Source organism: Empedobacter sp. UBA7611, assembly GCF_002484365.1.
In the GTDB taxonomy this organism is placed as follows: Bacteria; Bacteroidota; Bacteroidia; order Flavobacteriales; family Weeksellaceae; genus Empedobacter; species Empedobacter falsenii_B.
In genome coordinates, this window is record NZ_DLJR01000051.1 from 29,045 (window position 1) to 76,655 (window position 47,611).

General features: G+C 32.8%; 39 protein-coding genes, 1 tRNA gene and 3 pseudogenes. 17 read left to right on the forward strand and 26 right to left on the reverse strand.

The genetic code is table 11. The annotated features are described in order from the left end of the window. The 3 genes and pseudogenes from B3R94_RS08970 to rpsA form a co-directional block, all read right to left on the reverse strand. Window positions 1–686, reverse strand: a 686-nt coding sequence (locus B3R94_RS08970; RefSeq protein WP_291100209.1) for an EamA family transporter, incomplete at its 3' end; no start/stop codon positions are given. Between the two features lie 12 nt (window positions 687–698). Further along, window positions 699–1,163, reverse strand: a pseudogene (locus B3R94_RS08975) (Lrp/AsnC family transcriptional regulator); the annotation flags it as partial. 96 nt (window positions 1,164–1,259) lie between these two features. Then, on the reverse strand, window positions 1,260–3,095 hold the full coding sequence (gene rpsA, locus B3R94_RS08980; protein WP_291100212.1) for a 30S ribosomal protein S1: 1,836 nt from the start codon (window positions 3,093–3,095) through the stop codon (window positions 1,260–1,262). A 241-nt stretch (window positions 3,096–3,336) separates the two neighbouring features. Between rpsA and B3R94_RS08985 the strand changes: the two genes are divergently transcribed. Then, entirely contained in the window at window positions 3,337–4,968 is a 1,632-nt protein-coding gene (locus B3R94_RS08985) for an ABC1 kinase family protein (protein ID WP_291100215.1), read from the forward strand. Between the two features lie 82 nt (window positions 4,969–5,050). On the opposite strand, the gene B3R94_RS08990 is transcribed toward B3R94_RS08985, so the two are convergent. Together B3R94_RS08990 and smpB are read right to left on the reverse strand one after the other, a co-directional pair. After that, the gene (locus B3R94_RS08990) at window positions 5,051–6,547 is read right to left on the reverse strand and encodes an OmpA family protein (RefSeq protein ID WP_291100218.1); all 1,497 of its coding nucleotides are present in this window, start codon (window positions 6,545–6,547) and stop codon (window positions 5,051–5,053) included. Window positions 6,548–6,613: 66 nt separating this feature from the next. Beyond that, window positions 6,614–7,049, reverse strand: a pseudogene (gene smpB, locus B3R94_RS08995) (SsrA-binding protein SmpB). 66 nt (window positions 7,050–7,115) lie between these two features. Here smpB and B3R94_RS09000 point away from each other — a divergent pair. The 4 genes from B3R94_RS09000 (at window position 7,116) to B3R94_RS09015 (ending at window position 12,659) form a co-directional block, all read left to right on the forward strand. Beyond that, window positions 7,116–8,738 (forward strand): ABC-F family ATP-binding cassette domain-containing protein, encoded by a 1,623-nt coding sequence (locus B3R94_RS09000; RefSeq protein ID WP_038332655.1) that lies wholly within the window; start codon window positions 7,116–7,118, stop codon window positions 8,736–8,738. A gap of 96 nt (window positions 8,739–8,834) precedes the next feature. Further along, window positions 8,835–9,593 (forward strand): sensor histidine kinase, encoded by a 759-nt coding sequence (locus B3R94_RS09005; protein ID WP_291100220.1) that lies wholly within the window; start codon window positions 8,835–8,837, stop codon window positions 9,591–9,593. Between the two features lie 46 nt (window positions 9,594–9,639). After that, window positions 9,640–10,284 carry a LytR/AlgR family response regulator transcription factor gene (locus B3R94_RS09010; protein ID WP_291100223.1) on the forward strand — a complete coding sequence of 215 codons (645 nt, stop codon included), beginning with the start codon at window positions 9,640–9,642 and terminating at the stop codon, window positions 10,282–10,284. A gap of 98 nt (window positions 10,285–10,382) precedes the next feature. After that, window positions 10,383–12,659 carry a cation:proton antiporter gene (locus tag B3R94_RS09015; RefSeq protein ID WP_291100226.1) on the forward strand — a complete coding sequence of 759 codons (2,277 nt, stop codon included), beginning with the start codon at window positions 10,383–10,385 and terminating at the stop codon, window positions 12,657–12,659. Window positions 12,660–12,740: 81 nt separating this feature from the next. Here B3R94_RS09015 and gyrB read toward each other — a convergent pair whose 3' ends face one another. The 3 genes from gyrB to B3R94_RS09030 all read right to left on the reverse strand — a co-directional run bounded on the left by gyrB (window position 12,741) and on the right by B3R94_RS09030 (window position 16,254). Then, the gene (gyrB, locus tag B3R94_RS09020; protein WP_038332647.1) at window positions 12,741–14,684 is read right to left on the reverse strand and encodes a DNA topoisomerase (ATP-hydrolyzing) subunit B; all 1,944 of its coding nucleotides are present in this window, start codon (window positions 14,682–14,684) and stop codon (window positions 12,741–12,743) included. Window positions 14,685–15,174: 490 nt separating this feature from the next. Next, window positions 15,175–15,801, reverse strand: a complete 627-nt coding sequence (gene rsmG, locus B3R94_RS09025) for a 16S rRNA (guanine(527)-N(7))-methyltransferase RsmG (protein WP_280062133.1) — start codon at window positions 15,799–15,801, stop codon at window positions 15,175–15,177. 6 nt (window positions 15,802–15,807) lie between these two features. Beyond that, window positions 15,808–16,254, reverse strand: a complete 447-nt coding sequence (locus tag B3R94_RS09030; protein WP_038332644.1) for a GAF domain-containing protein — start codon at window positions 16,252–16,254, stop codon at window positions 15,808–15,810. Window positions 16,255–16,349: 95 nt separating this feature from the next. Here B3R94_RS09030 and xrtF point away from each other — a divergent pair, with 95 nt between their 5' ends. Further along, a complete protein-coding gene (xrtF, locus tag B3R94_RS09035) occupies window positions 16,350–16,892 on the forward strand; it encodes an exosortase family protein XrtF (RefSeq protein WP_180905205.1) in 543 nt (180 codons plus the stop codon). Then, window positions 16,882–17,328 (forward strand): exosortase F system-associated membrane protein, encoded by a 447-nt coding sequence (locus B3R94_RS09040; protein WP_115001859.1) that lies wholly within the window; start codon window positions 16,882–16,884, stop codon window positions 17,326–17,328. Before xrtF ends, B3R94_RS09040 begins: the two co-directional genes overlap by 11 nt. A 36-nt stretch (window positions 17,329–17,364) precedes the next feature. On the opposite strand, the gene B3R94_RS09045 is transcribed toward B3R94_RS09040, so the two are convergent. Genes B3R94_RS09045 through B3R94_RS09055 form a run of 3 tightly spaced genes read right to left on the reverse strand, consistent with a single transcriptional unit; the run spans window position 17,365 to window position 18,737 of the window. Continuing rightward, window positions 17,365–17,682, reverse strand: coding sequence for a hypothetical protein (locus B3R94_RS09045; RefSeq protein WP_038332637.1), 318 nt, complete (start codon window positions 17,680–17,682; stop codon window positions 17,365–17,367). Window positions 17,683–17,694: 12 nt separating this feature from the next. After that, a complete protein-coding gene (rlmB, locus tag B3R94_RS09050; RefSeq protein ID WP_038332636.1) occupies window positions 17,695–18,444 on the reverse strand; it encodes a 23S rRNA (guanosine(2251)-2'-O)-methyltransferase RlmB in 750 nt (249 codons plus the stop codon). A 29-nt stretch (window positions 18,445–18,473) separates the two neighbouring features. Then, on the reverse strand, window positions 18,474–18,737 hold the full coding sequence (locus B3R94_RS09055) for a hypothetical protein (RefSeq protein WP_291100231.1): 264 nt from the start codon (window positions 18,735–18,737) through the stop codon (window positions 18,474–18,476). A gap of 43 nt (window positions 18,738–18,780) precedes the next feature. Between B3R94_RS09055 and B3R94_RS09060 the strand changes: the two genes are divergently transcribed. The 3 genes from B3R94_RS09060 (at window position 18,781) to B3R94_RS09070 (ending at window position 22,754) form a co-directional block, all read left to right on the forward strand. Continuing rightward, a complete protein-coding gene (locus B3R94_RS09060) occupies window positions 18,781–19,575 on the forward strand; it encodes a thymidylate synthase (protein ID WP_291100234.1) in 795 nt (264 codons plus the stop codon). An 88-nt stretch (window positions 19,576–19,663) separates the two neighbouring features. Next, window positions 19,664–22,198, forward strand: a complete 2,535-nt coding sequence (locus B3R94_RS09065) for a M1 family metallopeptidase (protein WP_291100237.1) — start codon at window positions 19,664–19,666, stop codon at window positions 22,196–22,198. Window positions 22,199–22,265: 67 nt separating this feature from the next. Then, complete coding sequence (locus tag B3R94_RS09070; protein ID WP_291100240.1) at window positions 22,266–22,754, forward strand: dihydrofolate reductase; 489 nt, start codon at window positions 22,266–22,268, stop codon at window positions 22,752–22,754. A 59-nt stretch (window positions 22,755–22,813) separates the two neighbouring features. On the opposite strand, the gene B3R94_RS09075 is transcribed toward B3R94_RS09070, so the two are convergent. The 6 genes from B3R94_RS09075 to B3R94_RS09100 all read right to left on the reverse strand — a co-directional run bounded on the left by B3R94_RS09075 (window position 22,814) and on the right by B3R94_RS09100 (window position 28,509). Then, a complete protein-coding gene (locus B3R94_RS09075; RefSeq protein WP_180905208.1) occupies window positions 22,814–24,148 on the reverse strand; it encodes an MFS transporter in 1,335 nt (444 codons plus the stop codon). Window positions 24,149–24,166: 18 nt separating this feature from the next. After that, window positions 24,167–24,799 (reverse strand): bifunctional nuclease family protein, encoded by a 633-nt coding sequence (locus tag B3R94_RS09080; RefSeq protein WP_038332620.1) that lies wholly within the window; start codon window positions 24,797–24,799, stop codon window positions 24,167–24,169. Between the two features lie 108 nt (window positions 24,800–24,907). Beyond that, window positions 24,908–25,864 (reverse strand): electron transfer flavoprotein subunit alpha/FixB family protein, encoded by a 957-nt coding sequence (locus B3R94_RS09085; protein ID WP_115001872.1) that lies wholly within the window; start codon window positions 25,862–25,864, stop codon window positions 24,908–24,910. 26 nt (window positions 25,865–25,890) lie between these two features. Further along, a complete protein-coding gene (locus tag B3R94_RS09090; RefSeq protein WP_115001874.1) occupies window positions 25,891–26,637 on the reverse strand; it encodes an electron transfer flavoprotein subunit beta/FixA family protein in 747 nt (248 codons plus the stop codon). A 68-nt stretch (window positions 26,638–26,705) separates the two neighbouring features. Then, a complete protein-coding gene (gene tatC / locus B3R94_RS09095) occupies window positions 26,706–27,539 on the reverse strand; it encodes a twin-arginine translocase subunit TatC (protein ID WP_115001876.1) in 834 nt (277 codons plus the stop codon). A 4-nt stretch (window positions 27,540–27,543) separates the two neighbouring features. Next, window positions 27,544–28,509, reverse strand: coding sequence for a KpsF/GutQ family sugar-phosphate isomerase (locus tag B3R94_RS09100; RefSeq protein ID WP_125349795.1), 966 nt, complete (start codon window positions 28,507–28,509; stop codon window positions 27,544–27,546). Window positions 28,510–28,673: 164 nt separating this feature from the next. Between B3R94_RS09100 and recQ the strand changes: the two genes are divergently transcribed. The 5 genes from recQ (at window position 28,674) to B3R94_RS09125 (ending at window position 34,520) form a co-directional block, all read left to right on the forward strand. Continuing rightward, the gene (recQ, locus tag B3R94_RS09105; RefSeq protein WP_291100243.1) at window positions 28,674–30,875 is read left to right on the forward strand and encodes a DNA helicase RecQ; all 2,202 of its coding nucleotides are present in this window, start codon (window positions 28,674–28,676) and stop codon (window positions 30,873–30,875) included. 66 nt (window positions 30,876–30,941) lie between these two features. After that, window positions 30,942–32,477 carry a 2,3-bisphosphoglycerate-independent phosphoglycerate mutase gene (gene gpmI / locus B3R94_RS09110; RefSeq protein WP_180905212.1) on the forward strand — a complete coding sequence of 512 codons (1,536 nt, stop codon included), beginning with the start codon at window positions 30,942–30,944 and terminating at the stop codon, window positions 32,475–32,477. 27 nt (window positions 32,478–32,504) lie between these two features. Then, window positions 32,505–32,927: a BT0820 family HAD-type phosphatase gene (locus tag B3R94_RS09115; protein WP_115001885.1), complete on the forward strand. Its 423-nt coding sequence runs from the start codon at window positions 32,505–32,507 to the stop codon at window positions 32,925–32,927. Beyond that, window positions 32,924–33,733 (forward strand): type I methionyl aminopeptidase, encoded by an 810-nt coding sequence (map, locus tag B3R94_RS09120; protein ID WP_291100246.1) that lies wholly within the window; start codon window positions 32,924–32,926, stop codon window positions 33,731–33,733. Before B3R94_RS09115 ends, map begins: the two co-directional genes overlap by 4 nt. Before the next feature lie 34 nt (window positions 33,734–33,767). Beyond that, on the forward strand, window positions 33,768–34,520 hold the full coding sequence (locus B3R94_RS09125; RefSeq protein ID WP_115001888.1) for a class I SAM-dependent methyltransferase: 753 nt from the start codon (window positions 33,768–33,770) through the stop codon (window positions 34,518–34,520). Between the two features lie 37 nt (window positions 34,521–34,557). Here the strand turns inward: B3R94_RS09125 and B3R94_RS09130 are convergent, their stop codons facing one another. The 5 genes and pseudogenes from B3R94_RS09130 to B3R94_RS09150 all read right to left on the reverse strand — a co-directional run bounded on the left by B3R94_RS09130 (window position 34,558) and on the right by B3R94_RS09150 (window position 41,652). Continuing rightward, window positions 34,558–35,595 (reverse strand): hypothetical protein, encoded by a 1,038-nt coding sequence (locus tag B3R94_RS09130; RefSeq protein WP_125349799.1) that lies wholly within the window; start codon window positions 35,593–35,595, stop codon window positions 34,558–34,560. 7 nt (window positions 35,596–35,602) lie between these two features. Further along, on the reverse strand, window positions 35,603–36,637 hold the full coding sequence (locus B3R94_RS09135) for a hypothetical protein (protein WP_115001891.1): 1,035 nt from the start codon (window positions 36,635–36,637) through the stop codon (window positions 35,603–35,605). 140 nt (window positions 36,638–36,777) lie between these two features. Continuing rightward, window positions 36,778–39,615, reverse strand: coding sequence for a DNA polymerase I (gene polA / locus B3R94_RS09140; RefSeq protein WP_038332597.1), 2,838 nt, complete (start codon window positions 39,613–39,615; stop codon window positions 36,778–36,780). Window positions 39,616–39,725: 110 nt separating this feature from the next. Continuing rightward, on the reverse strand, window positions 39,726–40,058 hold the full coding sequence (locus B3R94_RS09145; RefSeq protein WP_180905218.1) for a 2Fe-2S iron-sulfur cluster-binding protein: 333 nt from the start codon (window positions 40,056–40,058) through the stop codon (window positions 39,726–39,728). 236 nt (window positions 40,059–40,294) lie between these two features. Further along, window positions 40,295–41,652: pseudogene (locus B3R94_RS09150) on the reverse strand (IS3 family transposase). 80 nt (window positions 41,653–41,732) lie between these two features. On the opposite strand from B3R94_RS09150, the gene B3R94_RS09155 reads away from it, so the two are divergent. Continuing rightward, window positions 41,733–43,178 carry a DUF5723 family protein gene (locus B3R94_RS09155; RefSeq protein WP_219034880.1) on the forward strand — a complete coding sequence of 482 codons (1,446 nt, stop codon included), beginning with the start codon at window positions 41,733–41,735 and terminating at the stop codon, window positions 43,176–43,178. Between the two features lie 61 nt (window positions 43,179–43,239). On the opposite strand, the gene B3R94_RS09160 is transcribed toward B3R94_RS09155, so the two are convergent. The 3 genes from B3R94_RS09160 to B3R94_RS09170 all read right to left on the reverse strand — a co-directional run bounded on the left by B3R94_RS09160 (window position 43,240) and on the right by B3R94_RS09170 (window position 45,899). Further along, window positions 43,240–44,292: an NAD(P)/FAD-dependent oxidoreductase gene (locus B3R94_RS09160; protein ID WP_115001902.1), complete on the reverse strand. Its 1,053-nt coding sequence runs from the start codon at window positions 44,290–44,292 to the stop codon at window positions 43,240–43,242. A 148-nt stretch (window positions 44,293–44,440) separates the two neighbouring features. Beyond that, window positions 44,441–44,514: transfer RNA gene (locus tag B3R94_RS09165), tRNA-Met, on the reverse strand. Window positions 44,515–44,717: 203 nt separating this feature from the next. Then, complete coding sequence (locus B3R94_RS09170) at window positions 44,718–45,899, reverse strand: pyridoxal phosphate-dependent aminotransferase (protein WP_115001903.1); 1,182 nt, start codon at window positions 45,897–45,899, stop codon at window positions 44,718–44,720. A 112-nt stretch (window positions 45,900–46,011) separates the two neighbouring features. Here B3R94_RS09170 and tpx point away from each other — a divergent pair, with 112 nt between their 5' ends. Next, a complete protein-coding gene (tpx, locus tag B3R94_RS09175; protein WP_114997736.1) occupies window positions 46,012–46,512 on the forward strand; it encodes a thiol peroxidase in 501 nt (166 codons plus the stop codon). Window positions 46,513–46,579: 67 nt separating this feature from the next. Here tpx and B3R94_RS09180 read toward each other — a convergent pair whose 3' ends face one another. Next, window positions 46,580–47,470 carry a 3-hydroxyacyl-CoA dehydrogenase family protein gene (locus B3R94_RS09180; protein ID WP_114997739.1) on the reverse strand — a complete coding sequence of 297 codons (891 nt, stop codon included), beginning with the start codon at window positions 47,468–47,470 and terminating at the stop codon, window positions 46,580–46,582. Window positions 47,471–47,611 lie beyond the last annotated feature (141 nt).

Below are 47,611 nucleotides of genomic sequence, written 5' to 3' on the forward strand. Positions count from 1 at the left end.
AAATTAGCATATTCTCCATTGAAAATTGCAACTGTATTAAACAAAACTCCAGCAGTAATCATTTGCCAAGCCGTTTTGACCATGATATTCAAATCCTCTTTTGGCTTTGTAACTTCTTTTTTCTGCTTTTCTGTTGCGTATTTTGAATACAAAGAACCCAACGTCCAAGCAATCGAACAAAAGATAAGAACAATCAACCCAATCATATTTAAGAATTGTTGATCAGCATCTGCGTGCACAGTGGTTGTTTGCTCATAAAACAACATCAAAACGCCAACAAAGCCTAACAGAACACCTAAAATCGTAGGAATACTTGAAAAATTTTGTTTCCATTTCGGTTTATCTAACACAATAAACCAAATTGCTGCCGATGCTGCCATAATTGCAACAATTCCACTTGGCAAAAATTGTTCGGACCAAATAATCCCAGCCATATCAATAAACAACAACATAAACCCTGTAAACATACATTGTTTCACAATTTGTTTATCCCATAGCTTGTAACCTTTCAGCTTACAATATCCCATCAACATTGTGCTCGCCGCAATAAAGCGAAACGAACCCAAAATAAACGGACTAAAACCATGCAAAGCCTTATCTATAAAAAAATAAGTTGATCCCCAAACTACATAAACCACGAAATACGCTGCAATAATCAGCCACTTACTTGGTTGATTCACTTTCATTCAATCTCTATTTTAAATCGTTGGTATAACGATATTTTGTTCTTCTTTTATTGTTTGTAAAACTATAGTTGTACGAGTAGAAGTGATTCCGTCAATTTTACTCAAATGTTTGCGCATCAATTCCACCAAACCTTCGTTATCAGAAGTTCTTACTTTGATTAGATAACCATCTTCTCCAGCAATATCATGAACCTCTAAAACTTCTGGAATTTCGGCAAGTTGTCTTCCTACTGTTTCATCACCGATAATATCTACGGTTTTGATAAACATATACGAAAGTAATTTTTGTCCAACTGCCACTGGATTTATTTTTGCGTGATAAGCCAAAATAACTTGTTTATTTTCAAGCTTTTTCACACGTTCTAATATTCCAGAAGGTGCCATTCCCAATTCTCTTGCGATGTCTGCATTGTTGATACGTGCATTATCTTGCATTAATCGCATGATTTTCAAATCGGTAGCATCTAAATTAAATTCATTTTAATTCTATAAAACAACATCATTATTCAAAAGAAAAGGCTACTCAAAAAATGAGTAGCCTTTCTATTATTTTAAAAAATTTTGGTTAGAGAATTAGTTTCCTCCTTCTTCCATTTTCTTTTTCAATTCTGCTAATGAATCGATATCTCCTAAAGTAGAAGTTTCGATTGTGTTAGATGAATTGTTGTTATTATTGTTAGATGATCTCTCAGCTTTAACTTCTTCCTCACGGAAAGTAGCTGTGTGAGAAACTACTACACGACGGAATTCTTTGTTGAACTCGATAACTTTGAAAGATGTTTCTTCACCTTTTTTGATACGAGATCCGTCTTCTTTCTCTAATGTACGAGCTGGAGCGAAAGCTTCAACGTCAGCATCTTCGAATTGTACTGTAGCACCTTTGTCAAATACGTCAACTGCTTTACCTGTGTGAACTGTACCTACTGCATATTTAGCTTCGTATTTATCCCAAGGATTTTCAGTTAATTGTTTGTGTCCTAAAGATAAACGACGAGCTTCAACGTCTAATTCTAAAACAACTACATCTAATATGTCATCTACGTTAGTAAACTCAGATGGGTGTTTGATTTTCTTAGTCCAAGATAAATCAGAGATGTAAATTAATCCATCAACACCTTCTTCTAATTCTACGAATACACCGAAGTTAGTGAAGTTACGAACTTTACCTTTGTGAGTAGAACCTACAGGGTATTTAGTTGTAATATCTGTCCAAGGATCTGGAGTTAATTGTTTGATACCTAAAGACATTTTTCTTTCTTCTCTATCTAAAGTTAAAACTACTGCTTCAACCTCATCACCTACTTTTACGAAATCTTGAGCAGAACGTAAGTGAGTAGACCATGACATTTCAGAAACGTGGATTAAACCTTCTACACCTGGAGCAACCTCAACGAATGCACCGTAGTCAGCTAAAACAACTACTTTTCCTTTAACTTTATCACCAACTTTGATATCAGCATCTAAAGCATCCCATGGATGAGCTTCTAATTGTTTAATACCTAATTGGATACGAGATTTATCTTCGTCGAAATCTAAGATTACAACGTTGATTTTTTGTCCATCTTCTAAGATTTCAGATGGGTGGTTGATACGAGACCAAGATAAGTCAGTAATGTGGATTAAACCGTCAACACCTCCTAAGTCTACGNNGTCTACGAATACACCGTAAGATGTGATGTTTTTAACTTCACCTTCTAATACTTGTCCTTTCTCTAATTGAGCAACGATTTCTTTTTTCTGAACTTCGATATCAGCCTCGATTAACGCTTTGTGAGAAACTACTACGTTTTTGAATTCTGGGTTGATTTTAACAACTTTGAACTCCATAGTTTTTCCTACGAATTGTTCGTAATCACGGATTGGTTTAACATCGATTTGAGAACCTGGTAAGAAAGCTTCAATTCCGAATACGTCAACGATCATACCACCTTTAGTACGAGCTTTGATGTAACCGTTAACGATTTCTTGAGAATCGTGTGCTTTATTAACAGCATCCCATGCATTTAATGTACGAGCTTTTTTGTGAGATAAAATTAATTGACCATTTTTATCTTCACGTTGATCAACCATTACTTCAACAATATCCCCAACTTTCAAGTCTGAGTTGTAACGGAATTCGTTTAATGAAATAACACCTTCTGATTTGAAGTTGATATCTACGATAGCTTCTTTATCTGTAATACGTACAACTTGTCCTTTGAATACTTCATTCTCATGTAAGTCTTCTAAAGTTGTATCGTACATTTGCTCTAATTCAGCTTTTTCTTTACGATCTTCTTCGTTTAATCCTGATTCGAAAGATTCCCAATCAAATGATTCTGGCGCTACGTTTGCATTAGCAGACGCATCTAATACTGGAGTGTTTAATACAACTTCTTGTACCTCCTCTTGTTTTGTTTCTTTAGACATAATTCTAAAAATTTGTATCTCAATCTATTTTATTTCGGAATCTTCAAATGCAAATAAATGACCGAGAGATGTTTAACTTAATAATTAATCGCTTGATTCCTAAACCATTTTAGCGAGTGCAAAGATAAACAATTATATTTTAATATTTGGAATAATTTTAGATTCAACTCAAAGAAATTTAAGATTTTATAAAGAAATTACACACTTGTTTATTCGTAACTTGTAATCGAATCTCAACTTTATGGATAGTCTAAAGAAAATAAAACGATTTTCTAAAATCGTAAAAGTCGTTTCTAAATATGGTTTTGAAGAAATTCTTTCTCGCGGAAATGATTTGTTTCATTCTGATCACAATACCGAATTTTTCAACCAATCATTCAATCAACGTTTCCGAATGGCTTTGGAAGAACTTGGTCCGACCTATATAAAATTTGGACAATTATTGAGTAATCGTAAAGATTTGGTTCCTGAATCTTTGGTTGAAGAACTAAAAAAATTACAAGATAATGTTCCGCCAGAAGAAATTGACATCAAACAAAAAATTAGAGATGAATTTGGAATAGAACCAGACGAACATTTTCTTTTTATAGAAGAACAACCTTTTGCTGCTGCAAGTATTTCGCAAGTTTATCGTGCCACTTTGTTGAATGGAGAAAAAGTTGTTTTCAAAGTAAAACGATCTAATATTCAGAAAATAATTGAATCAGATTTAGCCCTGATTCGAGACATTGTTCATTTTTTGGAAAAAAAATATGAGAAACTTCAAAAATTATTCATTTCTGAAATCGAAAAATCATTTGAAAATTCAATTCTGAAAGAACTTTCATTAACCAATGAATTTCAGAACATCGAACGTTTCAGAAAAAATTTCGAGAATAGTAAAGATGTTTATGTTCCGAAAACATATGAAGATTATTCGAACAACAATTTTCTTTGCATGGAATTCATAGTAGGTTTCAAGGTAAATGATGTTGAACAGTTAGAAGCTTTAGGAGTTGACCCGAAAAAAATCGTACAGAAAGGTTTTGATATTTATTTGAAACAATTACTTGATGATGGATTTTTTCATGCTGATCCACATCCCGGAAATATTTTTATTTTAAAAGATGGACGACTTGCTTTTATAGATTTTGGTTCGATGGGAATTTTAGCCATCAACGAAAAAGAGGCTTTAGAAAATGTTGTAATTGATTTTGGATTAAAAAATCCGAAACGAATTGTTCGTTCACTCAAAAAAATGGCAATTAAACATTATATCGAAAACGAAAAACAATTAGAACGTGATATTGCAGATATTTTTGATTATTTAGAATATAATACTGTTGATACAATAGAAGTTCAAATTATCATCAAAAAATTCAATAATATTCTACAGCGAAATCATGTTTTATTACCCGAATATGTTTACATTTTACTACGCGGAATTGCGCTTATAGAAGGAATTGGACAACAATTACACGCTGATCTTAATGTACAACGTTCGATGCGTCCTTATGCCGTAAAATTGGCTCGACAAAAATTTCATCCAAAATATTTGAGTAAAAAAGCAATTGATAATTTTAAAGATATTCAGGATTTAATCAACGATTTGCCAGAAGACACCTTGAAATTAATTGAAAAAGTAAACAATGATAAATTGGCTTTAAATTTTAAGATTGATCAAATAGATAATATTCAAAAATTAATAAAAGACAGCATTAATAAACTTGTTTTAGCCATTCTCACTTTAGCTTTTGGAATTGGAGCAAGTATGCTTGCGAATACGACTGTTCGTCCAATGGTTTTGGATATGCCTCTACTTTCTTGGATTGGTTATTTGTTATCTGTCTTTACTGCTAGTTGTATTATTATATTGGTTTTTAGAAAGAAATAATTTAAACCTAATCTTCATAAAAATAAAATAGCCACCTCAATGAGGTGGCTATTTCTATTGTAAGCTATTCAAAGAATTATTTTTACTTTTTTGTAGCTGGTTTCACAACTTTAGTTTCTGTAACTACCGCTGTTCTAGGTAATACTTCAACACGTCTGTTTCTTTGGTAACACTCTTCAGTGTTTTCAGTACATAACAATTGAGTTTTTCCTAAACCACGAGGAGTTAAACGAGCTTTATCAACTCCACCTCTTTCAGCTAAAATATTAACTAACGCTTGAGCACGTTTTAAAGATAATGTTTTGTTGTAAGCATCTTTACCTCTTTGATCAGCATGTCCGTCAATGTAGAAGTTTTTCGCTTTTAAATCATCAGAATTTAAAATTTGAGCTGCTACACGTACATCTTCGTAAGAAGAAGGAACAATTTTATCAGAGTTGTATTCGAATAAAATGTTAGATAAACGTTTTGCTACGTGAACTTCTGTCCATGGACATCCGTTGTTTTCTTTTGGTCCTTTAACTGTTGGACAAGCATCATCTTTATCTGGAATACCGTCTCCGTCTGTATCTGGACATCCATTAAACTCAGCTAAACCAAATTCTGTTGGACATTCATCATCTTTATCTAAGATTCCATCATTGTCTGTATCTGGCCAAGGACATCCATTATTTTCAACTGGACCAGCTACTGTTGGACAAGCATCATCTTTATCTGGAACACCATCACCATCTGTATCTGGACAACCTTGGAATTCAGCTAAACCAAATTCTGTTGGACAAGCATCATCTTTATCAAAGATTCCATCACCATCTGTATCTGGACATCCATTTGTTGCAGGATCACCTGTAGCGATACCTGGAGTGTCTGGACATGCATCTTCATCATCAGGAATACCATCATTATCTCTATCTTGTTTTCCAAAACGGAAAGTAACACCTACTGTGTGTTGAAAGAAGTCAAAATAGTTATTTCCTCCATAAGCTGGTAGCCAGTTATAATCAGATGCAATGTTTAAACCAAAGTTTTTAGTAAACCAAAAGTTCATACCAGCACCTAAAGAAGCTACGAAATGGTTTTTCTCTAAATCTTCAACTTCAGTTAACATTGTAAACTCTTCTCCATTTCCATTTCCATAGTAAGATTTTAATGGAAATTCTAATCCTGTGTAATCATATCTGTGGTAACCAGCTCCTACACGGATATATGGATCAAACCAAGAATCTTCTTTTAAGATATAACCATTAGCTAATTTATAGCGTAAACCTAAACCAGCATTGATGAATAATTCATCTTTAACACGTAATCTGTTATTGTCAACTTCACCTACAGAAGCAGTTAAATCAACATCAAAAGATCTGTTTAAATTACGAATAATAGACAATTTAGATAAAGGAGGAACTATATCCCAGTTATCTGTTTTAAAATACTGGTTGAATGGTCCAGTTGCCGAGTTGTGATCAACAGCGTGAGCACCAACTGTAATTGCCCAAGGATTCTTAGAATTCTGAGCATCTACAAAAGAATTACCCGCTAGGAATAATACTACTGCAGATAATAATAGATTAAACTTTTTCATTATCAAATATTTAGCGTTTTAAATATATTAAATTTTATGTAATTTTTATACAATTATAAGACAAATTTAAGAATTCTTTATCATTCTATCCAAATCTCTTTTCAAATCTTTTCCTTTTATTGTATTTCTTTTGTCAAAAAGTTTCTTTCCTTTTGCCAAATATATCTTCAATTTTGCCAACCCTCTGTTGTTTATAAACAGCGTGGTTGCTACAATNNGTTTTGCGTTCTAATTTTCGCAACTCAGATTTTTGTAATAAAAGTTTTCTGTCTCGTCTCGTTTTATGATTAAAGTATGTTCCCCAATCATATTCGTCAATAAACATATTAACAATATAGAGTTCTCCATCCTTCATTTGACAAAAACTTTCAGTAATCGAAGCTTTTCCCATTCGGATAGATTTTATTTCAGTCCCAAATAATTGGATGCCGGCTTCGTAAGAATCTAATAATTCATACTCAAACCTTGCACGTTTATTCTTAATCGTAACTTCTTTCTGCACTTTATTTTATTCCAATTAAAATTTGTAACTTTGCCGGAAGGTCAAACAAACATCATACCAAAAATTATGTTAAATGTTTCTAATTTATCGCTTCAATTCGGCAAGCGTGTACTTTTCGACGAAGTTAATATAAAATTTACAAATGGCAACTGTTACGGGATAATTGGTGCCAATGGAGCAGGAAAATCTACTTTCTTAAAAATATTATCAGGTGAAATCGATCCAACTTCAGGACAAGTTAGTCTTGAAAAAGGAAAACGTATGTCTGTCTTAGAACAGAATCACTTCAAATATGACGAATATACAGTATTGGATACTGTTTTACGTGGAAATAAAGTATTATACGATATTAAAGAACGTATGGATGCTTTATATGCTAAACCAGATTTTTCTGAAGAAGATGGTATCAAAGCAGGAGAATTAGGTGTCGTTTATGAAGAAATGAACGGATGGAATGCAGAATCTGATGCTGCTACATTATTATCGAATGTAGGAATTGATTCGGATATGCATTATACATTAATGGGAGATTTAGATAATAAAGCGAAAGTTCGTATTTTGATTGCTCAAGCTTTATTTGGAAATCCTGACGTGTTAATCTTAGATGAGCCTACCAACGAATTGGACGTTAATACAATTCAATGGTTAGAGGATTTCTTAGGTAATTTCGAGAATACTGTAATCGTTGTATCGCACGACCGTCACTTCTTAGACGCAGTTTGTACGCATATTTGTGATTTAGATTTCTCTAAATTAAACCTATATTCTGGTAACTATACATTCTGGTACGAGTCTTCTCAGTTAGCTGCAAAACAACGTGCGCAACAAAACAAAAAAGCTGAAGAAAAGAAAAAGGAATTACAAGATTTCATTGCTCGTTTCTCTTCTAACGTTGCTAAGGCAAAACAAACGACTTCTCGTAAAAAAATGATCGAGAAATTAAATATCGAAGATATCAAACCTTCTTCTCGTCGATATCCAGCACTTATCTGGGAACAATCGCGTGAGGCTGGTGATCAAATCTTAGAAGTAAACAATTTATCTGCTTCTGTAGATGGAGAAGTTTTATTTAAAGATGCGAACATCAACTTGAAAAAAGGTGATAAAATTGGTATTTTCTCTCGCAACTCGAAAGCGGTTTCTCAATTTTTTGAGATTCTTTCAGGAAAAGCTCAGCCAGATTCTGGAGATTTTACTTGGGGAATTACAACAACACAAGCATATTTACCTTTAGATAATACAGATTTCTTCAAAGAAGATATCAACTTGGTTGATTGGTTACGTCAATATACAGAATCAGATGATGAACGTCACGAAGAATTTATGCGTGGTTTCTTAGGAAAAATGTTATTCTCAGGAGACGAAGCACTTAAAAAATCTTCTGTTTTATCAGGAGGTGAAAAAATGCGTTGTATGTTCTCTCGTATGATGTTATTACGCGCAAACGTATTATTGTTAGACGAACCAACAGGTCACTTAGACTTAGAATCGATTACAGCATTAAATAACTCTTTGGTTAATTTCAAAGGAACAATTTTAATGGGTTCTCATGACCACGAATTGATTCAAACAACTTGTAACCGTATTATCGAGTTAACTCCAAATGGAATCATCGATCGTTATATGACGTATGATGAATTCTTAGATGATCCAAAAGTAAAAGAATTAAAAGCAAAATATTACGCTTAATAATTTCTTTCACAATATTTCTAAAAATCCAGAAGGTTCTACTTTCTGGATTTTTTTATTCATAAATTATTCTATCTTTGAGTTAGAATTTTTCGCATGATTCAACTTCCTACCATATTACTTTATCTCATTATTGCATTGATTATTTTTCTAATCATTATGATTACATATTTGATCAATTCATTAAAATCTGAGAAAAAAATAAGTCATGAACAAACGCAGCGTTTAGACAATTTATCTACAAAAGTTGACGAGTTAAAACTAGAGTCATACGAAGCAAAATTGAATCCACATTTGTTCAAAAATATTCTCAATTCGATTCAATCCAATGCGTACCAAACCTATTATACTATTGATAAATTAGCTAATGTATTGGATTATATTTTGTACGAAAGCAAAGACAATTTTGTGACGATAAAAGATGAAATAGATTTCACTAAAAACTTTATTGAAATTAATAAAGTAAAAGTTTCGCCTTTGTTTGATTTTCAAGTTAAAACGAAAATTGATGAAACTTCACCTTATTATCAAGAAAAAATTATTTTACCTTTATTAAGTATTGATTTTATTGAAAATGCTTTTAAACATACCGACTTTCAACAAGCCAATTCATTTATAAAAATTTTGCTTGAACTGAATAATAAATCATTTCAAATTCAGGTAATGAATAAAATTTCTCCAAAAAATAGTTTAAAAAAAGAAACTGGCGGACATGGAAGTCAATCATTAGAACACCGCTTGAAAATGGTTTACGACGACGATTTTTCACTTTCTAAAACTATTGAACAGGATATTTTTGTAGCCAACTTAAAAATAAATCTACATGAGTTTTACACTAAAATGCATACTAATTGACGACGAAATTCTTGGGTTAAAGTACCTGAAAATGTTGTGTGAACAAATGGAAGACATAGAAGTTGTGAAAGCTTATGTTGATCCTGAATTATTCATTAACGAAATCGAAAATCTTGATTTTGACTTTTGTATTTTAGATATCGAAATGCCTAAAATTAATGGTTTACAAATCGCTAATTTATTAAAAGAAAAACCGTTTATTTTTTCCACTGCTTATAAGGAATATGCTGTTGATGCTTTTGATTTAGATGCGACAGATTATATTCAAAAACCAATCAAAAAAGAGCGTTTACAACAAGCCGTTGACAAAGTAAAAAAACGTTTACAAAATAATTTTTCGACACCAAATAATTTTGTACAATTAAATTCGGATAAAGGAAAAATTTTGTTGCAGTTTAATCAAATTTTGTACATTACAACTTCTAGTGTTGACAGCCGTGATAAAGTGGTTTATTATCAAGATTTATCGTTCTTGATTTTGAAAAACATTACACTTGATTCATTGTCAGAAATGTTACCCGAAAAAGATTTTGTTCGCATCAATAAACGAGAAATAATTAGCTTACATCATATTAAATATTTTCACTCAGACAATGTTACTTTAGATGTTTTATCAAAAGAAAATAAAGAAATTAATTTGGTGTTAAGTGAAGTTTACAAAGCTAATTTTATTGCTCAAATTTCAATTTGATTACAAAAAAAATCCATTTCATTACATTTTACTCAAGTTTAAAAAATATTGATATTTTTCTGTAAATTAATTTCTGACTTTTGTTGAAAATTAACGCCATGAAAAAATCGACAAGAAATTCTATTTTTTATATAATAACCATTCTACTTTGTTCAATCATGATGTATTTTATTGTGATTAAAGCAGAAGAAATGGAAGCTGGAAAACATGTTGTTCATGCTGCAAATGGAAGCAATTACTTCAATGATTTCATCAACAGTATTACACACAATATTGGACACCCTCTTGCTATTTTATTAGCACAAATTGTGACCATTATATTTACCGCAAGAGTTTTTGGATGGATATTTAATAAAATTGGACAACCAACTGTAATTGGAGAAATTATTGCAGGTATTTTCCTTGGTCCTTCTTTCATTGGAATGCATTTCCCAGAATTTTTCGGAGATCTTTTCCCAAAAGAATCATTAGGAAACTTAGAATTTATCAGTCAAATCGGTTTGATTCTATTCATGTATGTCATCGGAATGGAGTTAGACCTTAAAGTGCTAAAGAAAAATGCACAAGACGCCATAGTTATTAGTCACGCGAGTATCATTATTCCATTTACACTTGGTTTAGCTCTAGCTGGATTAATTTATATGGAATTTGCTCCAGAAGGAATTAACTTTCTATCATTTGCCCTTTTTATCGGAATTTCGATGAGTATTACAGCCTTTCCCGTTCTGGCTCGTATTGTACAAGAACGCGGGATTAGCAAAACTCGTTTAGGTTCTATTGTAATTACTTGCGCTGCAGCCGACGATATCACGGCTTGGTGTTTATTAGCCGCGGTTATCGCCATTGTAAAAGCTGGCTCATTCATCAGTTCATTGTATGTTATTTTACTCGCAATTGTTTACGTTATCGCGATGGTTCGTTTCGTTCGTCCTTTCCTAAAGAGAATTGCAGACGTACATTCGAGCAAAACAACGCTTACAAAACCTATCATTGGAATCTTTTTCTTGGTCTTAATTATTTCTTCATACTTAAGTGAAATCATAGGAATTCATGCATTATTTGGAGCTTTTTTAGCTGGAACAATTATGCCTGAAAATGTGAAATTTAGAAATTTATTCATCGAAAAAATAGAAGATGTTTCATTGGTTTTATTACTTCCGCTGTTCTTTGTTTTTACAGGTTTAAGAACACAAATTGGATTATTAGATAGTCCACATTTATGGCAAACTGCGGGAATGATTATTTTGGTAGCTGTAACAGGAAAATTTGTTGGAAGTGCAGTAGCCGCTAAATTTGTTGGACAAAACTGGAGAGACAGTTTGACCATTGGTGCCTTAATGAATACACGAGGTTTGATGGAATTAGTCGTGCTAAACATTGGATATGATTTAGGTGTCTTAACACCAGAAGTTTTCGCTATGATGGTGATAATGGCTTTGGTCACAACTTTTATGACAGGTCCAGCTTTAGATTTAATCAATTGGATTTTTCGAAAACAAAAGATAGAAAATGAACTTTCTGAAATTAGTCAAAGTCAGAAATATAAAATATTAATTGATTTTCAAACACCTGAAAAAGGTGCTGAATTGTTACGAATAGCTAATAGCTTTATCAAAAAACAAGACGAAAACTCACTTGTTTCGGCAATTCATGTGATGAAAAGTAGCGAAGTGCAACATTTCAATCTTGAAGATAGAGAAGCAGAAATTTTCGAACCGATTATTGAGGTTTCCAAAGAATTACATCAAGATGTAACGACAATGTTCAAAGTTTCTACAGATATGGTTTTTGAGACAATTGATATTGCACAAAAAGGTGATTACGATTTAATGTTGATGGGTGTTAGAAATTCTATTTATTCGGGTTCGTTATTAGGAAATATTTTAGGATTTACGACAAAAATTATCGATCCAGATATTTTGATTGGTCAAGTTACTGGAAAAGAAAACATGTTTGATCATTCAATTTTCAACGAAAGAACGAAACAATTATTGAACAAATCAACAGTTCCTGTTGGAATTGTTTTGGACAAAAATTTTACTAAAGCAGAAAAAGTTTTTCTACCTCTTTTCGGAAATAAAGATGCCGATTTACTGAAATATGCTCAACGATTAATCTCGAATAGCGAATCGCAAATTATTATTGTAGATGTAAGCGGTTACACAAAACGTCATTCAGAAGTAAAAGAAATTATTCGTAGTATCGAGAATATTGCACCAAATCATATTAGTCTTTCGTATAAACAACAATTGGATAAAGAGTTTTTAAATGAAATGGATTTAATGATGATTAGTATGGAAAGTTGGAAAAACTTAATCGAAACAAAAAGCATTTGGATTTCCAATGTACCAACAACTTTGATTATTTCTGAGTAACATTTTTTATAAGATTCATAAAGTAAAACAAAAAATCCAGCTGAAAAGCTGGATTTTTTGTTTTATATCATTCAAAATCGATTAAACATCAATTTTTGCATAGTGTGCATTTTTCTCGATAAACTCACGACGAGGCGGTACATCATCACCCATCAACATAGAGAACACGCGATCTGCTTCTGTCGCATTGTCAATCGTTACTTTACGCAACGTTCTGTGCTCTGGATTAAGAGTTGTATCCCATAATTGCTCTGCGTTCATTTCCCCAAGACCTTTGTATCGTTGAATTGTAACTCCTTTACCAGAACCATCTGTAGAGAATTCGGCAGTTAAACGCTCACGATCTTTTTCGTCCCAAGCATATTCTGCTTTCGCTCCTTTTTTAATTAAATATAAAGGTGGCGTTGCAATATAAATATGTCCTTGCTCAATCAATTCTTTCATGTAACGGAAGAAGAATGTCAAAATTAATGTCGCGATGTGAGAACCGTCGACATCGGCATCGGTCATAATCACAACTTTATGATAACGCAATTTCGAAATATTAAGCGCTTTCGAATCTTCTTCAGTTCCGATTGTTACACCTAAAGCTGTATAAATATTTTTAATCTCTTCGTTATCCAAAACTTTGTGTGCCATCGCTTTCTCTACATTCAAAATCTTACCACGTAATGGTAAAATTGCTTGAAAATGACGATCACGACCTTGTTTCGCTGTTCCTCCGGCAGAATCTCCCTCGACTAAGAATAACTCAGATTCTTCTGGCTTACGAGAAGAACAATCCGCTAATTTCCCTGGCAATCCGCTTCCTCCCATTGGGTTTTTGCGTTGTACCATTTCACGAGCTTTCTTCGCTGCTTGACGAGCTTTTGCTGCTAAAATTACTTTATCAACAATCTGTTTTGCTTCTGTTGGATTCTCTTCTAAGAAATTCGTTAACATTTCTGCCACGATTTTATCAACCGCAGGAGAAACCTCAGAGTTTCCTAATTTCGTTTTCGTTTGACCTTCGAATTGAGGCTCCATTACTTTTACCGAAATCACTGCTGTTAATCCTTCACGGAAGTCATCTCCAACGATTTCAACTTTTTCTTTTGCAAGATTAAAGTTTTCTTCAGCATATTTTTTCAATGTACGTGTCAATGCACGACGGAAACCAGATAAATGTGTTCCACCTTCGTGTGTATTGATGTTATTTACATACGAATGTACATTTTCGTTATACGATGTATTGTATCGCATTGCAACCTCAACTGGAATTCCATCGCGTTCACCTTCCATAAAGATTACTTTGTCCATAATAGATTCGCGGCTACCGTCGATAAACTCAACAAATTCTTTTAATCCTTCTTCAGAATGAAAAGTTTCTGTAACAGGATTTCCTTCAGCATCTTTTTCGCGTTCATCAACCAATACAATATTGATTCCTTTGTTCAAGAAAGCTAACTCACGCAAACGATTTGCTAAAGTAGAATAGTTATATGTTTGTACTTCTTGGAAAATTGTATCATCTGGCGTAAAAGTTACTGTTGTACCACTTTTATCAGTCGTTCCAACTTCTTTTACATCGTACAAAGGTTTCCCTTTCGAATATTCCTGAATATATTGTTTTCCGTTCTTGAAAACTTCTGCCGATAAATGGTTAGAAAGTGCATTAACACACGAAACTCCAACACCGTGCAAACCTCCAGAAACTTTGTACGTATCTTTATCAAACTTACCACCTGCACCAATTTTCGTCATTACAACTTCTAATGCAGATTTTCCTTCTTTTTTATGTAAGTCGACAGGAATACCACGTCCGTTATCTTCGACACGAATCGAGTTTCCTTCTAAAATTGTTACCTTGATTGTATCACAGTATCCTGCTAAAGCTTCATCAATAGAGTTATCAACAACCTCGTAAACTAAATGGTGTAATCCTCTAACTCCGACGTCTCCAATGTACATCGATGGACGAAGACGTACGTGCTCCATTCCTTCTAACGCTTGGATATTATCCGCCGTATATGTGTTATTACTCATAATATGTCTCTAACTTTTTAAAACAAACAAATATAGTCAATTTTGACGAGAAAACCTCTTAAAAAGAACTTAAAGTATTGGATAAAATAACGTTTTAAAATTTAATTTTTGGATTAATTCAATAATTATTGTGTTTAAACTTTTTTACTAAGCAAAACGTGATATAACTCTTTAATCTCTTTTTATTTTCATTTTTTTCTTGATAAAAAAACGAAACAAAAAAATCAAGGTTATAAATCTTTGACTAAAAATTATCAACACTTCGATAATGATTTAAAAATTCACATACGTTCATTAAATCATTTATAACCTACGCTTATTCAATTTTATTAACGTCAAAGCTTTAAATACCATTATTTTTAAACCTTAAAAAAAAGAAAAATAGCTGAATAATTAAAAATCACTATTTGAAAGTTTAAACAAGATTATTGTTAAAATAAAAAACCGAAATCAAATTGATTTCGGTTTTCAAGTATATAATTTCTATAAATTAAATATCTTTCTTTTCTAAATAAACGACTTTCTTCGTTTCGAAGAAATCTTCGTCAAAAAAGTTTTGAATATCAAACAAAACAGCATTTGGAAAACCTGCTAATTCTTCTGTCAAATCACCTCCTTTTAGGTACAACAAACCATTTGGAAAAGGATTAATCCCTTCTTTTTTGAATTTTCCACGAATCCATTCCGCAAATCTTGGCATCGCAGTTACCGCACGAGAAACAACAAAATCGTATTTATCTGTTAACTCTTCGGCACGCTTTTGTTCCGCTTTTACATTCGTCAAACCTAAACCATCAGCCACACCTTTTACAACCTTGATTTTTTTCCCGATAGAATCTACCAAATGAAACTGAACATTCGGAAACAAAATTGCCAACGGAATTCCTGGTAAACCTCCTCCAGTTCCTACATCAAGAACAGAAGAACCGTCTGTAAACTCCATCACTTTTGCAATCGCTAACGAATGTAAAATATGATTCGTATAAATTTCGTCAATATCTTTTCGAGAAACAACATTGATTTGATCGTTCCATTCTTTGTACAAATCACCAACTTTCGAAAATTGCTCGATTTGTTTCTCCGTTAAATCAGGAAAATATTTTAAAATTAAATCAATCATTGCTTAAATAATTTCTGAAACTCGCTGACAAACGTAATCTAACAACTTTGTATCGTCTTCTGTAAACGGATTAATTTTGTGCGAATCGATATCAATTTGACCAATATTTTCTCCATTTTTGAAAATTGGAACAACAATTTCAGCTTTCGTTTCGATTGAACAAGCCAAATAATTATCTTGTGCATAAACGTCTGGCACAACAAAAGTTTCGTTAGATTCTGCCACTTGCCCACAAATTCCTTTACCATAAGGAATTATTGTATGATCGGTCGCCGCTCCAACATAAGGTCCAAGTTTTAGTTCATTTTTATCTCCATTCTTGAAATAAAATCCCACCCAATTATAGTATTCAACTTCGTCACTCAACAATTGACAAATCTTTTGTAATCTATCTTCCGTAGAAATTGCGCTATCAATTATGACATCCACGCGTTTATGTAAATCTTGCATTTTGTTACTTCTAAAAAAGCAAATTTATTGATTAATCATAACTTAATCAAAAGTTGACGTTTTTCATTTATATTTGTTCAAGATTTTTTAACCAAATGAAAGAATTTAAACCTTTATTGTTATTCCTTGCACGTTTTTTAGGAACTTACATTATTTTAAGTTTAGCTTATAAATTGTATTTGGATCAATATTTACCGCACAATACCCCTGATCCATTTACAAAATTAACATCTGATGTAACAGCTTTTGGTTTGAACAAATGTGGTTTTTTTACTTTTTCTAATATTGCAGAAAATCAACCTTGGATGCGTTTGGTAATGGACGGACAAGTCGCGTCTATTGTAAATGAAGGTTGTAATGCGATTTCTATTTTGATAATTTTCATAGCGTTTATCGTTGCTTTTTACACGAATTTCAAACAAACTTTTTTGTTTATTTTGTCTGGTTTAGCAATTCTTTTTGTGATGAATATTTCGAGAATTATGTTGTTAAATTATATTTTTAGATACCACGCAGAATATGGTAAAATGGCGCACGATTATCTATTCCCTGCAATTATTTATGGTTCAATCGTGATTCTTTGGATTGTTTGGATCAAATTTTTTGTAACAAAATACAATAAGCAAAATGCTAAATAAATATTTACGTTATGCAATTGCAGTTTTACTTGTTTTTGGATTAATATTAGTCCGAAAATTTGAAGATATTTTATTTTATGATCCTTTCTTAGAATACTTTCATTTTGTTGGACATTCAAAATTTCCTGAAATTGATTTACCAAAATTAAACGCAAGTCTGATGGTTCGCTATCTAATTAATACATTATTAACGGTATTAATTGTTTGGTTTATTTTCTGGAAAAAAAGTTACGTTAAATTCTCTATCATTATCATGATTATTGGATTAATCGTTCTTTTACCAATCTATAATTATTTGATTTCGACACAATTTTCATCAGGCGAAATGATTTTCTTTTATGTGAGAAGATTTCTCATTCAGCCTATGTTTTTATTGATTTTAGTTCCTTGTTTTTATTACCAAGAAATACAATATAAAAAAACGGTCGAAAATTAATTTTCGACCGTTTTTTTATTTTATCTAATTTATATTTTACAATAAACCTGATTCATCTTTTTCTTGTTGTGCATCCAATTTTGCTTGCTCTTTTGCAGCAGCTTCTTGTGCTTTTTGTTCTGCAACTTTACGTTTTTCTTCGTTTGCAATCTCTGCATTTGCTTTATTCACCGCTTTGTATTTATAAAGCCAGCCTAAAAATCCTCCCAAAATAAATCCGATACCAGCACCTCCAGTAATTCCTACCAAAAATTCTTTATCCGAAAATAATCTCGAAATATCCAAATTCGTAAAATAATACATTGCAATACTAATCGCAATCAACAAAAATCCAATAAAAGTAGAATAGGTCATCGTTATATGTTTTTAAAATAAATCTTGTAACATTCTTTGGCGAACAGCTTCGTACAAAATCGCTCCAGCCGCAACCGAAACATTCAATGAAGCAGTTTGTCCAGCCATAGGCAATTTAATAATTTTATCCGAAATTTTAATAATAGAATCCGAAACACCATCTTCCTCACTTCCCATCACAATAGCTGCAGGAACAGAGAAATCTGCATCATAAATAAATTCTGCTGATTTTTCAGAAGCACTAAAAATTGAGATTCCAGCCGATTGTAAATATTTAATAACATTCACTAAATTTCCTTCTTTACAAACCGGAATATTATACAACGCCCCTGTCGAAGTTTTGATCGCATCTGCATTTACAGAAGCCGAACCTTTTGCTGGAATAATAATCGCGTCAACACCAACACATTCTGCTGTACGAGCGATCGCACCAAAATTACGAACATCAGAAACACGATCTAAAATCAAAATAAAAGGCGTTTTTCCTTGTTCCCAAATTTGAGGTAATACATTTTCGATTGAATCAAATTCGATTGGAGAAACGAATGCGTAAACACCTTGGTGATTTTTTCCAGTAAAACGATTTAGTTTTTCTAAAGGCACATAACTTACAGGAATTTCATATTCAGTGATTAATTTTCTCAATTCTGAAAAAATTTCTCCTTGTAAACCTTTTTGAATAAAAATTTTGTCGATTGTTTTCCCTGCTTCAATCGCTTCTATTACTGGTCTTAAACCAAAAATTCCTGCTTCGTTTTTCATAAGTGCAAAGATAAAAAAATTATACGTAACTATTTACCAATCCTTCTTCTCAATTGTTGTAAATAATTTGGAAAGCTCATATACAACATGCAACCAATGACAATTAGCGAAATCATTGAGATTAAATTTAGTTTGAGATGAATGATTTTTGACACAAAAACAACCACCAGAACAACATTAAATAAGGTTTGAAAATAATAATGTTGCGCAATTTTTCGTCCAAAATCTGATTTGCTATATGAAGCAAAAAACATAAAAAGCACTAAAATTGTAAGAATTAAACTAATTTTCATTCTAAAAAAATTCACTAAATTTGAAAGGTTAAATATACTCAAAATGCAACAATATCACGATTTATGTAAAAAGGTTTTGGCAGAAGGCGCTTTTAAAGAAGACAGAACAGGAACGGGAACGAAAAGTATTTTTGGTTACCAAATGCGTTTCGATTTGTCGGAAGGTTTTCCTTTGGTGACGACTAAAAAATTACATTTAAAATCGATTATCTACGAATTGTTATGGTTTTTGAAAGGTGATACAAACATCAAATATTTAACAGATAATGGCGTTAGAATTTGGAACGAATGGGCCGACGAAAATGGCGATTTAGGTCCTGTTTATGGACATCAATGGCGTTCATGGGGAAAACCTGACGGAGAAGTTGTTGACCAAATTAAAGTTGCGATTAATCAAATAAAAAACAATCCTGATTCACGTCGAATTATTGTTTCTGCTTGGAATGTTGGTGAATTAGATCAAATGGCTTTAGCACCTTGTCACGCATTTTTTCAGTTTTATGTGAATGATGGAAAATTATCGTTGCAATTGTATCAACGTAGTGCAGATATTTTCTTAGGTGTTCCGTTCAATATTGCGTCGTACGCATTATTACAAATGATGATTGCGCAAGTTTGTGAGTTAGAAGTTGGCGATTTTGTACATACTTTTGGAGATGCACATATTTACAAAAATCATTTCGAACAAGTTGAATTACAATTAACGCGTGAACCTTTTCCATTACCGACAATGAAAATCAATCCTAATGTAAAAGACATTTTTGATTTTACATACGAAGATTTCGAATTAGAAAATTATCAAGCTCACCCACATATCAAAGGAATTGTAGCGGTTTAATCATAAAATATACTTAAAGTCTCCAAATTGGAGGCTTTTTTTGTAACTTTTCAAGAAAATTATCAACCAATAGAAATAAAATTTTACAATGAAAAAACGCATTCTTTGGCTTTCATCAGCCTTTATTATATCAAGTCTTACTAATGCGCAAGTAATGACGCCACCACCGAGTTACAACGAAAACCAAACGAATAAATTAGATATTTATCGTGCGGAGGCAGAACGAATCAACAATCTTGTTCATACCAAATTGGATCTTAAATTTGATTATACAAAAGAGCACGTTTTAGGTGAAGCTTGGGTAACGCTGAAACCACATTTTTATGCAACAAACAAAGTTACGTTAGACGCAAAAGCTATGCTGATTAGCGAAGTTGCTTTGGTGAATGGTGCTACAAAAAAGAAATTAAATTATAAATATGATGATTTACAATTGGTCATCGATTTGGATAAAGAATACAAAAAAGATCAAGAATATACGCTTTACATCAAGTATACAGCGCGTCCGAACGAAGTAAAACAAGAAGGAAGTGCGGCGATAAACGATGCAAAAGGTGTTTATTTTATCAATGCAAAAGGTGATCGACCAAATTATCCAACTCAAATTTGGACACAAGGCGAAACAGAATCTTCTTCTTGTTGGTTCCCGACAATTGATAAAACAAATCAAAAAACTTCACAAGAAATCACGTTAACATATCCGGATAAATATGTTTCATTATCAAATGGAACGATGAAATCTTCAAAGAAAAATTCGGACGGAACAAAAACTGATTATTGGAAATTCGATAAAAAACATGCGCCATATTTATTCTTTTTCGGGATTGGAGATTACGCAGTCATCAATGATAAATGGAAAAATATCAATGTTGATTATTACGTAGAGCCAGAATATAAAGATATTGCGAAGCAAATTTTTGGTAATACGCCAGAAATGATTCAGTTCTTTTCTGATAAATTAAACTATCCTTATCCTTGGGACAAATATGCGCAAATGACAGCTCGCGAATATGTTTCTGGAGCAATGGAAAATACAACAGCTTCTTTATTTCATGATGGTGTTCAGCAAAAAGCTGGTCAATTAGTCGATGAAAATACGGCGGAATATGTGATTGCGCACGAATTATTTCACCATTGGTTTGGAGATTTAGTTACGGCAGAAAGTTGGGGAAATTTAACAGTGAATGAATCTTTTGCTAATTATTCTGAATATTTATGGTTCGAATATAAATACGGAAAAGAGAAAGCGGATGAGCATCGTTACAACGAAATGTTTGGTTATAAACAAGGCGATGGACCAACGAAAAATTTGGTTCGAGTTCATTACAATTCTCGCGAAGACATGTTTGATGGCGTTTCGTACAATAAAGGTGGAATCATCTTACATATGTTGAGAAATTTCTTAGGAGATGATGCTTTCTTCAAAGGTTTGAATAAATATTTGAAAGATAACGAATACGGAAAAGCTGAATCTGCTCAATTACGATTGGCTTTGGAAGAAGTTTCTGGTCGTGACTTAAATTGGTTTTTCAATCAATGGTATTACGAAAATGGTCATCCAAAATTAACAGTTGTTTCAGATTATTCTTCAGCAAATAAAAAAATAAAAGTTGTTGTTCGTCAAGATGCTTCAAAATTATTTGAATTTCCTTTTGCGATTGATATTGTCGAAAATGGAAAAACAACGCGTCAACAAGTTTGGGTTCCAAAACAAGCCGAAACTGTTTTCGAATTTGCAGCAAACCAAAAACCTGATGTCGTTATTCCAAATGCGGATCAAGTTTTATTAGCAGATATCGACGATAAAAAACCTGTTGAAGATTTTATTGCGCAATACAAAGCTGGAAAAGGAAATTACACGACACGTTTATTAGCGATTGAAGCAATGGCAAATGCGCAAGCAACTAATCCAAAAGCGGCTGATGCCTTGGTTAATGCTTTAGATGATTCATTTGATGGATTAAGAATTTATGCGATTCATAAATTGGACACAAAATCAAAAACGATTGTTGATAAAGCTTCATCAAAATTAAAACAATTGGCTTCTAATGATCCTAAAACATTGGTTCAAGCGGCTGCTTTAAGTGCTTTGAATGATGCCAATATTTATGATGTAGCAATTTTCGAGAAAGCTTCAAAAAGCCCTTCATTTAGTGTTCAAGGAGCCTCGTTAACTGGAATCTTAAAAAATAATCCTTCAAAAATTAATGATTTAACAACTAATCTTGATAATGAAGTGATTAAAGGTTCACCAGATTTAGCAATGGCATTAGTTCCGACTTGGATCAAAAATAATCAATTGGATAAAGCTGCTTTAATTTCGGAATCTGCTGCGATGTATGAATTCGTAAAATTCCAAGATCCAGAAAAAGGAAAAATTGCTGAACAAGCTTTCAATTGGATTATGAACAATGACACACCAGATGCAACGGCTGAAATTGCTAAAACATATTCGCGTTATTATCCATATTTGAATGAACAAAATCCACAAGCAGGACAAGCTGTGAAAATGATGGCTGAAAAAGCATTGCAAGTAAAAACGAATGCTGCAAAAACAATTAAATCAGCAACTATTGCAAAACAAGTGGAGCAATTACAAGATGCTATAAATAAAATGAAATAATTCACTAAAATTATTATATTTGTTAAGCTATCCTTGCAAGAGGATAGCTTTTTTTACCTTATAACTTATGATAAACATTGTAGTAGCAAAAGCAAGCAACAACGTAATTGGTGCAAAAAATGATTTGATTTGGCATTTACCAAATGATCTGAAACATTTCAAAAGTATAACTTCTGGACATCCTATTATTATGGGACGAAAGACATTCGAATCATTAGGTAGACCTTTACCAAATCGTACCAATATTGTTGTGACAAGAGATCAGAATTGGAATGCAGAAGGTATCGAAATTGCTTCATCTTTAGCAAAAGCAATAGAAGCTGCAAAAAAAATTGACGATGATATTTACATTATTGGTGGTGGAAATATTTATAAACAAGCGATGGAATTTACAGATGTTTTGTACATCACAGAAGTTCATCACGAATTTGATGGAGACACTTATTTCCCAGAAATAGACTTGGACGAATGGGAAGAAGTAGAACGAGAAGATTTCAAAAAAGATGAAAAACATCCATATGCTTACTCGTTTGTGACGTATAAAAGAATAGATTAGAAACTTTCGTGCATAAAAAAAGCAAGAATTTTGATTCTTGCTTTTATATTTTTTACACCTTAATGTTTTACATCTTGTACTTCGTCTGGATTGTGTTTGTATTTGAACACAATTGCGAACAATACCGTAACAACTAATGCGTAGCCTGCGAAAATAAACCAAGAATGTCTCCATCCTTCTAGCTGCAATGTCAAATCAGTTTGACTATACACTAAATGATTCACGATGTATTGTGCAATTAACATTCCGATTGTTGCTCCAAAACCATTGGTCATCATCATAAAAACTCCTTGTGCAGAAGAACGAATTTCTTCGTTTGTTTCTTTGTCTACATACAACGAACCTGATACATTGAAAAAATCGAAAGCGATTCCGTAAACAATCATTGATAAGATAAACATCCAAACACCAGATCCTGGATCTCCTAATCCAAATAATCCGAAACGTAAGACCCAACCTACCATTGCCATCAACATCACGATTTTGATTCCGAATCGTTTTAGCACGAAAGGAATTAATAAAATACACAATGTTTCAGAAACTTGAGACAACGAAATTAAAGCATTTGCATTACTTGCTCCCCACGTATTGGCATAATCTGGAATATCCTTAAACGTTGTGATAAATGGATTTGCATATCCATTTGTAATTTGCAAAGAAACGCCTAAAAGCATTGAAAAGATAAAGAAAATTGCCATTTTTCTATCTTTAAATAATGCAAAAGCTTTTAAACCAAATGCATCAGAAATAGATTGTTTTTCAGAACTTTTGTTAACTGGGCAATTAGGTAATAAGAAACTGTATAAAAACAATATAACTCCTAAAAATCCAGATACAAAGAACTGATAATAATTGGATTGAAAACTTACGAATGTTGGATCACTTGAAAAGTTAAATCCAAAAACACCATCTTTAAATCCAGAGAAATTAACAAATAACATCGCTACAATAAAACCAACTGTTCCAAACGTTCTGATTGGAGGAAAGGATTTGATTGTGTCTAAATTATTTTGTTTTAAAATTGTGTAGGCTGTTGAGTTAGAAAGGGCGATTGTTGGCATAAAGAACGCCACACTAACCGAATAAAGTGCGAAGATTGTTGTAAAATCTACATCGTTTCCAGCTGTCATTCCGTAATAACCTGCTGCAAACATAAAAATCGCAGCTAATAAATGATTCAATCCCAACAAACGTTGTACAGGAATCCATCTATCCGCTACAATACCCATTATTGCGGGCATAAAAATCGACACAATACCTTGCATCGCGTAAAAAAGACCAATTTTTGGACCTAAGCCAACTGATCCTAAGTAATTTCCCATAGAGGTTAGGTATGCTCCCCATACCGCAAACTCAAGGAAACTCATGATTGTAAGTCTAAGCTTTACAGACATAATTATTTGAAATAGTTATTAGTTTCCCATGTTATCGATTTGATCACGAAGGCGAGCTGCCAATTCATAATCTTCATTCTTCACAGCTTTTTCCATCTCAGTTTCAAGTTCAGATTTTGTCCAACCTTCATATTCGTTGATATCAGACAAATCATTTTCCAAACCAGCCAAGATATCCAAATCATCTTCGAAGTTATTTGCTGCGCGACGTATATTTTCTTCTTCTTCAATAACGTCCAAATGAATTCCAGCTTTTTCTACAACATTATCATAGGCATAGATAGGTGCATTGAAACGAACAGCCAATGCAATTGCATCAGAAGTTCTCGAATCAATCTCGGCACGTTGTCCATCATCATTCACAAAAACAATATTCGAATAAAAAACACCATCTTCTAATTTATAAATATAAATAGAATCAACATTCAATTGAAATTCTTTTCCTAATGAAATAAACAAATCGTGTGTTAATGGACGAGGTGGATTAATATCTTTCTCTAAAGCTAATGCGATTGATTGTGCCTCAAAGCTCCCAATAATAATTGGCAACTTTCTTCCTCCTACATTTTCCTCTAGAATCAACGCATATGCGCCAGTCTGAGTTTGACTGTAAGATATTCCTTTAATATTTAATCTAATTAAATTGTCCATTTGGGCGTAAATCTATGAAAAACTGATGAATATTTAATCTTTTTTTAATGAATAAAAAAAATCCGAACCACCTAAATGATTCGGATTGAATTTATAATCTTAAAATGATTAAGCTTGACCTTTATATTTTTTTAACTCTTCAGTTAATTTAGGAACAATCTCAAAAGCATCTCCTACGATTCCGTAATCAGCCGCTTTAAAGAAAGGCGCTTCTGGATCATTGTTGATGACAACAATTGTTTTAGATCCATTAACTCCAGCTAAGTGCTGAATAGCTCCTGAAATACCAACTGCGATATATAAATTTGGCGCAATTGCTTTTCCTGTTTGTCCTACGTGCTCAGCATGCGGTCTCCAACCAATATCAGCAACTGGTTTAGATGATGCTGTAGCAGCTCCTAAAACTTTTGCTAAATCTTCGATCATTCCCCAGTTTTCAGGACCTTTCATTCCACGACCTGCAGAAACAACAATATCCGCTTCTTTCAAATCGATTTTATCAGAAGAAGCCATTTCTGTTGAAACAACTTTTACTTTTGCATCTGCATCAGAAACTGATACTGAAGCTGATTCTTCTGAACCTGAAACTGCATTTTCTTTTGCTCCGAATGCGTTTTGTAGAACTGTAACTACAACTTTTCCTGAAACTGCAACAGTTTCTACTCCTTTTCCAGAGAATGCTTTACGTGCAACTGTGAATGGAGAAACTGCTGTTGGAGATTTTTCTACATTTGTTACTAAAGATGCTCCTGTTTTGTATGCTAAAACTGGTGCTATAGTCGCTCCTTCGTTTGTTGATGGTAAAACCACAACATCTCCTTGAGCAACTTCAGCCAAAGCTTTTGCGTAAGAATTTGCATCAAATTTTGCTAAAGCTGCATTATCAACTTTAACTACTTTAGATGCTCCATATTTATATAATTCGTCAGCAGTAGCATTTCCAAAAACGATTGCTGTAACAGTATCTCCAGCAACATCAGCTGTAGCTTTTGCGTAAGAAACTGCTTCTAATCCTGCTTTTTTATATTTTCCGTCGTGTGACTCTGCGTATACAAAAATTGCCATTTTTTAATTTCTTTTTAGGTGAATAATTAGATTACTTTAGCTTCTTCGTGTAATAATCTTACCAATTCTGCTACATTGTCTTTGTCGATTAATGTTACATTACCTCTTTCAGCAGGTTTTACATAACCAACAACTTCAACTTTAGTTTCTGTCGCTTCTGGTGCAACAACTGCGATTTGTTTTGTACGCGCTTGCATAATTCCACGCATATTAGGAATTCTTAATGCAGCCTCGTCAACCAATCCTTTTTGTCCTGCGATAACAGCTGGTAAAGTAACTTCTACAGTTTCTTTTCCTCCGTCAATTTCACGAACAGCTTTTGCAGAAGAACCTTCTACATCAAGACCGATACATCCGTTTACAAAACCATAATCTAACATTGCAGCAACTAATCCTGGTACAGAACCTCCATTATAATCAATTGATTCTTTTCCTGTCAATACTAAATCAAAACCACCATCTTTAGCAGCTTTTGCGATTTGTGTAGCAACAAAGAAATCATCGCGAGCATCAGCATCAATACGAATTCCATCATTCGCACCAATCGCTAAAGCTTTACGCATAACTGGATCTACAGTTGCATCTCCAACAGTTAAAATTGTAACAGTAGCTCCTTGTTTTTCTTGTAACTCTACTGCTTTATTTAAACTAAATTCGTCGTGCGGGTTAATAACGAACTGAACACCATTTTTATCAAATGATTTTCCGTCAGCTGTGAAGTTGATTTTTGCTGTAGTATCTGGTACACTACTAATACAAACTAATATCTTCATAATTTTGTGTTTACTTTTTCTTTTATGTAAAAATAACTAATTTATTTTATTATGCAAGCATAACATTGTTAATTCTTTACTAAGTCGTTACTTTTCGCTTTCAATTGTTTTTTATAAACTGAATTTGAAACCAATACACTTAGTTCGTACAATAACCAAAGAGGAATTGTAACTAAAATCATACTGTACACATCGTTTGGTGTAATTGCAGCTGCAATCACTAATACAACAATAAATGCGTGTTTACGGTATTCTTTCAAAAATTTTGGTGTTAAGATTCCAATACTCGTTAAGAAGTAAACGAAAACAGGCATCAAAAACATAACTCCCATCGATAATAATAATTGAACAAATAAATCGATATAACTTGGCAACGTCCATGTATTTCCTACACCAAAAGGATCGTAAGTGAATAAAAATTGTGTACACAATGGTAGCAACATATAGTAACTAAATAAGACTCCTGTTACAAAGAAAAACGAAACAGCGAAAATGGTAAATCCTGCATATTTTCGTTCAGCTTCTTTTAATGCTGGTTTTACAAATCGCCAAATTTCAAAAATAATATAAGGAATTGCGATAATTACACCACACACAATTACTGCAAAAAATTGTGAAGTGATCTGTCCTGATGGATTAAGATTGGTCAATTCTTTCGAAATATCAAATGATTCGGTATAAATTTTTCCGAAACCTGTTAATTCACCAAATTGATTAAAAATATCAAACGTTGGAAAAGTTGATTTTAATGGAGCCATAATCACATGTTCCACCAATTCGTCCCAATAAATAGCGACTGCAATAGATGTAATCACAATTGATAAAATAGAACGAACCAAATGTCCTCTCAACTCACCAATATGAGCCAAAAATGACATACTCGATTTTGTATTATCTGCCATACGCTTATTCGATTCCTTCGTTTAAAATTGAGTGAATATCCAAAATTCCATAATAATGATTTTCTTCATCAACCACCACCAATTGTCCAATACTGTTGTGACGAAGAATCGCTAAAGCTTCTCTTGCTTTTTCAGCTTTTTTGATTGTTTTCGGATTCATTGAAGCAATATCTTTCGCAGTTAAATGTGCAAAAGTTTCATTATTTAATAACATTCGGCGCAAATCTCCATCTGTTATCACACCAACAATTTTATCATTATCAATCACAACTGTAATTCCATGACGACCTGATGTTAATGAATTAATGACTTCTGTAATCGAAGAATCTGGATGCACAGAAGGTTTTCTTTCTGGATCAACAATATTTTCTACTGTCCACAATAATCGTTTTCCTAAAGCTCCACCTGGATGATATTTTGCAAAATCGTTTTGTGTAAACGCTCTCAATTTCATCAAAGCTACCGCCAATGCATCACCCATTACCAATTGAGCCGTTGTAGAAGTTGTTGGTGCCAAATTTACGGGACAAGCTTCTTTATCAATATTAACATCCAAAACAATGTCTGAATTTTTTGCTAATTCTGATTTCAAATTTGATGTTAAACCAATCAAAACTGATGCATATTGTTTAAGAATCGGAGCCAAATATGTAATCTCTGGCGTATTTCCACTTTTCGAAATACAAATCACCACATCTTCTGGTCGTACAAGACCCAAATCGCCATGAATAGCTTCCGTCGCATGTAAAAATTGACTTGGAGTTCCGGTAGAATTTAAGGTTGCTACAATTTTATTTGCAATGTGTGCACTCTTTCCTACTCCAACAACTACCAACTTTCCTTTCGTGTTATATATCGCATTTACCGCATCAACAAAAGACTCGCTAATACGAGAAGCTATTGCTTCCAGCGCTTGAATTTCTTCTCGAAATACCCCTTGCGCTATTTGTATTAATTCTGAATTTTCCACAATAAAATTTCTATTGTCTATTTTTAAAATTTTTCGTACTTTTACTCTCCTTTTTTATTTACACTCAATTATATATAAATCATATAAAATTTATGTGTATATTTAAGAGTTATCAAATATAGGAACTATTTAATTTATAATATTAATTTTAGTCTTTTGTGTAGATGGAAGCCACTTCGAAAAACTTAACATCTTACCTAAAAAAATATTTTGGTTTCGACCAATTTAAAGGACAGCAGCACGAAATCATTACAAGCTTACTAAATAAAGAAGATGTATTTGTTTTGATGCCAACTGGAGGAGGTAAGTCTTTATGTTATCAATTACCGGCATTAATGTCAGATGGAGTCGCGATTATTGTGTCCCCTTTAATCGCGCTGATGAAGAATCAAGTAGACGCTATACGTGGAATTTCTGAAAATGATGGAATTGCCCACGTATTAAACTCATCTTTAAACAAGTCAGAAACGAAAACAGTTATGACAGATATTAAAGATGGGGTAACTAAAATGTTGTACGTTGCACCCGAATCTTTGACAAAAGAAGAATACATCGATTTCTTTAAATCGGTAAAAATTTCTTTTTTTGCTATTGATGAAGCGCACTGTATTTCTGAATGGGGACACGATTTTCGACCAGAATATCGTAATCTAAAAGCGATTATCAACAAAATTGGTGATGCGCCAATTATTGCTTTAACTGCAACAGCAACACCAAAAGTACAAGAAGATATTCAGAAAACTTTGGGAATGCAAAGCGCTAAAGTTTTTAAAGATTCTTTTAATCGTACGAATTTATTTTACGAAATCCGCCCAAAGGTTGATCAAGACAAACAAATCATCAAATTTATCAAACAAAACGATGGTAAATCTGGTGTCATTTATTGCTTGAGTCGTAAAAAAGTTGAAGAAATTACGCAACTTTTACAAGTAAACGGAATCAATGCTATTCCTTATCACGCAGGTTTAGATGCCAAAACACGTAGCAAACATCAAGATATGTTTTTGATGGAAGATGCAAGTGTCGTTGTCGCTACAATTGCTTTCGGAATGGGAATTGACAAGCCAGATGTACGTTTTGTAATGCATTACGATATGCCAAAATCGTTAGAAAGTTATTACCAAGAAACTGGTCGTGCAGGTCGCGATGGTGGTGAAGGTGTTTGTATTGCTTTCTATGATTATAAAGATATCGAAAAGTTAGAAAAATTCTTAGCAAGTAAACCTGTTGCAGAACGCGAAGTTGGAATGCAATTACTTTCTGAGGTTGTAGCATATGCCGAAACTTCGATGTCGCGTCGTAAATTTTTGTTACATTATTTTGGAGAAGAATTCGACGACAAAAACGGCGAAGGGGCAAATATGGACGACAATATGCGCAATCCTAAAAAAATGATTGAGGCAAAAGATGATGCAGTAATTGCATTAGATGTTGTTCAGAAAACAAATCAAAAATTAAAATTAAATGATGTTGTAAATGTTATAGTTGGTAAAGAAACTTCTATTACAAAATCATATAATTTGAGCTCTGAAGATTTCTTCGGAATTGGAAAAGCAAAAGAAGATTATTATTGGAAATCTATTTTACGCCAATTAATTGTACGTAATTTATTAGAGAAAGAAATCGAATCATATGGTATTTTAAAAATTACCAAATCTGGAAAAGATTTCATTAGTAAGCCAACTTCTTTTGAAATTGCCGAAGATATTGATTTCAAAAAATTATTATCAGAAGGTAGCTTTGATAAAGAAGAAACGTCTTCTGCTCCTATTGCTTTTGATGATGTTTTGTTGAAACAATTAAAAGATTTACGTAAAAAAATCTCTAAAAAACATCAGATTCCACCTTTTGCAGTTTTCCAAGACTCAAGTTTAGATGATATGACAATGCAATATCCAACAACTGTTAAGGAGTTAACAAATGTGTTTGGAGTTGGAGAAGGAAAAGCTCAGAAATTCGGAAAAGAATTTGTAGATTTTATTGCGCAATATGTAAAAGACAACGACATTATTCGCCCTGAAGATATGGTGATTAAACAAGTTGCGGACAAATCGAGTCACAAAGTTTATATCATTCAATCAACAGATAGAAAATTAAATCTTGAAGATGTTGCGGAAGCAAAAAATATGACGATGAGCGATTTGCTTTCAGAAATGGAAAGTATCGTTTATCAAGGAACAAAATTAAATATCAATTATTACATTGACGAAGTTTTGGACGAAGATCAACAAGAGGAAATTTATGAATTCTTGATGGACGCAGATTCTGACTCAATGTCATCATTGTTAGATGAATTTGGTGACGATTATGATGAAGAAGAATTACGTTTAATGCGTATCAAATTCATCAGTGAAGTCGCAAATTAAACCATACAAAAAATAAACTTTCAGCCCAAGGAATGCTTATCTTTGGGCTTAATTATTACAAGAAAAATGAACAATAAAGCAATATTAATGATTTTGGACGGATGGGGAATTGGACCAAACCCTGCTGTTTCTGCAATCGCGCAAGCAAATACACCTTTTATAGATAGCTGTTTCGAGAAATTTCCACATTCTACGTTGGATACGTTTGGTTTAGCCGTTGGTTTACCAGAAGGACAAATGGGTAATTCGGAAGTTGGACATATGAACTTGGGTGCTGGACGCGTAGTTTTCCAAAACTTAGTTCGAATCAATATGGCGGCTGAAAACGGAACGTTACAAAACGAACCTATCTTAAAAGATGCTTTTCAATATGCTTTAGAGAATAACAAAAAAGTACATTTCATCGGTTTAGTTTCTGATGGTGGTGTACACTCACATATCAATCATTTGAAAGGTTTGTTAGATGCAGCAAATCAATCAGGTTTACAACAAAATGTTTTTGTACATGCTTTCACAGATGGTCGTGATACCGATCCAAAATCTGGCGAAGGATTTATCACAGAATTGATGAACCACATGACAAAATCAACAGGAGAAATCGCTTCGATTACTGGTCGTTATTATGCAATGGATCGTGATAAACGTTGGGAACGCGTGAAATTAGCATACGATGCAATGGTAAATGCAGTTGGTGAAACAACAACAAATCCATTAGAAGCAATTCGTGCATCTTATAATGAAGGCGTGACAGATGAATTCATCAAACCGATTATTGTAACGGATGAAAATGATCAGCCAAAAGCTAAAATCGAGAATGATGATGTAGTGATTTGTTTCAATTTTAGAACTGATCGTGGACGTGAAATCACAGAAGTTTTAACGCAACATGATTTTCCAGAATTTGGAATGCATAAATTAAATCTAAAATATATCACTCTCACAGAATATGATGCTACATATACTGGAGTTGCGGTAATTTTTGACGAGAAAAATATTGTAAATACGTTAGGAGAAGTTATTGCGAATGTTGGTCGTAAGCAAATTCGTATTGCTGAAACTGAAAAATATCCACACGTAACTTTCTTTTTCAATGGTGGTCGCGAAGAACCTTTCGTTGGTGAATCTCGTATTTTATGTGCTTCGCCAAGAGATGTTGCGACTTACGATTTGAAACCAGAAATGGCAGCATATGATATTACAAATGCAATTGTACCAGAAATCGAAAAAGAATCAGCGGATTTCATTTGTCTTAACTTCGCTAATACAGATATGGTTGGACATACAGGTGTTATGTCTGCGGCAATAAAAGCTGCTGAAGTAGTAGATTCTTGTGCGGAAAAAATTATAAATGCAGCTTTAGAACATGGTTACAATGTGGTGATTTTGGCTGATCACGGAAATTCAGATTTTATGATGAACGAAGATGGATCACCGAATACGCAACATACAACGAATCCTGTTCCATTTATTTTGGCTCAGAAAAATATCGAATGGAATGTTGAACATGGTAAACTTGGAGATATTGCACCAACTATCTTAACTTTGATGGGAATTGAAATTCCAACTGAAATGACCGGAAACATTATTGTTCAAAAAAAATAACCTAAATAACTTTAAATACTTACAAACATGATTAATAAAATTATTGCTGTTGACTTTGATGGAACTGTGGTAGATGATAAATATCCAGAAATTGGAAAAGCTAAAATCTTCGCTTTCGAAACATTGAAACAATTACAAAACGACGGATATCGCCTTACTTTATGGACTTATCGTAGTGGTAAATACTTAGATGAGGCTGTAGAATTCTGTAAAAAAAATGGAATTGAGTTTTATGCCATCAACAATAGTTTTGACGGAGAGGATTTTGATAAAAATACGCAAAGTCGAAAAATAAATGCCGATATCTTTATCGACGATAGAAATTTAGGAGGTTTCCCAGGTTGGAGTGACGTTTATCAAATCATTACAAAAAAGATTGAATTAAGTGTTCACGCAAACGGACAAAAAGCTCCTGAGAAGAAAAAGAAAAGAGGATTTTTCGGATTATGATACATTTAAAAAGTAAAGAAGAATTAGAACTAATGTACCTAAGCGCTCAATTGGTTTCAAAAACCTTGGGTATGTTAGCCAAAGAAGTAATGCCTGGTGTTACAACCAATCATTTAGATAAATTAGGAGGCGAATTTATTCGCGACAATGGTGGGTATCCCGCATTTTTAGGAATATACGATTTCCCTAAAAACCTTTGTATTTCTCCAAATCAACAAGTTGTTCATGGAATTCCAAACGATGAACCACTTAACGAAGGAGATATTGTTTCGGTAGATTGTGGTGTTTATATGAATGATTTTTACGGAGATCACGCTTATACATTTGCAGTTGGTGAAGTAGATGCTGAAACTGAAAAATTATTACGCATTACAAAAGAATCTATGTTCAAAGGAATAGAACAAATGAAAAAAGGTAATCGCGTAGGTGATATCGGTTTTGCAATTCAACAATATTGTGAAAAAGAAGGTTACGGAATCGTTCGTGAATTAGTTGGACACGGATTAGGTCGTAAAATGCACGAAGAACCGCAAGTTCCTAATTATGGACGTCGTGGATCTGGTAAAAAAATTGAAGAAGGAATGGTGTTAGCTATTGAACCAATGGTAAATATGGGAACTGAAAAAGTCTTCTTTCATCCAGATGGCTGGACGGTTACAACGCGCGATGATAAATATTCGGCTCACTTCGAACACGATGTTTGTGTGGTAGATGGCGAACCAAAATTATTGTCAACTTATCAGTTTATTTACGATGCTTTAGGAATCGTATCTGACGAAGAAAAACCATTTTTATTCAAACCTTAAGAAAACTTTTGTGAAAAAGCTTTTAAAAAAAATTATGAATATTCTACCTCGTCCTTTATTAATACAAGGTAGTTATATTATTCGTCCTGTTTTAGTTTGGTTTATGAAAGGAAATCGCTTCGTAGACCCAATTGATGGACAAGGTTATTATAGTTTGTTGCCTTATGGTTACGAAAAACAGCGTGATAATGTACTTTCACCCGGAACTTTTTCATTAGAAAGACATCGCTTGATGTGGTTGTACCTAAAAAATGAAACGTCTTTCTTTACTGAAAAAGCAAAAGTTTTGCACATTGCTCCAGAGCAATCTTTTATCAAACGTTTTCGTGCGATGAAGAATTTAGAATACATCACAAGTGATATAGAATCGCCTTTGGCAGATGTAAAAGCAGATATCTGCGATTTACCTTTTGGTGATGATACATTTGATATCATTTTTTGTAATCACGTTTTGGAACATATTCCTGACGATCACAAAGCGATGAGCGAATTATTTCGTGTCATGAAACCAGGAGGTTGGGGAATTCTGCAAGTTCCGATTTCGTATCAACGTGATGTAACGTACGAAGATCCAACGGTTACAACAAAAGAAGAACGTAAAGAAAAATTTGGACAATACGATCACGTTCGTGTCTATGGTTTAGATTATTACAGACGTTTGGAAGATGTAGGTTTTATCGTCGAAAAAGTAGATTACACAAAACAAATTCCGTCGGAAGATGTTCAAAAATATTGCTTAGAAAAAGGTGAAATTTTACCTGTGGTTCGCAAACCAAAGACTGAATAAAATATAAAATCCAAGAAATAATTTTCTTGGATTTTTTTTATTTAAAGCTTCTACGAATATCCATTTTTTCGTTCACCGATTTGTTGAATTCAGGAAATGGTTGTATGCTAAAATCTTTGACTTCGAGCTTTATTTTCATGTCATTTGTATGTTGACTTTTATCTTTCTCCAAGAAAGTTGAATTCCAATTTCTAAAACTCTCCTTTAAAATCCATTTATTTTGATAGGGTCTGTATTTATACATCACCTCATTATTATGGATTGTATATCCAAATTTCTCAGAATGTTCATTTTCTCTTTTCGTAAAACTTTCTACAATTGCAAACGATTCTTTATCAATCAGAAAATTACAAACAAAATTAACTTTTGGATTTTTCAATTCTATCTCATACATGTACTTATCTGCATATTTAGAAATGATAACTTTTTCGTCATATTTATTTTCAGATGTTCTTTCTTGCATTTTCTTGACAAATTCCAACAAAGAAATATGGTTAAAATATTCATTCATATGATACAATGATGTTAATTGCCTTCCTTCTCCAACAATTCTTCTATTCACAACATTATTTGAATGTATTTTTAAATTATTTTTTTTGAAACGGAACTGTAAATCAACATCAATCATATCTCTATTAACAGAATCCATTATTGCATCAAGTACAAAGTTTACTTTATAAAAATGCTGTTCTGTATTAAAGTTTTTATCATAATTCTCAATTACTTTTTTCAAAATATCCTCAGATTTTAAATTCGTTACAAAAGCTTCTTTTAATTCAACTTCGGATACTTTTTCAAGTTTAATTGTTAATTCAGATTTCAAATCAGAAACGTTGATGATCGCATCTTGGTAATCTTTTTTCGACACGATTAATTCATCTGTTTGCGAAACATTACTCAAATCAACAATAGCTTTTCCTTCCATATCCGAAATAAAATTCTTTGTTGAATTTTTGAAATATACATCGGCATCATCAAGTGGTAAATTATCAGAAAGGTCTAATATTTTTAGATTTACAATTTGCGCATTTAAACAAATCGTAAACAATGTAAATAAGTAAAATATCTTCTTCATAAATCGATTATTTAAAACTTCTACGAATGTCCATTTTCTCATTCACCGATTTGTTGAATTCAGGAAAAGGTTTTAAACTATAATCATTCACAATTATACTAAAATTCATGTCTAAATCGGTTTTTTCATTTTCTTTTTCATAAGTCACATTCCAAATTGCAGAAGTTTCCTTCAAAACCCAATTCCCTTTATGAGGACGATATTTATAAAAAACTTTTCCTTCACGCAAAAAATTATTGGGAGAAACTTCTTTATCACGATTATAAGATATTAAAGAAAATTCTATCACTGCAAATGTTTTCTTATCAATAATTAAATAATAATCAGTTGAACTCGTTTTCAAGTGAATTTCATAAACAAAAGAATCAGCATATTTTGTTATAGTTAAATTATTTTCTAATAAAGACTTATCATTTAGTTTATTCACAAATAACTGAATATAAACATCTTTCAAATAATAGCTCTTCAAATATTCTGATAATTTTATATTTGCATTTGGTTGCCAACCACTTTTTATTTCATTATTCACAATTCCGTTCGACTTGATTTTCAAATCACCACGTTTGAATTTGAATTGTAAATTTGTATCAATAAAATCTTGATAGATATTGTTAAATAATAAATTTTGTTGAAAATTGACTAAGAAATAATATTCATCAACCTTAAAATTTTTGTCATAATTATCGTAAACTTTTTTCAAAATATCTTCAGTTTTCAGGTTCGTTACAAAAGCTTCTTTTAACTCAACTTCGGATACTTTCTCAAGTTTAACGACCATATCTGATTTCAAATCTGAAACTTTGATTACTGCATCTTGGTAATCTTTTTTCGACACGATTAATTCATCTGTTTGCGAAACATTACTCAAATCAACAATAGCTTTTCCTTCCATATCCGAAATAAAATTCTTTGTTGAATTTTTGAAATATACATCGGCATCGTCCAATGGAAAATTATCAGAAAGATCTAATATTTTTAAATTTACAATTTGCGCATTTAAGCAAATCGTAAACAATGTAAATAAGTAAAATATTTTATTCATATAATTTAAAATCAATAATGAATTAAAGATATATTTTAATCTCGTTAAGAATTTGTTAATCAGAATATTTTATAGATATTTTAACAAAAAAAAACGCTACTAAAAAGTAACGCTTTATAATTATTGTAAATAATATTTTTCTAATGAGCTTCTAACCAATTCGCTCCTACTCCGACTTCTGCAATCAACGGAACATCCATTTGCATTGCAGCTTCCATAGTCGATTTGATTAATTCAGAAACTTTTTCAACCTCATCTTTTGGTGCATCAAAAATTAACTCATCATGCACTTGTAAAATCATTTTGGTTTTATAATTTTTCTTCAATTCTTTCTGAATTTGAATCATTGCCATTTTCACGATATCAGCCGCAGTTCCTTGTATTGGTGCATTTACAGCATTTCGCTCAGCATGCGAACGCACTACTGCATTTCTCGAATTGATATCTTTCAAATAACGGCGACGTCCCATTAACGTTTCTACAAAACCTTGGTCACGAGCCACCTCAACTTGTTTTTCGATATACGCTTTCAACGTTGGGTAAGTTTCATAATACGCATCAATCAATGCTTTGGCTTCTTTACGAGAAATATTCGCTTGATCTGCCAAACCGAAAGCCGAAACACCATAAATAATTCCGAAATTCACCGTTTTTGCCTGACTACGTTGTTCACGCGTCACCTCATCCAACGCCACATTAAAAACTTTTGCGGCAGTAGAAGCATGAATATCTTCTCCATGTTTGAAAGCCTCTACCATTGCAGGATCTTGTGACATTTGCGCAATCAAACGCAATTCAATTTGCGAATAATCGGCAGAAATAATCACATGATTTTCATCTCGTGCAACAAAGGCTTTACGAATCTGCTGACCTTCTTCTGAACGAATCGGAATGTTTTGTAAATTCGGATTGACAGAAGACAAACGTCCCGTTGCAGCAACCGTTTGCGCGTATGTTGTATGCACGCGACCAGTTTTTGGATTCACCAATTCTGGCAACGCATCAATATAAGTCGATTTTAATTTTTGTAATTGACGGTACTCTAAAATATCATTGATAATTGGATGTTTATCTTTCAATTTCGATAAAATTTCTTCTCCTGTTGCGTACTGACCTGTTTTGGTTTTCTTCGCTTTTGGATCTAATTGTAATTTATCAAATAAGATTTCTCCCAATTGTTTTGGCGAGTTAAGATTGAATTCTTCTCCAGCATCTTCCTGAATTTTTGCTTCCAATTCTCTTAATTTCGCTTCGTGTTTAACTGAAAGTTCTTTCAAGAACGGAACATCCAAATTAACACCTTCCAATTCCATATCAGCCAAAACTTGCATCAATGGCATTTCAAGATCAGTGAATAATTTGTGTGTATTTGCTTTGATTAATTCTGGTTCGAAAAGATTTTTCAATTGATTTGTAATATCAGAATCTTCTACTCCATATTCAGTTTGCTCCATCAACGGAACATCACGGAAATTCTTTTGATTCTTTCCTTTTTTTCCAATCAAACTTTCGATTGAAACTGGTTGATAGCTCAAATATGTTTCTGACAACACATCCATATTGTGACGCATATCTGGATTAATCAAATAATGCGCAATCATCGTATCAAAATTCTGACCTAAAACAACAATGTCATATTTGTTTAAAACTTTAATATCATATTTTAGATTTTGACCAATTTTCGAAATTGATTCATCTTCAAAAAATGGTTTAAACTCGTTGATAATTGTTTTCGTTTCTTCAAAATCAGCTGAAAAAGGCACATAATAACCTTTTCCTTTTTCCCAAGAAAATGAAATTCCAACCAATTCAGCTTCTAAAGCGTCCAAAGAAGTTGTTTCCGTATCGAACGTCACTTCTTTTTGTTTTAGAATATTTCGTAATAAAATTTCACGACCTTTTTTTGTATCGATTAATTGATATAAATGATTCGTTGTTGAAATATCTGTAAACGCAGAATTTTGAGGAATAATCTCTTCATCAGAAGTAAAATCAAACAAAGATTGTTGAGCCGTTTGCGTTTGATTTGAAGAAATCTGACTTGCCGCAGAAATTTCTTCTTGCGCTTCTTTGATAATTCCAGAAGCATCCAAACCATAAATTCTGTAAACCGTTTCTAACATTCTACGGAATTCTAACTCCGTGAAAAGTTCAGTAACTTTTTCAATATCTGGTGGACAAACCGTTAAATCTTCTTCATCAAATTCAACTGGAGCATCTGTAATAATTGTGGCTAATTTTTTCGAAAGAATTCCAAGTTCTTTATTTTCTTCAATCTTTTCTTTGGCTTTTCCTTTCAGCTTATCTGTATTCGCTAAAAGTCCTTCCATCGAACCAAATTCTTTCAAATATTTGCTTGCCGTTTTCGCTCCAATACCTGGTAAACCTGGAATATTATCGACAGCGTCACCCATCATTCCAAGATAATCTATCACTTGAATTGGATCATCGATTTCAAATTTTTCTTTGACTTCTTCAATTCCCCAAATCTCCACACCTTTTCCGTTTGCAGCAGGACGATACATCTTGATTTTATCTGTTACCAATTGCGCAAAATCCTTATCAGGCGTTACCATATAGGTTGTATAACCAGCTTTTTCAGCTTTTTGAGCCAAAGTTCCAATTACATCATCTGCTTCATAACCTTCGGCAAAAAGCACTGGAATTTTTAACGCACGTAAAATATCTTGAATATACGGAACACCTTGACGAATCGCTTCTGGCGTTTCATCACGATTTGCTTTATATTCAGGAAAATCCACCGTACGAACTGTTGCTTGACCAACATCAAAAACAACTGCTAAATGCGTTGGTTGTTCACGGCGAATAACATCGAACAAGGAATTTGTAAATCCCATAATTGCCGATGTATTGAACCCTTTTGAATTGATTCGTGGATTTTTGATAAATGCATAATATCCTCTAAAAATTAAGGCATAAGCATCTAACAAAAAAAGTCTTTTATCTAATTGATTCATTTAATAAGTTTTAAGTATTACGCTAAACGTTTTACGCTAAACGTTTTACGCTAAACGATAATAACAAAATTGTGACGTAGAACTTATAACGTACCACGTAAAACTAAAATTTAATATTCTGGTGCTAATTCAACAACCAATCCATCCATTTCATCCGAAAGATGTAACTGACAACCTAAACGTGAATTATCTTTCACATTAAATGCCTCTGCTAACATTGCATCTTCATCAGGCGTCATTTCTGGTAATTGAATTTCTGGAGTCAACACATAACATTGACAAGAGGCACACATCGCCATTCCACCACAAATACCAATGGTTCCTTCTGGTGCTAATTCGTAGGCGCGCACAAGCTCCATGATATTCATATTCATATCAGTAGGCGCGTCAACTTCATGCGAAACACCTTCTCTATCTATAATTGTAATTTTAATATCTGCCATAATACTTTTTCAAGTTAAACAAAAATACGGATTGTTTACTTTCAAAAAAAGAATATACCTCATTGGTTCATATTTAATACTAATTTTAAATAAGAACTGTTACGAATTACGAATTTTGTCGACTAATTAGTAAAATTAAAAAAATGAATTCACACGAAATAGATTATAAAATATATGGCTGTACGTTTTCAAAACAAATGAGACATTTCAGTTAAAAAATTAAGAGAGTGTTTTTTTTATAAATTTATAATTTTTTGTTGAAAATACAATTGCCTTCTTTTAGCGATTGTTTTTTGTTTAATAATTGCTCTTTTTTCCAATATTTTATCTGCTCTTCCGAAATACATATCGGCAGGAGTTAGATTATTCAAAGCCTCATGATATCTACGATTGTTGTAATTTTCGACAAAATGTTCGAGGGCAAAAATTAGTTCCTCAGGATGATAATAATGATCCAGTTTTACCACATTTTTCATTGTTCTATGATAACGTTCAATTTTTCCTTGCGTTTGAGGATGAAGCGGTTTTCCTCGTATATGTTTCATTTTTTGAGTATTTTTCAAATAATCTTTTAATTCATTTGAAACATAACAAGGTCCATTGTCTGACAATAATTTTGGTCTCTGTTTGGTTTTAATTTGAGCCTTTTCAATTGCCTTTTTTACGGTTCTTTTTACATCTTCAGCCTTCATCGAGCTGCACAACTCCCAATGAATAATATAGCGACTGTAATCGTCCAAAATAGTACTCAAATAATACCATCCCCAACCAATAATCTTGAAATATGTAAAATCTGTTTGCCACATTTCATGCACAAAATTGGTTTTGTCGTTGAATTCATTTGCTGCTGAAATTAAGATATGATTGGGTGCAGAAATCAAATCTCTTTGCTTTAATATCCGATAAACGCTCGATTCTGAAATAAAAACACCTAATTCGTCCGTCATTTTAAATGCTAATTCTCTAGCCGATAATTCTGGATAATCTAAGGCTAATTCTACAATCAAATCTTTCTGAGATTCGGGAATACTGTTCCATTTTCGATGAATAGATGGACGTTTTGATTCTAAACCTTCAAATCCATTTTCAAGATAATTAGAATACCATTTGTAAAATGTACTTCTGGAAATACCAAACTCATCCAAAGTCCGTTTAACACCGATTTCTGAACGTGTAACAACTTCAATAATCTCGTATTTTTCACTTGCTGATAATCGCATATATTTCTTGAATTTACCAATTAATCCAATGAGTCCAAGGTTTTTTTTACGATATCATAGCGAACAATTAAATCGGCTACAATCTCCTTTAAACGCATGTTTTCTTTACGTAAATCAGAAACATCATTGCTCGTTGCTTCACGTGTTATATCGCCTGAAAGTCGCTTTTTACCAGCTTCCAAAAACTCTTTATTCCATTTATAGAATTGAGATTGTGAAATCGAATATTTTCGACATAGTTCAGCAACAGAAGTCTCTGCTCGTAAAGCTTCCATTACGATTAATATCTTTTGTTCAGCTGTAAAAATTCTTCGTGTATTATTACGAATATCTTTTACAAATTTTTCTGGAGTTTTCTTTTTAGAATTTGACATAATTAAAGTTAATGTTTTAATGAAAACACTAACTTAATTTTTAGGTCTTAACTGTCCACTTTTTGCTGAAGATTTACAATTTGAAAAAACTTTTATTAACCGTTATTTTTTGTTCAGGATTTACGTTTGGACAAAATATTTTATCTTTTAGTAATGATCAATATAGCGGGATTAACGGTAGTGTTTTTTCTCCGACAACTTCATATTTTAACCCGAATAAATGGGATATTAATATTATTTCTGAGGATATTTTATTCAGAAATGATTACGCTTACGTATCCGATCAAAACGTATTAGGTTTAATAAAAGGTGAAACAAAATCAGCAAATATAAAAGCTGGAATAAGAGGAGAAACGCATTCTAATATTTTAGATTTCGCAACTAGAAATACGATTTCTTATCATTTGGAAAATGATTTTCTGGGACCTTCCGTTTCTTTTAAAAAGAAAATTAATAATCAAACTTATCGTCTTGGAATTTTCACCCGACTTCGTACACAAGGTTCTATTAAAGATTTAGATAATTATTTTCGTTTTAGTAATCAGAATGAAATAGAACCAAAAAATTATGAGTTTGAACCTACAAAGACAAATGCAATGAATTGGGCTGAATTAGGCTTAAATGTTGCGACAAATTTGTATACAACTAATACTTCTGAAGTTATTATTGGGGCAAATATTAAATATCTTTTGGGTTTAGATGGCGCGTATATCAAAAGTAAAAACGCGATAAAATTAGAAGCTGAACCAACTATAACAAGTACAATCGACAATCCTGATGCAAATATTTATGCGTCAAATTATGATATAAAAGCAGGATATTCTACCAATTATGATTTTGATCGAGATAAATATGTTTTACGAAATAGAGGAAATGGAGTTGGAATAGATTTAGGAATTTCTTTTGTGAACAGAAGAGCGAATGATGAATTATATGATTTCAAATTTTCGGCAAATTTATTAGATGTTGGATTAGTAAAATTCAGAGGCGATAACCATCATTTCTACAATCCCTCGCAAAGAGTTCAAATTCGTAATAATCCAAAATTAGATGGAGTTGAATTTGAAAGTGTTGATCAATATTTAGGACTTTTGAGCAAAGAAGTTTATGGTGATGAAACAAAATCTAAAACTGGAAATAATTTTTCAATCGGTTTACCAACAAGTTTGCATCTTAATCTAAGTAAAAAAATTATCGAAAATCATTATTTAAATTTCAATTGGATGCAACGAATTCCAGTTTTCGAGAATAGTTTGAAACGTATCAATGTGCTCCAAACTTCTTATTCTATCCAAAAAGATGGATTTGGAATTGGGCCTTCACTTTCTATCTATGATTATGAAAATGTAACGTTTGGAGGTTATGTAAGAATTGGCCCTCTAATTTTGGGCAGTGATAATGCAATTCCAATCGTTTTCAAACAGAAAAAATTAACTTCTGCGAACTTTTATTTTGGATTAAAATTTTATCCTTTTTGGGACAATGAAGCCAAAAGACGAAGTAGAGAACCTTGTGAATGTGAATAAAAAAAACCTTTTACGCAAAACGTAAAAGATTTAAAAAATATTTCTATTTATTTTGTTAAAATTAGTCAATAGCTTTGACAACCGCTTTTTCGGCTTCTTTTCTTGTCCCGTCGAAACCATCAACACCAGAAACAGTTGTGTATTTCAAGACAAATTTTTTCCCAGGATTCATTCTATTGTAAACAGACTGACACATTAACGTTGCTTCATGGAAACCACATAAAATCAATTTCAATTTTCCTGGATAAGTATTTACGTCTCCAATCGCGTAAATTCCTTCGATATTTGTTTGATAATCTAACGCATTATTTACCTTGATTGCATTTTTCTCAATCTCCAATCCCCAATTTGCAATAGGACCTAGTTTTGGAGAAAGACCAAACAATGGAATAAAATAATCTGTTTCAAGTTCAAAAGTTTCACCTTCTTTTTCAATTACCAAACTTTCCACTTTTCCTTCACCTTTGATTCCAGTAATTTCAGCTGGAGTAACCAAATTAATTTTTCCAGCTTTTTTCAATTCAATTACTTTATCAACAGAATCTAACGCTCCACGGAACTCATTTCTTCTGTGTACCAACGTAACTTCCGCAGCCACATCAGCCAAGAAAATAGACCAATCCAAAGCAGAATCTCCACCACCAGCAATTACGATTTTTTTATCACGGAACAGTTCAGGATTTTTTACAAAATACTCCACTCCGTTTTCTTCATACGCTTCGATGTTTTCGATAATTGGCTTACGAGGCTCAAAAGATCCAAGACCACCTGCAATCGCAACCGCTTTTCCTTGCACTTGCGTTCCTTTATTTGTTGTTACAATAAAAGTTCCGTCTTCTTGCTTATCGATTGTTGCAGCTTGTTCGTTCAATGTAAAACCTGGCTCAAATTGTTTGATTTGCTCCATTAAGTTATCAATCAATTCACCTGCACCAACAGAAGGATAACCAGGAATATCAAAAATTGGTTTTTTTGGATACAATTCTGTCAATTGCCCTCCTGGTTGAGGAAGTGCATCAATAATATGACATCTCATTTTTAATAAACCAGCTTCGAAAACGGCAAAAAGACCAGTTGGTCCAGCTCCGATTATAACTATATCTGTTTGAATCATTTTTTTGAATTTTATTTAGAACGTTACTAAATTGAATGCAAATTTAATGAATTTGAAAGGATTAATCGATGATTATCATCAGAAGTCTAATAATATTTATTGATAATAAAAAAGACAAATTCAATAATGAATTTGTCTTTTGAAGTTGTAGCGAAGAGCAGAATCGAACTGCCGACCTCAGGGTTATGAATCCTGCGCTCTAACCATCTGAGCTACCTCGCCTTGTTTTTAGTGGTGCAAATATAAGAGGTTATTTTCGATTAAAACAAATCTTTTTTGAAATATTTTCAATAAAAAGTCGCTTAAATAGGCTAATCAATTGAAATTCATTAAAATTAAAATCACATTTTTTTGAAGAAAATATCATCTACAAAAAAATCCTCAAGCAAAACTTGAGGATTTTGATATTTTATCTGCTTTTCTACTTATGCTAAAGCATTTTTGATACGTGTCATTGCTTCTTTCAACTCCTCTACAGACGCCGCATACGAGATACGAATACAATTTTTAGATCCGAAAGCCGAACCAGAAACAACCGCAACTTGAGCATGTTCTAATAAATATAAAGCCAAATCATCTGCATTGTTAATTGTAACACCATTGTACGTATTTCCGAAAGTTGCCGTAACGTCTGGGAATAAATAGAAAGCTCCTTTTGGTTCGTTAACTTTGAGTGTTGGAATTTCTTTCGCCCAACCTAACATCAATTCACGACGTTCTGCAAACGCATCAACCATGTATTGAACTGAGCTTGGATCTGCTTCTAAAGCCGTAATTGCCGCACGTTGAGCGATAGACGTTGCTCCCGAAGTCACTTGTCCTTGTAACGTTTCACATGCTTTTGCTAACCAAGCTGGTGCTCCAATGAAACCAATTCTCCAACCTGTCATTGCGAAAGCTTTTGCTAAACCATTTACAGTTACTGTTTGATTATAAACTTCTGGGAAAGATGCTATCGAAACATTTTTATCTCCATAAACAATGTGCTCATAAATTTCGTCCGAAATAATAATCACATCTGGATATTTTGCTAAAACCTCAGCCAAACCTTTCAATTCTTCTCTTGTGTAAACTGATCCTGACGGATTACAAGGAGATGAATAAATAATAGCACGAGTTTTATCTGTAATTGCAGCTTCTAACTGTGCTGGTGTAATTTTGAAATCAGCTTCTAAAGTTCCTTCCACAAAAACTGGCGTTCCTCCTGATAATTCTACGATATCTGAATAAGAAACCCAATAAGGTGTTGGAATAATTACTTCAGTTCCTTCGTCTACAATTGCTTGTAAAACATTATAAATAGATTGTTTTGCTCCAGTAGAAACAACAACTTGATTTGCTGTATATTCAATATTGTTATCACGTTTAAACTTCTTACAAATTGTTTCCTTCAAATCTGCATACCCTGCAATTGGAGGATATCCTGAATAATTTTCGTCGATAGCTTTTTTAGCTGCCTCCTTGATAAAATCTGGTGTATTGAAATCTGGTTCTCCAATACTTAAACTAATCACATCGATTCCCTGTGATTTTAATTCTCTTGCTTTCGCAGACATTGCAATAGTTGCAGATGGTTTCAAATTCTGTAAACGCTTTGAAAGTTGCATAATATTTGTGTGTTATTTGTAATGTAACAATTTATTATTGCGAAGATACTTTTTTCTCCGTAGAATTTTGTTACTTTTAATCATTAAAAATCTAAGAATAAAATAAAAAATTATGGCTGAAATTACATTCAAAGGAAATCCTATTCATACAGGCGGAGATTTACCTATAATTGGTGAAAAAGCGCCGATTTTTGCTTTAACAGCAGGAGATTTAAGCGACAAAACATTGGCTGATTATGCTGGAAAAAATGTTGTTTTAAATATTTTTCCAAGTGTTGACACTGGTGTTTGTGCGCAATCTGTACGAACTTTTAACAAAGAAGTTTCTTCTGCTGCAAATACAGTTGTGTTATGTATTTCGAAAGATTTACCTTTCGCTTTATCTCGTTTTTGTGCTGCCGAAGGTTTGGATAATGTAGTCACTTTATCTGATTTCAAAAATGAAGAATTCGCAAATGCTTATGGTGTTAAAATGGTTGATGGACCATTAAATGGATTATTATCTCGCGCAGTTGTAGTAATTAATCCAAATGGAGAAGTTGCTTATGCAGAACAAGTTCCTGAAATTGGACAAGAACCAGATTACACACATGCTTTAGCTGCAATTAAGTAATCAAAATAAAAAAAAGCGTTACCCGAAAAGTAACGCTTTTTGTTTTGACTATTTTGTGTAAGATAAACTACTTCGCAAACTGAGCAGCTAATTTTTCTGCTTTTTTAGATTCTGAATAATCATAGAATCCTTCTCCAGATTTTACTCCTTTTTTACCAGCAGTTACCATGTTAACTAACAATGGACAAGGTGCATATTTAGGATTTTTGAAACCATCGTACAACACTTCTAAGATTGATAAACAAACGTCTAAACCGATAAAATCTGCTAATTGTAATGGTCCCATTGGATGAGCCATACCTAATTTCATTACTTCGTCAATTTCTTTCACGCCCGCAACTCCTTCATATAAAGAATAAATTGCTTCGTTAATCATTGGCATTAAAATACGATTGGCGATAAAACCTGGATAATCATTCACTTCAACTGGAACTTTTCCTAATTTTTCTGACATTTCCATAATCGCTTTCGTTACTTCGTCTGTTGTATCGTAACCACGAATAATTTCAACCAATTTCATCATCGGAACTGGATTCATGAAATGCATTCCAATCACTTGTTTTGGACGACTTGTAACAGACGCAATTTTTGTAATCGAAATAGAAGAAGTATTAGACGCTAAAATTGCATTTGCTGGCGCAGCTTCATCAATTTGTTTGAAGATTTTCAATTTCAAATCTAAATTTTCTGTTGCAGCTTCTACAACTAAATCCGCATTTTTTACCGCTTCCGCAGTATCTGTAAATGTTGTAATATTATTTAAAGTTGCTGTTTTGTCAGCTTCCGTAATTTTTTCTTTGGCGATCATACGCTCCAAATTTCCAGCGATTGTTTTCAATCCACGCTCCAAACTATCTTGAGAAACGTCAACCAAATTCACTGCAAATCCTGATTGTGCGAAAACGTGAGCAATTCCATTCCCCATCGTTCCAGCTCCAATAACTGTAATGTTTTTCATCTTTTTGTATGTTTGTTTTTATTATTTATTTTTTTTCGAGATTCGAAGTTCGAAATGAGTTTTGCGAAATTTGATTTTTCAGAATGAGAAGCTGAAATGAATTCAGCTTGACAAATTTTCGTCATTCTGATTTCTATGACA

Bases quoted from the DNA above. Each gene is read 5' to 3' on its own strand.
- B3R94_RS08985 (WP_291100215.1), top strand. From the start codon at position 3,337: ATGGATAGTCTAAAGAAAATAAAACGATTTTCTAAAATCGTAAAAGTC.
- B3R94_RS08990 (WP_291100218.1), bottom strand. From the start codon at position 6,547: ATGAAAAAGTTTAATCTATTATTATCTGCAGTAGTATTATTCCTAGCG.
- B3R94_RS09000 (WP_038332655.1), top strand. From the start codon at position 7,116: ATGTTAAATGTTTCTAATTTATCGCTTCAATTCGGCAAGCGTGTACTT.
- B3R94_RS09005 (WP_291100220.1), top strand. From the start codon at position 8,835: ATGATTCAACTTCCTACCATATTACTTTATCTCATTATTGCATTGATT.
- B3R94_RS09010 (WP_291100223.1), top strand. From the start codon at position 9,640: ATGGAAGACATAGAAGTTGTGAAAGCTTATGTTGATCCTGAATTATTC.
- B3R94_RS09015 (WP_291100226.1), top strand. From the start codon at position 10,383: ATGAAAAAATCGACAAGAAATTCTATTTTTTATATAATAACCATTCTA.
- gyrB (WP_038332647.1), bottom strand. From the start codon at position 14,684: ATGAGTAATAACACATATACGGCGGATAATATCCAAGCGTTAGAAGGA.
- B3R94_RS09030 (WP_038332644.1), bottom strand. From the start codon at position 16,254: ATGCAAGATTTACATAAACGCGTGGATGTCATAATTGATAGCGCAATT.
- xrtF (WP_180905205.1), top strand. From the start codon at position 16,350: ATGAAAGAATTTAAACCTTTATTGTTATTCCTTGCACGTTTTTTAGGA.
- B3R94_RS09040 (WP_115001859.1), top strand. From the start codon at position 16,882: ATGCTAAATAAATATTTACGTTATGCAATTGCAGTTTTACTTGTTTTT.
- B3R94_RS09045 (WP_038332637.1), bottom strand. From the start codon at position 17,682: ATGACCTATTCTACTTTTATTGGATTTTTGTTGATTGCGATTAGTATT.
- rlmB (WP_038332636.1), bottom strand. From the start codon at position 18,444: ATGAAAAACGAAGCAGGAATTTTTGGTTTAAGACCAGTAATAGAAGCG.
- B3R94_RS09055 (WP_291100231.1), bottom strand. From the start codon at position 18,737: ATGAAAATTAGTTTAATTCTTACAATTTTAGTGCTTTTTATGTTTTTT.
- B3R94_RS09060 (WP_291100234.1), top strand. From the start codon at position 18,781: ATGCAACAATATCACGATTTATGTAAAAAGGTTTTGGCAGAAGGCGCT.
- B3R94_RS09065 (WP_291100237.1), top strand. From the start codon at position 19,664: ATGAAAAAACGCATTCTTTGGCTTTCATCAGCCTTTATTATATCAAGT.
- B3R94_RS09070 (WP_291100240.1), top strand. From the start codon at position 22,266: ATGATAAACATTGTAGTAGCAAAAGCAAGCAACAACGTAATTGGTGCA.
- B3R94_RS09075 (WP_180905208.1), bottom strand. From the start codon at position 24,148: ATGTCTGTAAAGCTTAGACTTACAATCATGAGTTTCCTTGAGTTTGCG.
- B3R94_RS09080 (WP_038332620.1), bottom strand. From the start codon at position 24,799: ATGGACAATTTAATTAGATTAAATATTAAAGGAATATCTTACAGTCAA.
- B3R94_RS09085 (WP_115001872.1), bottom strand. From the start codon at position 25,864: ATGGCAATTTTTGTATACGCAGAGTCACACGACGGAAAATATAAAAAA.
- B3R94_RS09090 (WP_115001874.1), bottom strand. From the start codon at position 26,637: ATGAAGATATTAGTTTGTATTAGTAGTGTACCAGATACTACAGCAAAA.
- tatC (WP_115001876.1), bottom strand. From the start codon at position 27,539: ATGGCAGATAATACAAAATCGAGTATGTCATTTTTGGCTCATATTGGT.
- recQ (WP_291100243.1), top strand. From the start codon at position 28,674: ATGGAAGCCACTTCGAAAAACTTAACATCTTACCTAAAAAAATATTTT.
- gpmI (WP_180905212.1), top strand. From the start codon at position 30,942: ATGAACAATAAAGCAATATTAATGATTTTGGACGGATGGGGAATTGGA.
- B3R94_RS09115 (WP_115001885.1), top strand. From the start codon at position 32,505: ATGATTAATAAAATTATTGCTGTTGACTTTGATGGAACTGTGGTAGAT.
- map (WP_291100246.1), top strand. From the start codon at position 32,924: ATGATACATTTAAAAAGTAAAGAAGAATTAGAACTAATGTACCTAAGC.
- B3R94_RS09125 (WP_115001888.1), top strand. From the start codon at position 33,768: ATGAATATTCTACCTCGTCCTTTATTAATACAAGGTAGTTATATTATT.
- B3R94_RS09130 (WP_125349799.1), bottom strand. From the start codon at position 35,595: ATGAAGAAGATATTTTACTTATTTACATTGTTTACGATTTGTTTAAAT.
- B3R94_RS09135 (WP_115001891.1), bottom strand. From the start codon at position 36,637: ATGAATAAAATATTTTACTTATTTACATTGTTTACGATTTGCTTAAAT.
- polA (WP_038332597.1), bottom strand. From the start codon at position 39,615: ATGAATCAATTAGATAAAAGACTTTTTTTGTTAGATGCTTATGCCTTA.
- B3R94_RS09145 (WP_180905218.1), bottom strand. From the start codon at position 40,058: ATGGCAGATATTAAAATTACAATTATAGATAGAGAAGGTGTTTCGCAT.
- B3R94_RS09160 (WP_115001902.1), bottom strand. From the start codon at position 44,292: ATGATTCAAACAGATATAGTTATAATCGGAGCTGGACCAACTGGTCTT.
- B3R94_RS09170 (WP_115001903.1), bottom strand. From the start codon at position 45,899: ATGCAACTTTCAAAGCGTTTACAGAATTTGAAACCATCTGCAACTATT.
- tpx (WP_114997736.1), top strand. From the start codon at position 46,012: ATGGCTGAAATTACATTCAAAGGAAATCCTATTCATACAGGCGGAGAT.
- B3R94_RS09180 (WP_114997739.1), bottom strand. From the start codon at position 47,470: ATGAAAAACATTACAGTTATTGGAGCTGGAACGATGGGGAATGGAATT.